We start from the raw sequence: 56,523 nt of genomic DNA on the forward strand, positions 1-56,523 counted from the left end.
CGAGCAAGCCCGCTCCCACATTTGGTTTTGCATACTGCCTGGAATTACTCGGCTTTATCCTTGGCCTGGTGCTTCACGATGATGTCCACCAAGCGCTGTGCCAGCGCCGGGTAGTTCTCGTCAAAGTGATGCCCGCCAGGCAGCTTCACCGCTTCACCAACGGCCGTCTTGTCGGTGCAGCCGCTCTCGTCGACTTCTTCGGCGCCATAAATGCACACCACTTTATCAGCTGGCAGCTTGGCCATTTCCGGGCCGGTGGCGGCTTCTTTGCCGGCGTTGCCCAGCCAGCCTTCCACTTCGATCTCAAAGCTGCCGGTACGGGCGAAGGCCAGCAGGATGATTGCGTCCACACGCTGCTGTTCGTTTTCCGGCAGGCGGTTGTAGATGGCAGGCAGTACGTCGGCGCCGAACGAATAGCCGGTCAGTACGAAGCGTTTGGTGCCCCATTTCTGCCGGTAGTGCTGCATCAGTTCGGTGAGGTCCTTGGCGCTTTGTTCCGGGCTCTTGTGCTGCCAGTAGTAGCGCAGTGTGTCGATGCCGACCACCGGGTAACCGATCTTGGCCATTTCACCGGCCACGTCGCGGTCCAGGTCACGCCAGCCACCATCACCGGAGAGGAACAGGGTGACGGTGTCTTTGGCTTGCCCGGCCGGTACTTCAACCACTGGAATGGCCAGGCCGCCGTTGTCCGAGCCGACGAGTTGCTTGCGCAGTTCGTTGTTCAGCACTTGCGGGTAGTGGATGTCGTAGTCGCTGATGCTGGTGGTTGCACGCGGGGTATCGCGTACGAAACTGGCAGCATCATCATCAGGGTTATCGTTCCATGCCACCAGCCAGTTACCGTGCGCGGCTGTTTTCGGCAGTGGGTCCTTGCAGCCTTCCTGCGTCATGGCGAAGCCGACGGAGATGGCGTTGGCCTTGTCGTCGTTCTGTGTCGCCAGCCAGCGCCAGGCCAGGCTCGCACCCGGGCCGATGCCGCTGACCAGGGTCGCCGGGCCTTTAAGCTGCGCCAGAGCGCCTTGCAGCGCTTGCTCCTGCAACTTGCAGTCATCCTTTGGCAGGATGACTTGAACGATTTGCGCCGAGCCACCCTGGCTCAGGGCAATCAGTTGGCTATCGGTCAGGGTTTCATCGGCCATCACGGCTACCGCCACACGTGCTTTTGCCGAGCCGTTAGGCGTTACACGGGTCATCACCGAGCCGTCGGCCTGGGGCAATTGCTCCAGGGTCGGCTGCGGGGCAGGGCGGTTCCAGTACCAAAAGCCACCACCCGCGATCAGCGCGAGCAGCACTACAAGGGCCAATACATACCGCCAGGAGCGTCGAATCATCAGCGTTTCACCAATCCAGTCAAGCCGCCTGCGATCAGGGCGGCAGTGTCGGCCAGTGCCACCAGCGGATCAAGTCCTGCGGGCACGGCCATATAACGGGGTTCCCAGTCAGGCTGGAACTTGTCTTTGAAGCGGCGCAAACCTTGGAAGTTATACAGCTGCTCGCCACGGCGGAACACCATCGAGCCCAAGCGTTGGGTCAGCGGCGCACCACGGCGTGGCTGCAGGCCCGACAACGGCACCATGCCGAGGCTGAAGCGGGCGTAATCATGGTTCTTATAATGTTGAATCAGGCCAACCATCATGAATTCCATGGTCAGCTTTGGCGCGTCCGGGTGGGCGCGCATCAGGTCGAGACTGGCCAGGTCGTGGTTGTAGGTCTCGAGCAGGTTGGCGAAGGCCACCGGGCGCCCTTCGAAGCGAATGATCGCGATGCGAAAGTGCTTGAGGTAGTCGTCGCTGAAACGTCCCAGGGAAAAGCCCTTTTCGCGCACGTTCTTGCCGGTCAGCCAGGCGTCGGAGATGACTTTGAGCTCATCCATCGGCGCATGGCCCGGTTCGAAGATTTCCAGGGACAGGCCGTCCCGCGTGCCACGGTTCCAGGTGTAGCGCAGATCCTTCATCTCTTTGCCCTTGGCTTCCAGGTCAAAGCGCTTGAGGTCCACGCGGGCTTCTTCGCCCAGCTTGATTGCGGTCAGGCCGATGTCCATGTAGTACGGCAGGTTCTCGGCGCGGACCTGGTAGAACACCGGGCGGGCGTGATGGATATCGCACAGGTCACGGAACTGCCAGATCATCTCGGCGCGCGGCTGGGTCGGGCCGATGGGGTCATACAGGGCCACCAGGCTGCGCCCTCGGCGGGCGTACATCAGGAAGGCTTCATCGTTGGGATGGAACAGCAGCGCCTTGTCACCGGTCAGCGCCAGGCCGCCGTCGGGTTGGGAGGAGGCCATCAGGATCTTGGTGGCGCGCTCCAGTTCATCCGGGGTCGGCAGGTGGATGATCGGGCGCGCGGTACGCAGCAGCCAGGTCAGCGAGACGATCACCAGCAACACTGCGGCGCCGAGCAATGAGCGCAGGCCACGCGGGGCGTTGGCGTCGAGGGTGAACTGCCACCACAGTTGATGGCTGTACGGCACGTCTTGATAGGCAAACAGCAGCAGCCAGATCGAGGCACCCAGCACGCACACGCTGGCCACCAGATACAGCGGCGAGAACGGCAGTTCGGTCAGACGGCTGGCGCGGTAGAACGAGCGACGGAATATCGCCAGCAGCACTGCCGTCATGATCATCAGGCTGGCTTCTTCCCAGTCGAAACCTTTGAGCAGCGAGAGCAGGGCGCCCGTCAACAGCAGCACCATCGTCAGCATCCAGGCGGCCGACAAACGCCGGCGCAAGCCCTGGGCGAGCAACAGGCACAGCACGCCGATCAGGCTGGCACCGAAGTGCGAGGCGTCAATCAGGCGGTGGGGAATCAGGAAGCCGATGTTTTCCAGGCGTGAATCGATCTCTGGCGTAGCGCCGGAGAACAGCAGGACCACGCCGGACAAAAAAACCAGTACGGCCAGCACCGGTGCCGCCAGGCCTGAAGCCACCCGCAGGCTCTGCTGGGTCTGGAACAGGCGCTGGGCTTCGTTGACCAGCAGGAAGATGCAGGCGATCAGCAGCGGCAGCACCACGTAGATCATCCGGTACAGCAGCAGGGCGGCAGCCAGTGGCGCGGCGCCGAGTTTATCGGCGAAGGCGGCGAGCAGGATCGCTTCGAACACACCCACGCCACCCGGTACATGGCTGAGTACGCCGGCCGCCAGGGCCAGCAGGTACACCAGCAGGAACGGGCCGAACGGTGGCGCTTCCGGCAGCAGCATATAAAGGACGGTGGCGGCAGCGGCCACATCCAGAGCGGTGATGATCAATTGCAGGAAGGTCAGGCGGCGACCCGGCAGGCGCAACGTACGGCGTCCGGCCTTGACCAGCAGGTTGTCCGGGTAGGGCTGGTCCGGCAGGCGACGACGATAGATGCCAATGCACAGCGCGGCGGACAACAGCAGCACGGCGCCGGCGATGCCGCCGAGCAGTCCTTGAGACAAGTGCAGGTACGTAGAGGCCGCTGGCAAATTGCTCAATGTGGCCAGTGCGGCGAGCGGCGGCAGGGCAGTGCCCAGTGCCAGGCTGGCGAACACGGTCATGTGCGCCACTTCTGCCGCGCCGATGCCATGGCGTGCATAGAGGCGGTAGCGCACCGAGCCACCCGAAAGCATCGACAAACCAATGGCGTTGCCGATGGCGAAGGCCGTGAAGCCGCCCATGGCCAGGGTCTTGGCCGGCAGCTTTACCCCGGCATAGCGCGCGCCGGAAAATTCATAGCCCAACAGAATGATGAAACCAGCGACGGCGGCGGCAAATGCGCCGAGCAGGGCGGGCTTGGGCACTTCCAGGATAGAGTCGTGGAGCGCGTAGAGGTCCAGCTCCAGCAGCAAGTGTCGGCAGGCGATCAGGGCGATTGCGAACAGCAACAGGGTAACGGCCAGCCCGATCGGCTGACGGTATTTGCTCAACAGATCCAGCCAGCGCAAACGGGTGGGAGCGATCGGTTGTTCTGCTGTGACGGTGTCTTGTGGTTCAGACGAGTTGGCGCGCATCAATCACCTCGTGGATTGTGCGCGACAGGATGGAGGTATCCAGCCAAGTTACCAATCCCTATGGACAAAATAATTACAAATATTAACGCGTATCGCCGGGGGCGGCGACAGCGGCCATTGGTCGTAGAGGGTAGCGCTTGAGCATTGAGCATAGCTTGCAATGAGATGGACTCTACAAACCGCATACGGTTTCATGAAAGATGCCATGCCATTGTTTCAGAAGAACTTTTTCACCGGATACAAAAAAGGCCACTCTTTCGAGTAGCCTTTTTTGATGTTTGGTTGCGGGAGCCGGATTTGAACCGACGACCTTCGGGTTATGAGCCCGACGAGCTACCAGACTGCTCCATCCCGCGTCTGTGGGCGGCATTCTACAGTCCAGCGGCGAGGTGTCAACCGTTAATGGGCTGATGGGTCAAATAAGTGTGAAATAGTCACTTTGCGTCGCGCATGTGCGGTAAGTGCCGACGGGCAAAGATTTTTTTGTCTTACAATTTTCATACAGGGGTAAAACAGGCAGGCACAAAAAAGGCCACTCTTTCGAGTAGCCTTTTTTGATGTTTGGTTGCGGGAGCCGGATTTGAACCGACGACCTTCGGGTTATGAGCCCGACGAGCTACCAGACTGCTCCATCCCGCGTCTGTGTGTCGGCATTCTACAGAGGAACGCCGGTGTGTCAACCTGTGAATCGAAGAAAAGCGCTTGTGGTTCAATTGGTTAGCTCTCCAGGGGCAGCTTGAAAACGGCGCCGGGCCAGTCAGGCCGAGGGTTTCAGCTCTATCGGTATGCCAATTTCGATTGAGAAAATAAATTCATCCGTGAATCTTCCTACCGTTAGTGCGGAAGATTCAAACTACTGGTGCTATATACAGGGGTGAGTGCGATACTGGCCACCCGTTGGATTACACCCCCGTTTATATGACGCAACGCAAAATCATCCACGTCGACTGTGATTGCTTCTACGCCGCCATCGAGATGCGTGATGACCCGAGCCTGGCGCAAAAGCCCTTGGCGGTGGGGGGCTCGGCGGACCGGCGTGGGGTCATCGCCACCTGCAACTACGAGGCGCGGGCCTATGGTGTGCGTTCGGCCATGTCTTCGCGCCATGCCTTGAAGCTGTGCCCGGACCTGACCATCGTCAAGCCGCGTATGGACGCTTATAAAGAAGCTTCCAAGGAAATCCAGACGATCTTTCGCGACTACACGGATCTGATCGAACCGCTTTCATTGGACGAGGCTTATCTGGATGTCTCTGACAGCGAGCATTTTGGTGGCAGTGCTACGCGTATCGCCCAGGATATTCGCCGCCGCGTCTCTAACCAGTTGCATATCACCGTGTCTGCCGGCGTGGCGCCGAACAAGTTTCTGGCCAAGATCGCCAGCGACTGGAAGAAGCCCAATGGCCTGTTTGTGATAACGCCGGATCAGGTCGAGGATTTTGTATCGCAACTGCGCGTGAGCAAGTTGCACGGTGTGGGCAAGGTCACCGCAGACAAGCTCGCGCGCCTGGGGATCGAAGACTGCCTGCAACTGCGCGAGTGGAATAAATTGGCGCTGGTGCGCGAATTCGGCAGTTTTGGTGAGCGGCTGTGGAGCCTCGCCCGTGGGATTGATGACCGCGCGGTGCAGAACGACAGCCGTCGACAATCCATCAGTGTGGAAAATACCTACGACGTTGACCTGCCGGATCTTTCAAGCTGCCTGGCGAAACTGCCCGAGCTGATGGAAACCCTGGCTGGGCGCATGGCGCGCATCGACAGCAGTTACCGTGCGGGCAAGCCATTCGTTAAGGTGAAGTTTCATGACTTTACCCAGACGACACTGGAGCAGGCCGGGGCGGGGCGGGATTTGGAGAGTTATCAGCAGTTGTTGACGCAGGCGTTTAACCGGGGTGGAAAGCCGGTGCGGTTGTTGGGGATTGGAGTGCGGTTACTTGATCTCAGCAGCGGTAATGAACAGCTCCAATTTCCCTGGTAAAAACCGGATCAAAAAACTGTGGGAGCTGGCTTGCCTGCGATGGCGGTGTAACAGTCAACATTGATGTTGAATGTCAGGTCGTCATCGCAGGCAAGCCAGCTCCCACAGTTGTATTTCGGTGTTGCTAAAACCTCAGCGTGCGCCAGGATCCGCCACCAACCGCCCCGCATCCTTGGTCAGCGCCTGCAGAAACTCCTGCTGCAACTCCGGATCATTGCGGGTCAGCTCGATCAAACTTTGCTCAAGCTCGCTGGCTTCTTCTTCCAGGCCCAGCTCCGACAAACGCTTGACCCGGTGCACCCACTGGTTCACCTCGTCATCTTCCAGATCGTCGTAGATCAAACCATGGGCTTCGAGCAACTTGCTGCGCAGGGTGTTGCTGATCGCCAGGGTCGAGTCCGAGTGCACATCGTCCTGGCCATCTTCCACGCTGATCTTCAAGGTGGTGACGCGGTTCAGGTCCTGCTCGGCAAACGGGCTGTCCAACAGGTTCAGGCGCAGCACGCCGTCGCGGTCGGTGGTCAGGTCAAAGGTCTGCTTGCCGGCGGTGACTTGTACCGGGCGTTCGCTCCAGGGCAGGCTCGAATACTCCGTGCGCTTGTCACGCTGGACTTCATCGATACCCGCCAGGTTCTGCTGCGCACGGCCGTGGGATTGCACGTTCATGAACGGGTTGATGCCGTCCACGCCGTAGCTCAGCCAGTCGCGGGTCATGCTGGTGGGCAGGTTGCCGAGCGCAAAGATGTTCGCCACGTTGGCCCCCGCACCGGCCACCAGGGCGACCGCGCCCAATGGCATCTCATAGAGTTTGCGCCAGGGTTGGTAGGGGGTGTAACGATCGTAACGGCGGGTGACTTCGAATTCGGTGACCTCAAAGGTCTTTTGCTCATGAATGCGAACCCGGCGTTGCGGCAACTCCAGCACTTTGGGTTCGCCTACATCAATCTGCAGGCTGTGGTCGAGCAACTTACGCTCGACCCGCTCCTCGTGCTCACTGCGTTGCGACATCTGGTTGGCGCAGCCGCTGACCAGCAGGGCGCCACATAACGTGGCGCCCCCCAGGGCTATGGTGTTTCGCTTGAACATGACGACTCTTGATCTGGTTTTCAGCGACGAATACGCGCCTGAAGGAAAGACAGCACGTCAGCCACCGGCAACGGTTGGGCTTCGGCTTCGGTCCGGCTCTTGTATTCCAGATTGCCATCCGCCAGGCCGCGGTCACTGACCACGATCCGGTGCGGGATGCCAATCAGTTCCATGTCGGCGAACTTGATGCCCGGGCTGGTTTTCTTGTCCCGGTCATCGAGCAACACTTCAAAACCGGCAGCCGTCAGTTCGGCATACAGTTTGTCGGTGGCTTCGCGTACTTGCTCGTTGTCGTAGCGCAGCGGTACCAGGGCAATCTGGAACGGCGCCAGCGCGTCGCTCCAGATGATGCCTTTCTCGTCGTTGTTCTGCTCGATGGCAGCGGCAACCACACGCGATACGCCAATACCGTAGCAACCCATGTCCAGGGTGATCGGCTTGCCGTTCTCGCCCAGCACTTCGCACTTCATCGCCTTGCTGTACTTGTTGCCCAGCTGGAAGATGTGCCCGACTTCAATGCCGCGCTTGATTTCCAGGGTGCCCTTGCCATCCGGGCTTGGGTCGCCGGCCACAACATTGCGCAGGTCGGCCACGGTCGGAACCGGCAGGTCACGCTCCCAGTTCACGCCGAAGTAGTGCTTGTCGTCGATGTTCGCGCCGATACCGAAGTCGCTCATCAACTCGACCGAGCGGTCGATGATGATCGGCAGCGGCAGGTTCAGCGGGCCCAGGGAGCCGGCACCGGCGCCGATGGCGTCACGCAGCTCAGCGTCGGTGGCCATAACCAGCGGGCTGGCCACACCTGGCTGCTGGGCGGCTTTGATTTCGTTGAGCTCGTGGTCACCGCGGATTACCAGGGCGATCAGCTTGCCTTCTTCCTCGGCGCGCACGATCAGGGTCTTGATGGTCTTTTCAATCGGCAGATTGAATTTTTCCACCAGGGCCGCGATGGTTTTGGTGTCCGGGGTATCGACCAGACGCAGCTCTTCAGCCGGTGCGGCGCGGGACGTTTCCCGTGGCACGGCTTCGGCTTTCTCGATGTTCGCCGCGTAGTCGGAACCGTTGCTGAACACGATATCGTCTTCGCCGGACTCGGCCAGCACGTGGAATTCGTGGGAGCCGGCACCGCCGATGGAGCCGTTGTCCGCTTCAACCGGGCGGAATTTCAGGCCCAGGCGGGTGAACACGTTGCAGTAGGCCTGGTGCATGCGGTCGTAAGTGACCTGCAAGGACGCCTGGTCGGCGTGGAACGAGTAAGCGTCCTTCATGATGAATTCACGGCCGCGCATCAAACCGAAGCGTGGGCGGATTTCGTCACGGAATTTGGTCTGGATCTGATACAGGTTCAGCGGCAGCTGTTTATAGCTGCTCAGCTCGTTGCGCATCAGGTCGGTGATGACTTCTTCGTGGGTCGGGCCGGCGCAGAAATCGCGGCCATGACGGTCCTTGAAGCGCAGCAACTCAGGGCCGTACTCTTCCCAGCGCCCGGATTCCTGCCACAGCTCAGCCGGTTGGGTGCTCGGCATCAACACTTCCAGAGAGCCGGCGGCGTTCATTTCTTCACGAACGATGGCTTCGACCTTGCGCATCACCTTCAAGCCCATGGGCAGCCAGGTGTACAGGCCGGAGGCCAGTTTGCGGATCATGCCGGCGCGCAGCATCAGCTGATGGCTGATCACAACCGCGTCGGAAGGCGTTTCTTTCTGTGTGGCGAGCAAATATTGACTGGTGCGCATGGTAGGCCGTTGTCGGTTGCTTGGACTTGAAATGACTCTGGATTGTACGGGCGTGGGCTGCTGGAGTACAGGTATCAGAATGCAGAGGGGTCTGTGGGAGCGGGCTTGCTCGCGAATGCGGTGGATCAGTGATGCATGTATCAACTGACACTCCGCTTTCGCGAGCAAGCCCGCTCCCACATTGACTGAGGTGTGTCAGTCCTGTTCGGGCGGATTCAACCGAGCCCGCCGACTCTCCTGAAACCAATGCAACGCAATCAAAAGCAGCGTCGGCACGCCCAGCACACAGGTGATCAGGAAGAAGTTGTGATAACCGAACTTCTCCACCATCACCCCCGAATAGCCGCCGATCAGGCGTGGCAGCAACAGCATGATCGAACTGAGCAGCGCATATTGGGTGGCGGAGAACTTGAGGTTGGTCAGGCTTGAGAGGTAGGCGACGAATGCCGAAGTGGCCAGGCCCGAGCTGAAGTTGTCCAGGGAAATGGTGAAGATCAGCATCTGCAGGTCGGGGCCCATGTCGGCGAGCATCACGAACAACAGGTTGGTTGCTGCCGAGGCCACGCCGCCGATAAACAGGATTGGCAGAATGCCGAAACGCACGATCAACAGGCCGCCCATGCCGGCGCCGAGCAGGGTCATGATCAGGCCGAAGATCTTGCTGACCCCGGCAATCTGGTCCTTGGTAAAGCCCTGGTCGATGTAGAACACGTTGGCCATCACGCCCATCACCGTGTCGGACATGCGATAGGTGGCAATCAGCCCAAGCAGCAACAACGCCTGCCAGCGGTAACGCAGGATAAAGTCGTTGACCGGTGTCAGCACTGGCGCCAAACCGCGGCGGCCCATGGTCGACAAGCACAGCGTGGTCAGGATGATATAGAGGATGGCGCGCAGGAATGCGCGGTCTTCCATCAGCAGTTCCCATAGGCTGACGCCGTGGAACAGCACGCTGGCGAAATCAGTGTTGTACAACTGGGTGAACATCGCCGGTACCGACACCAGCAACACGATCAGCACAAAGACCGAGACAAGCTGATGCACAAAGCTGTAGCGCCCGGCCTGCAACTGGGTGCGCAATGGCACATTGGGCTCGCGCATGAACAGGGTGGTCAGCAGCGCCGGAATCATCAGCAGGCCGAACAGCACATAAGTGCCGGTCCACGCCGAATGCTTATAGTTGAAACCGGTTGAGCCGAAGCCTTCGGCAAAGAACAGCGCACCGGCGGTCGCGAGCAGGGCCGCGATGCGATAACCGGACATATAGCTGGCGGCGAGGGCAGCCTGGCGGCTGTCGTCGGCGATTTCCAGGCGATAGGCGTCCACGGCGATGTCTTGGGTGGCAGACGCGAAGGCGACGATTACGGCAATGGCGATCAACCAGGACAGGTGCTTTTGCGGGTCGCAGAAGCCCATGCCGATCAACCCGAGGATCACCAGCGTCTGGGCAAGCACCAGCCAGGAGCGACGACGCCCCAGTTTGCCGAGCAGCGGCAGGCGCCATTGGTCGAGCAGCGGTGACCAGACCCATTTAAAGGCGTAGGCCAGGCCTATCAGGCTCGCATAGCCAATGGTCTCGCGGGCCACACCGGCCTCGCGCAACCATACGGAAAGCGTCGAGAACACCAACATGTAAGGCAAGCCGGCGGCGAAACCGAGCAACAACAAGACTAACGTCGAAGGGCTGGCATAGGCGGCGAGCGCGGCGCGCCAGGTTTTACGGGGCATGGGCTGGAGTCTGCCTCAGATTTGCGGAAACAAAGCGCGCACTCTAACCGCTGTGCTCTACCGGGCGCCAGCCATGACGCTGAATATCAACGCGATTGTTCAGGATACTGACACCTTCACTGCGTAAACGCGCACGTTGTTCGTCCCCGGAAGCACTGCCCATCGGCAGACTTATCCGACCACCGGCGGCCAGTACTCGGTGCCAGGGCAACCGGGTGTCTTGCGGCAACTGACTCAAGGTGCGCCCGACCCAACGCGCCGCGTGGCCCAGCCCGGCCAGGTGCGCCAACTCGCCGTAACTCACCACGCAACCTTCGGGCACTTGCGCGAGGGTCAGGTACAGCGCCGTTCGACGCATTTCGGCGGGTGTTTGCGGGGTTTCGGCGGCTGGGTTCACTGTGGGTACATCCGTTGAGATCGTCGGCATTTTCGTGAGAAACGTCTGTAAATATCGAAGAGGGCACTGAACTGAATACAAATACCTGAGTCAGTCCTTGCTAAGACGTTATCTAACACGATAATGCCGCCTTTTTTGTCAAACTTGAGCCTCGAATTTGCTTATGTTGTCCAGAACCCTGCTGTGCCTCGCTGTTTTCAGTGCCTCCACGCCTTTGCTGGCTGACACCGTCTGGTTGAAGAACGGCGACCGCCTGACCGGAAAGATCAAGGTCTTCGACGGCGGCAAGCTGTTGATCCAGACCGATTATGCCGGCGCCATCCCGGTGGACTGGAAGCAGGTCAAAACCCTGGAGAGCGACCAGGAACTGCTGGTCAAGCAAGACGCCTACTCCGGTGAGAAGGCCAAGTCCCTGAAAGCGGCGGACGACGGCAAAGTGGTGCTGGCCAATGGTGAGGCGCCCAAGACGGTTGAGTTGGCAAGCATCCAGCAGATCATGAAGCCCAAGCCTGTGATCGAAGATTTGGTATGGAAAGGTAATGTCGACTTGGCGCTGGATTACAAGCGTGCCGACAAAGACACCAACGACTACGACATCGACTTCAAGACCACCGCCCGTCACGGCCTGTGGCGCCACACCGCGCAGGGCGAGTACAACCGCGAGTTCCAGGACGACGTGACCACCACCGACAACTGGGCGCTGGAATATGACCTGGACCGCTTCATCACCGAGCACTGGTTCTGGCAGGGCCGCCTGACTTACAAGCGCGACAAGGTTGAAGACTTGTCCCGCCAGCGTACTGTCGGTACCGGCCCGGGTTACCAGTTCTGGGATGATGAATTGGGCGCGTTCTCCCTCGGTTCGCTGGTCAACCGCACCGATTACCAGTATTCCGACGATCGCAAGGACAACTTCTATTCCCTGGCCATGAAGTGGAACTACAACCGCTATCTGGTGGGCAAGACGGTGGAGTTCTTCACCAACGGCGAATTGGGCAAACCCCTCGACGGCCCGGCCGCCTACTCCCTGGATGCGGAAATGGGCCTGCGTTACAAGGTCACCGAATGGGCTTCGCTCAACCTCAAGGCCGAGCGCGACATTATCAGTGGCGACTCGGAAAGCAGCCTGAGCAAGACCCGCTACACAGCGGGCTTCGGTGTGGCCTGGTAACAACCTCTATAACAACGCCCGGCAAAACCTGCCGGGCGGCCTCTGGCAACCTGCGGGGATATTGATTACCTTGTGTTGAGATCCATTCCCATAGGGGATGGGCGGCCGGATACCCGAGGAGTCATACGTTGAGCGCGCACGTTGCCAAGAACGCCCGAGAGCTGTTGCTCAAGGAATACCGTGGGGCCCTCTCCACACTGTCCAAAGCCATGCCCGGCTTTCCCTTCGGCTCGGTCGTGCCGTACTGCCTCGATGAGCAGGGCCGCCCGGTCATCCTGATCAGCCGTATCGCCCAACACACCCATAACTTGCAGAAAGACCCCAAGTGCTCGCTACTGGTGGGTGAGCGCGAGGCTGATGACGTGCAAGCGGTAGGGCGTCTGACCTACCTGGCCGAAGCCGAAAAAATCGAGGATGAAGCCGCGATTGAAGCGGCGGCCGAGCGTTATTACCGTTACTTCCCCGATTCGGCCAACTACCACAAGGCCCACGATTTCGATTTCTGGGTGCTCAACCCCGTGCGTCACCGTTACATCGGCGGTTTTGGTGCAATCCACTGGGTTGACCAACTGACCCTCGCCAACCCGTTCGCGGGCAAGGCCGAGCGCAGCATGATCGAACACATGAACAGCGATCACACAAAAGCCATCGCCCACTACGTCGAACTGACCGGTTTGCCGACCACCGAGCCTGCACAATTGGCCGGTATCGACAGCGAAGGCATGCACCTGCGTATCGGCCAATCCTTATATTGGTTGCCGTTTGCACAGCCTTGCAACACGCCGACACAAGTGCGCGAAGCCCTGGTTTCATTGGCTCACGCTGAGGTCTGGCCGAAAAAAGAGGCCGCCAACGCTTGAATTCACGAAATGGCGACGTCATCTAAGGTGGACTGGCAAGGCATTCTTGCGTTGAGGAACCATTTGATGCGCCCTTTTTTGTTGCTCTTTCTGCTGTTCCCGGTGTTGGAGCTGTTCGTATTCGTACAAGTCAGCAGCGCAATCGGGTTTTTCCCGGCCCTGTTGCTGATCATTCTCGGCTCGATGCTCGGCGTTCTGGTGCTGCGTGTCGCCGGCCTGGCCACGGCACTGCGTGCCCGTGAAAGCTTGAATCGTGGTGAGTTGCCGGCCCAGACCATGCTTGAAGGCCTGATGATGGCGCTGGCCGGTGGCTTGCTGATTTTGCCGGGTTTCATCAGTGACGTGGTCGGCCTGGTCATGCTGCTGCCGTTCACTCGCAAGCTGCTGGCCGGCAAAATGCGCCAGCGCGCCGAAGAGGCTGCGATTCGCCAGCGCGCGTTCGCCGATGACCTGCAACCTCGCGGCGGCCCCGCTCCACGTCAGCCGTTGGGGCGTGAAGGCGACGTGATCGAAGGCGAGTTCGAACACCGCGACAGCAAATAACCGCTGCACAGGCACGGCACCTTTGGGTGCCGTGTTGCGTTTACCGCCCGGCGGGCACAAAAAAATTCCGCCCGGGCCCCTTGTAATAAGCTTATGCGCCCTTATGTAACGGTCACCGCAAGGTTTCTGGTGGCAACACCAGACAGACTTCAGCGTCTTGCCTGACGAGACGCGACCGGCGCCGCCGGAATACAACCTGCCGGTACTGACACCGGCCGATGAACAACACAATTAGGAGAGATCGACAATGAGCAAGCTTCGTCCTCTGCACGACCGCGTCGTTATCAAGCGCAGCGAAGAAGAAAAGAAAACCGCTGGCGGTATCGTTCTGCCAGGTTCGGCTGCTGAAAAAGCCAACCACGGTGTGATCGTCGCTGCAGGCCCGGGCAAGACCCTGGAAAACGGTGAAGTACGTGCTCTGGCCGTTAAAGTCGGTGACAAGGTTGTATTCGGCCCTTACTCCGGCAGCAACACTGTGAAAATTGACGGCGAAGACCTGCTGGTCATGGCTGAGAACGAGATTCTCGCTGTACTGGAAGGCTGATTTTCCCGCTCATTTTCCCGTTACTCCAAAGTCTTTAAGGATTATCGATCATGGCTGCTAAAGAAGTTAAATTCGGCGATTCCGCCCGCAAGAAAATGCTCACCGGTGTCAACGTCCTGGCTGACGCAGTAAAAGCGACCCTGGGCCCGAAAGGCCGTAACGTGATCATCGAGAAGAGCTTCGGCGCTCCGACCATCACCAAGGACGGCGTTTCCGTCGCCAAAGAAATCGAACTGGAAGACCGTTTCGAAAACATGGGCGCGCAGCTGGTCAAAGACGTTGCCTCCCGTGCCAACGATGACGCAGGCGACGGCACCACCACCGCTACCGTTCTGGCTCAGGCTATCGTCAACGAAGGCTACAAGGCCGTCGCTGCCGGCATGAACCCGATGGACTTGAAGCGCGGCATCGACAAGGCGACCATCGCCGTTGTGGCCGAGCTGAAAAACCTGTCCAAGCCATGCGCTGACACCAAGGCGATCGCTCAGGTAGGCACCATCTCCGCCAACTCCGACAGCTCCATCGGCGACATCATTGCCGAAGCCATGGAAAAAGTCGGCAAAGAAGGCGTGATCACCGTTGAAGAAGGCACAGGCCTGGAAAACGAACTGTCGGTTGTTGAAGGCATGCAGTTCGACCGTGGCTACCTGTCCCCGTACTTCGTCAACAAGCCGGAAACCATGGTTGCCGAGCTGGACAGCCCGCTGATCCTGCTGGTCGACAAAAAAATCTCCAACATCCGCGAAATGCTGCCAGTACTGGAAGCCGTTGCCAAAGCCGGCCGCCCACTGCTGATCGTTTCCGAAGACGTTGAAGGCGAAGCCCTGGCGACGCTGGTTGTGAACAACATGCGTGGCATCGTTAAAGTCGCAGCCGTCAAGGCTCCAGGCTTCGGCGACCGTCGCAAGGCCATGCTGCAGGACATCGCCGTTCTGACTGGCGGTACCGTTATCTCCGAAGAGATCGGCCTGAGCCTGGAAAGCGCCACCCTGGAAAACCTGGGCAGCGCCAAGCGCGTGACCATCTCCAAAGAAAACACCATCATCGTTGACGGTGCTGGCGTAGAGCAGGACATCCAGGCGCGCATCACCCAGATCCGTGCCCAGGTTGCCGAGACTTCGTCCGACTACGACCGTGAAAAACTGCAAGAGCGTCTGGCCAAGCTGTCCGGCGGCGTTGCAGTGATCAAGGTTGGCGCCGGTTCCGAAGTTGAAATGAAAGAGAAGAAAGCCCGCGTTGAAGACGCCCTGCACGCAACCCGTGCAGCCGTTGAAGAAGGCGTGGTACCTGGCGGTGGCGTTGCGCTGATCCGTGCTCTGGAAGCGCTGGTTAACCTCAAAGGCGACAACGCTGACCAGAACGTCGGCATCGCTGTACTGCGTCGCGCTGTAGAAGCACCACTGCGCCAGATCGCTGCCAACTCCGGCGACGAGCCAAGCGTTGTGGTCAACGAAGTCAAGAACGGCAAAGGTAACTACGGTTACAACGCTGCGACTGGCGTCTACGGCGACATGATCGAAATGGGCATCCTGGACCCTACCAAGGTGACTCGTTCGGCACTGCAAGCAGCAGCTTCCATCGGCGGTCTGATCCTGACCACCGAAGCTGCAATTGCTGATGCACCGAAGAAAGAAGGCTCGGCTGGCGGCGGTATGCCAGACATGGGCGGCATGGGTGGCATGGGCGGCATGATGTAAGCCAGCCTTACCCGGCACTGAAAAACCCCGCCTGCAGTGATGCAGGCGGGGTTTTTTTTGGGCATTTCAGCGGTTCAGCCGATTGAGCGGCGCCGCAGCAGCTTTTTGAAGGTCATGCCGCGCGCCAGGGTCAATCGGGCAGCCGGCACAGATGCCAGGGGTTGCGGTGCAGCAGCTTGGTCGAGTGGGCGAGGGACAGGCAAGTGCGCGAGTTTTTCAGCGCAGGCCCGCCTGGGACGCTCCCAATTGCCGAAGACCACGATCCCCAATCGTTTCAGGGTGCTGGCGTAGTAGTCCTGGGCGTTGATCTTGACGAAATGGCTGTCACCGCATTTGGTCGGCAGGTAAGGCGCCGCCTGACTAAAAGCTGATGCGTTGCCTGCCAGCAGCGCGCTGGCAGCGATGCACATTGAGGACATCAGCCGTTGCAAGGGCTTTCTTGGGGGACGCATGAGGGGCTCTCCAACCTGAATTCTGGTGCGCAGGTTAAGAGAGATGCGAATGTCTCACTGTCACAGGCTGTAACACAGGCCTTTGTAAGGTCTGATCACTGTGGTGAGCGGGCTTGCCCCGCGTTGGGCTGCGCAGCGGCCCTAAAACCATCTGTGCAGGTTTACCTGACGATACGCGGTGACCTTTATTGGGGCTGCTGCGCAGCCCAACGCGGGGCAAGCCCGCTCGCCACAAGTTTCTCGTTTAACAGGCTGATTATCGAGGCCGTAGCGGCAGGACCAGGCTCATTCGCGCGCCGCCAAGCGGGCTGCGGGTGACCGACAGTTCACCGCCATGCCACTGGGTGGCGCGCTTGGCCAAGGCCAGCCCGAGGCCGAAGCCGCCGGGCTCGTCGCCGCCCATGGTCAGCCGCACAAAGGGCTCGAAAATTTTCTCGCGGTTTTCCGCCAGCACGCCGGGGCCGTCGTCGTCCACGTGCAACACCAGGTGGTGCTCGCCATGGTAAGTGGCACTGACGGACACCTGGTCGCGGGCGTAAGTGATGGCATTGCTCAACAGGTTACGCACGATCAGGTGCAACAGCGCGCGGTCGCCGATCAGTTCCAGGTTCGCCGGCTCAGTCTCAAGGCTCAGCCGCCGAGGATGATCGTCCAGCAAGGCAAACTCGTGGTGAAGCCAGTCGCGCAGGTCTATCGGTTCATGCTGCAAGTCGGTGGGCGCGCTGGCCAGGCGGGCGAAGGCAAGGCTGGCGCGCACCAGCGCTTCGAGTTCTTCGACATCGGTTTGCAAACGCTCTTGCAGGCGGCTGCGGGTGATCGGGTCTTCGCTTTTTCCCAGCAGCGTCAGGGCAAAACGCATCCGCGCCAGGGGCGTGCGCAGTTCGTGGGACACGGCCTGGGAGACCTCGCGATGACGGTCGTTCATGGCGCTGATGGCTTGGGCGTGTTGCTGCAACGTCAGCAACAACGGCGTCCATTCCTTGCCCATGGCGGGCAGCATCGCATTTGGGGTACGCGCCAGTGTCGCGAGGCAGCCATTGAGGGTATTCAGGTCGAGTCGGCGACGGCGGTGCGTGCGTATGCCGAGCCCGATCAGCAGCAGTACCGGCAGGCCGGCGACGGCGGCGGTGAGCCAGTAAACCGGGAATTTCAGCAGGTCCTTCACCTCGGCGGTGCCCCACATCGGGCCGAACTGGATCAGGGTGTTGGCGTCGAGCGGGAAGTAGGAAACGTCCTCGTCGCTGTTCAGCGCCGGTTGCCGATGTTCCAGCATGACCAAGGCTTCCGGCGGCAATACCACCTCATCCAGCGTCACCAGGTGCACCGGGTACTGGAAATGCGCACGCAGGGTGCGCATGCGTGCTTCACGCTGGTCGGCAGGCAAGGCCTTCAGCTCTTCGGCCACCAGGTAGCCGGGCCCGGCCATCAAGCGCAAAAAGCTGTCCTGGCCGACGAACACCGAAGCATTGGCGCACAGCCACAGCAGGTACAGGGTAAGGCCCGCCCAGCCCGCGGCCGCGACGGCGACCATCCAGGGCCGCACCTTAGACAGCATTCGGCGCCTCCTGCGGGATTTCGACAAACAAGTAACCCTGGGCCGTGATGGTCTGAATGGTCACCGGGCAGTCCAGGCTCATCAGTTTTTTGCGCAGGCGCGAGACGCGCATATCCACGGAGCGGTTGAGGCCGTCGTATTCCAGGCCGCGCAAACTCTGCAGGAGTTTTTCCCGGGTCAGCAGCACGCCGCAATGGCGGGCGAAAATCGCGAGCAATTCGAATTCGGCGACCGAGAACTGCAACGGGGTTTCGTCAAGCCAGGCGAAATGGCTGTTCAGGTCCAGCCGAAACCCGCCCCATTGGTAGTAAGCGCGTGGGGCTTGTGGATGGCGACGCAGCAATGAGCGAATCCGCGCCAGTAACAGCAGCGGGTCGACGGGCTTGACCACGTAATCGTCCGCCCCGAGGTTGAACCCGGTCAATTGCTCGGCGTTTTCATCCAGCGCCGTCATCATCAGAATCAGCCCGGGGTAGCTGTCACGGATTTGGCGACACAGGGTGAAACCGTCGATGCCCGGCAGCATGACATCCAGGATCAGCAATGCCGGTTTTTCATCGAGGATGCGTTGGGCCGCGCGGTCGCCACGGTGCTCCACCGTGACGGTAAAACCTTCGGCACGCAGGAACTCGGCCGTCAACGCGGCCAGTGGGCGGTCATCTTCAATCAGCAGCAGGGTATCGGACATGCAAGGGGTGCCGTCGCCGGAGGATGGGCGCAAGTGTTACGCCCTTGCCTGGGGTCAGGCAAGGGCTCTGCGACGGCGTCAACGCACGCTGATAACCGGCGCCGCTTCCTTGGGTGGCTTCCAGCCCAGCAATTGCTGTTTGAAACCGTAGCTGGCGGCCTGGTAATAGGTGATCGCGCGCTGGATCAACGGGTCGTCACTGCCCACACGCAATTCCTGGCTTTCTGCCAGCGCCTGATCGTGGCGGCGCAGGCCCTGACGCGGGCTGAGAATCGCCAGGTCCTTGCCGTCAAACAACCCCAGGTGCTGGTAATTACCCACCACCACGCGTGGTGGCAGCGGGTTGTCTTGCAACAGGTTGCGGCCGAAGAAGGTCGACTCGTAGCTCAGGTTGATCAGGCCCAACAACGTCGGCGCCAGGTCGATCTGGCTGGCCAGTTGCGCGGTTTCACGGGCTTCGATCAGCTTCGGCGCATAGATGAACAACGGGATCTGATAGTTGGTGATGGGCAAGTCTTCCTTGCCCGCGCTGCCGGCGGTGTGGTCGGCGACGAACACGAAAATCGTGTTATCGAACCAGGGTTTCTGGCGCGCCGCGTCGAGGAACTCGCCGATGGCGTGGTCGGTGTATTTCACCGCGCCGTCGCGTCCGTTGCCGGATTTGATATCGATGCGCCCGTCCGGGTAGGTGTAGGGGCGGTGGTTGGAGGTGGTCATCAGTTGCAGCAGGAAAGGCTGCTGCTTGGCGTAGTCGGCGTCCGCCAGTTTCAGGGTTTGGCGGTAGAGGTCTTCGTCGGCCATGCCCCAGGCGTTTTTGAACGAGATTTCGCTTTCAGGCACGCTGCTCTGGTCGACGACGCGATAGCCGTTGCCGCTGAAAAACGCGTTCATGTTGTCGAAGTAACCGCGCCCGCCATACACGAACACGCTGTCGTAGCCGACGGCCTTGAGCTGCTGGCCGAGGCTGGCGAAGCCGCTTTCACGGCCGATGCGCTTGACGATCGAGCGGCCGGGCGTGGGCGGAATGGCCAGGGTGATGGCTTCCAGGCCACGGTCGGTGCGGGTGCCGGTGGCATAGAAATTATTGAAGTACAGGCTTTGTTTGCGCAGTGCGTCAAGGTTGGGCGTGAGGTCTCGCCCGTCGCCATTGCTGCCCATGTATTTGGCGCTGAAGCTTTCAATGGTCACCAGCACGATGTTGGGTTTGCGCGGCGTGCCCGGGTTGTCGATGGCGCGGCGGATGTCCAGCGGGTCCTCTGCGATAAAGCGCGCGTTGGGTTCACTGAGTTCGGCGCGCAGCTGTTTGGCAACCACCTCGGCGGGCAGGCTCTGGTAGAACTGGGTGTAGTCCAGCTCGTTGTTACGGAAGGCAGCAAAAAACTGATACGGGCCATTGCTCGCCAGTTCATTTTTGTAAGCGTTGCCGCCTTGGGCGCGCGGGCTGTCCTGGCTGATCAATTGCAAGCTCAGGCCAGCGACGATCAACAGGCTCAAGGCATTCAGCAGGCGAGCACGCAAAGGGGGCAGCGGCGCGTTCATCGCAGTGTTGAACGGCTTGCGCAGGACCACACTCAATACGATGGCAAGCATCGCCAACAGGCTGAGCAGCTTGCCGATCGGGTAGGACTCCAGCACGTTGTTCAGCACTTCATCGGAGTACACCAGGTAGTCGACGGCGATGAAGTTGAAGCGCACGCCGAATTCATCCCAGAACAGCCATTCGGCGGTCGCGGTGAACAGCATGGCGAACAGGCTGACGGTCAACACGGCCTGCAAAAACCAGCGATGGCCCCGGCGGCGCCACAAGATGGGCGGGCACAACAGCAAATACAGGCCCAGAGGCAGCGCTGCATAGGCCAAAAAGCCGAGATCGTAGAGCAAACCCACGCCAAACACCGGCAGCAGGTTGCCACCGACTTCGTTCAGGTGAGTGACGAGCAGCACGCTGCGAGTCAGCAGGAAAATAACCAGCCAGGCACCGGTCACCAACAGCAAATAGCGCATAGGCGCCGTTTTGAAAAACCCCATGTCCATATTCCTTATATCGATGGGCGGCGATTTTCACCCTGACACTGTAGTCAGGTTGTGAAGCTATAGTGAAAATCTCGTTCTACCAAACAATTGGTTGAAAACCTTTATCAGTGGGCCTTTCAGGTCTATCCCTGAGCCACACTTGGCCTTAAGCTGCGCGAGCCAACACGGCCGTTACCGCGTACGGAGACACTGCCCATGCGAATTTTATTGGTTGAAGACAACCGCGATATTCTGGCCAACCTGGCCGATTACCTGGGGCTAAAAGGCTACACCGTGGACTGTGCGCAGGACGGTTTGTCAGGCCTGCACCTGGCCGCCACCGAGCATTACGACTTGATCGTGCTCGACATCATGCTGCCCGGCATTGATGGCTACACCCTGTGCAAACGCCTGCGCGAAGACGCGCGCCGTGACACGCCGGTGATCATGCTCACCGCACGCGACCAGTTGGATGACCGGCTGCAAGGCTTCAAGTCTGGCGCCGACGATTACCTGCTCAAACCCTTCGCCCTGTCGGAGCTGGCCGCACGCATTGAAGCCGTGCTGCGCCGCGCCCAGGGGGGCGGGCGCCGCGCGCTGCAAGTCGGCGACTTGAGCTACGACCTTGATACCCTCGAAGTCACCCGCGAAGGGCGTATGCTCAAGCTCAACCCGGTCGGCCTGAAGTTGCTGGCGGTATTGATGCAGAAGAGCCCCCACGTGTTGCGCCGGGAAATCCTTGAAGAAGCCCTGTGGGGCGACGACTGCCCGGACAGCGACAGCCTGCGCAGCCACGTCCACCAATTGCGCCAGGTGATCGATAAGCCGTTCGCCAAGCCACTGCTGCAAACGGTGCACGGCGTGGGTTATCGCCTGGCCGAGGGTCGTGATGGAGTTTAAGCAAAGCCTTGCCCAGCGGATCATCATTGCCTTTGCCTTGATGAGTGCGCTGGTGGCGGGGGCCTTCGCCATGGGTATCGTCGCGACGGTGCACCTTGTAGAAGAGAAGCTGATTTCGGCGGGGCTTGGCGGTGACTTGCAACGCCTGCTGTTGATGGACAGCGTCGAGGACTGGAACCACCGCCCCGAGCCGGATCAACTGTTCTATTTCAGTGGCGGCCCCGGGGATTTCGAACTGCCCAAGGACTTGCGCCACCTGGAGCCGGGCTTTCACGAAGTATTTCGCGAAGCGCTGTCGTACCACGCCATGGTTGAAGTGGTGGATGGTCGGCGTTATGTGCTGCTGCAAGACCAGAGTGATTTCGAAGAGCGTGAGCGCGTGCTGTTTGCCGTGGTGCTGGTGGGCTTTGTGCTCAGCCTGGCGCTGGCGGTGTTCCTCGGTTGGGTGCTGGCGCGCAAGGTGATGGCGCCGGTGGTACGTCTGGCCCGTCAGGTGCGCCATCGTGACCAGTTGCTGGGCCTGGCCCCGCCGCTGGCCCCGGATTATGCGGCCGATGAGGTGGGTGAATTGGCGGTGGCCTTCGACGCCACGTTGGGCCGCTTGCGTCAGGCGTTGTCTCGCGAGCAGCTGTTCACCAGCGATGTCAGCCACGAATTGCGCACGCCCCTGATGGTTTTGGCGAGCTCGTGCGAGCTGCTGCTGGAAAACCCGGCGATCGATCAGCGCGGGCGCAACCAGGTACAGCGCATCGCCCGCGCCTGCGAGGAGATGCGCGAACTGGTGCAGACCTTCCTGATGCTCGCCCGCGCAAAACACGATGATGCGGCCATGTCGCCGCAGGTCAGCCTGACCCAAGTGGCCGAAGACCTGCTCGGGATCTGGCGCGAGCCCATTGAGCATAAGGGGCTCGAGCTGATCTATTTGCCGGGCAACCCCCTGGATACACGCTACAACACCACCTTCCTGCACGCGGTCATGGGCAACCTGTTGCGCAATGCGCTGCACTACACCGAGCAGGGCTTTATCCGCCTGACCCTGGAGCCCAGCGGTTTTGTGGTGGAGGACTCGGGCGTGGGTATTCCGGAAGACAAGCGTGAAGCGATGTTCGAGCCGTTTGTGCGCGGCAGCGAAAAGCGCGGTGATGGCCTGGGGCTGGGGTTGTCGCTGGTGCAGCGTATCTGTGAAAGCCAGGGCTGGAGCGTCAGTTTGAGCACCATGGAACCCAATGGCTGCCGCTTTCATGTGGAGTTGAGCCAGGTCAAACCCTGACCGGCTGGCCTGCCGTTATCCTGCCAGAGATCGCCGTCTTTCGGCGAAGATGGCCCCATGCTATCTCTTGTATCTGTAAAGTCTTGAAATGTATGAGATTGGACAGGACAAAGTTTTCACAACGGGTTGACCTGTTGATCACAGTTCGCTGCTTAAGGTTGTAGGCATCAGCTACTGGAGATCCGTTGATGTCTAACCCGACCAAGCTCGAATTTTCTGAAAAGTACGACGATCAGCACGCGCAGAATTATTTGCTCAAACATCAGGACAATCTGGCTCGCCGGTTGTCCCACAAACGCGACGAGCAATTGGCGCGTGGCGCGCTGGCGATGGCCGGCGAGCCGGGCCTGGTGCTGGATCTGCCTTGTGGCGCCGGCCGTTTCTGGCCGCTGCTGGCCGAGAAACCCAACCGTGTGATCATCGGGGCTGACAATTCGGCATCGATGCTGAAGGTGGCCACGGCTGCCCAGCCCGCGGAAGTGGTGAAACGGGTACGTCCCTTGCAGACATCGGCCTTTGATATCGATTTGCCAGACAATTCGGTCGACAGTATTTTCTGTATGCGCCTGATGCACCATATTGGTGATCCGGAAAATCGGCTGGCAATACTGCGGGAGTTTCAGCGTGTTACCCGCGACAGCGTGATCCTTTCGCTGTGGGTGGATGGCAACTTCAAGGCCTGGAAGCGCAGGCGCCTGGAAGAGCAACGTCGCAAGAAAGGTGAGCAGGAAGGTTACCAAAACCGGTTTGTGTTACCGGCTGCTACTGTTGAGGCAGAGTTTGAGCAGGCCGGTTTCCGTGTTCAGGAATCCCTGGACTTCATGCCGCTCTACGCCATGTGGCGAGTGTATGTATTGCGTAAGAGGTAACAGGATGGCAGTTGAGTGCGTAGTAGGCAGTCATGTAGCTCCCGAAGAACGATTTGATTTTTTCTGGCGCCTTCAAGGCGAATGGGTTGAGGAGCCCAACCGTCGACGCGGCGGTGAGAGTGGCGTGCAGCGTGTGACCAGCCCCAACGGCCGCTTGCTCTACAGCAAGCGCCAGACCGGCCATATCTATCGCAGCTGGCTTCACCCGTTCGGGCGCCCGACGGTGTTGCGCGAGCGCGATGCCCTCAAGGGTTTGCGGTCGTTGGATGTGCGTGTTCCGGAACTGGTGTTCTGCGGCGCGCGCCCCGATCCTGAACACCAGTGGAAAGCCTTGCTGGTGACGGCGTCGCTGGACGGTTTCGACGAGATCGAAAACTGGTACGCCGCAGGCGGTCGCGAACAGTACGGCGAGTTAGTGCATGAGCGTGTACTCAAGGAGTTGGCCGGCACCCTGGCGCGCATGCACAAAGGTCGTTGGCAGCATGGTTGCTTGTACATCAAGCACATTTTTGTACGGGTGACGGGCGAGGGCGACTCGGCCAATGTGGAAGTGGCGCTGCTGGATTTTGAGAAGTGCCGCCAGCGTCTGACCGCTTATCGGGCTGCTTCCCACGATATGCTGCAATTGCGCCGCCATTCGTCGTGGAACGATACCGACTGGAAAAAACTCAGCTACTTTTACGAGACGGCGTTTGGCAGCGCTATCAAGGGTTTAACCAGATGAAGCTAGAAATAGCACGAGGTTTGTTCCTGGTCGGGGCGTTGGGCATCGCAGCCCTGGCCCTGGCTGCGTGGGAGATGCCTCGCACACAAGTCCTTCATACGGTGCAAGGCGGTGGGCAATGCCCGTTGCCGCGCGTCGCCAAGGCGAGTGTGACGGTCAAACCCGATCATGAACTGTTGCTGTTCATGTTTGGGATGTCTCAAGGCATGAGGCCGCAAAGTTGAAAAGATTCAAACCCCCGGGAAGGGCCTTGCGATGCGAGGCCCTTTTTTTTGCCCGGATTTTGCGTGCACATCCGAACCGTTTAAAGGTGGGAGCTGGCTTGCCTGCGATGGCATCGCCGCAGTGCAACTGATACACCGAGGTGACTGCATCGCAGGCAAGCCAGCTCCCACACAAAAGCGGATCCGTTTTAAACCAGGTGCAAGTGGTTATCCCAAAACCCCGCCGGCAACTCCAGCGGTTTGGCCATCAACGGCTTTTGGCGGCAATCGTAGAACCGGCAGCGGCCCTGGCCCGAAGTGACGACAAACCCATCCGCCACGGCGCCCACGCCGGCGCAATCCGGCAACGGGCCATCCAGGCGCAACTCGCCGCTGTCCATGTCCCAGATAAAAAACCGGTTCCCTCGTGGTGCCGTCAGCGCCACCAGGCGTAACTCGCTGTGCACCGCAACACTGGCCGTGTAATGCCCCATCGCCTGTAATTGTTCATCCGCGACGGGAAACGCCACAAATGGCTGCCCCGGCCGTTTGATCGCGAGCAACTCGGAGCGCTCCTGGGACGGCCCCATGAACTGCTGCCCGGTGAGGATCGTGCCATCGCTGGCGATCCCCAAATGGCGCACGCTGTTCATCTGCTGGCCCAGGGTTTCCTTGCTGATCAAGCTACCGTCGCGGTGCATCAGCACCAGGCTCGGCTCCATGGCGTTGAGGTTCATCTCCACCCGGCTTTCAGCCTCGGTGCGAATGCCGCCGTTGGCTACCACCAACGTTTCGCCGTCAGGCATCCATGACACCTGATGCGGGCCGATGCCATGGGTGGAAATCTCGCCACTGTGCACCCACCGCTCGCCTTCGAGTTTATACACACCGAGCAAACCACGGCCGGGGTCGGACGTGTCGTTCTCTGTGGTGTAAAGCCAGTCGCCGCTCTTGTGAATCACCGCGTGGCCATAGAAGTGGCGGTTGGCGTGGGAGGTGATGGTTTGCAGCAGCGTGCCATCACGCAGGTCGATCAAGTAACTCTCGGTGCCCGGGCGACGGGCGACGAACAGCGCAATCGGTAACGTCGGATGGTTGATGATGTCGTGACAGCGCTGGCCGACCTGGGTGGCAAATACCTGTTTGCCATCCAGGCGAAAGCCCACGGCGTAGTGTTTGCCATCAGCATCATCGCGCGCCGACAGCAGCAGCGGGCCCTTGCCCTCTCTTTTGAACAGCGTCCAGCCGCCCAGCGTGAGAGCACTGAGCAGCATGCTGCCAACGGCCAAAGCCTGTCGCCTGAGCATCATCAGTCACCGTCGTTGGCGTTGAAGCCCAGTTGGATGCCCAGCGCCTTGGCCAGCTCGCCTTCGTGCAGGCGGTGGACCACGTTGAGGCTGTCGTAGATATCGTTGAGCTGCTGGCGCCCGGCGTCGTCGGCCAGCAATTCATTCAGCGTGCGCTGGTTGCTGGCGAACAGTTTCAGGGAGGCGGCGTAGGCGGCGTCGATCTTGTCGGCCAGCGGCTTCTGCTCGGCCGGCAACAGGCCGCGCAGGCCTTTGTTGTCGACGCCGGCCCACACGGTCTGGGCTGCCGCGAGGCTGGCTTCCAGGCTTTGCAGGGACGACTGGCTGCGCCACGCATCGGCCTGGAACGGCTGCGGGATGCCCTTGGTCTGGCGGCCCATCGGCGTGCCGAGCTTTTTCTTCAGGGTATCCAGCGCAGTGACCTGCACCCGCAGCAAATCAGCGATGGCTTCGTGGGAATCGGCGTAGCGCTGGTTCGGAAATTTGGTCATCTGCGCGAGCATGCCGTCGGTGCTGTTCCAGCTCGCCAGGATTTCTTCGGCCAGGGCTTTCTGGCGTTCGCCAATCGCCACCAGCAGCGGGCAATAGCGGGCTTTCTGGGCTTCGTCGGCGACGTCGGTCTTGGCGTCGTAGAGGATGTATTCGTAGGCCGAGAGGCCTTGCACCACTACGCTGGACTTGGCCAGTGCGGCGCCGTCGATCTGCGGCTGGGCGCTGACCAGCTGTTCGACCTGGCGGCCGACCAGGTTCTTCTTGTCCGGCCAGAACTGCACCTGCCACGAACGGTTGCCCTCGGCCAGCGGGCCAATCAGCAACGGTTGCAACTCGGCCCAGGCTTTTTGCGCGTGGAGGAAGTCGGCACGGGCGGTGTCCAGGCTTTCCTTGCCCTGGCAGTAGGCCAGCGCACTGACGGCCAGTTGGCGGTCGGCTTCAACCCAGCGGCTGTAGGTCGGCAGGATCACTTGCTTGGCGATGGCCGCCGAGGTCACCGCTTGCGGGTCCTGGGGCGAGCACGCGCCAAGGGCGAGGGCGGCCAGGCTGGTGAACAACAACTTGGGACGGAACATGTCGAGCTCCCTTCTGTAATTGTGGCAAAGCTTATAAAGAATTCAGGAACGCCAGCAACGCAGCGCGCTGCTCGGCATTGAAGGACAACACATGTTGCTGCGCCGCTTGCGCTTCACCGCCGTGCCACAGCACGGCTTCAAGCAGGTTGCGGGCGCGGCCGTCATGCAAAAACTGGGTGTGACCACTCACGGCTTGCGTCAGGCCAATGCCCCACAACGGCGGCGTGCGCCAGTCGCGGCCACCGGCCTTGAATTCGCTGCGGTGGTCGGCCAGGCCGTCGCCCATGTCATGCAACAGCAGGTCGCTATAGGGGCGAATCACTTGGTTGGCCAGCTCAGGTTCGGCAGCAGTGGCCGCCGTGGTGAACGCGGGTTTGTGGCAACCCTGGCAACCGGCTTGATAGAACAGGTTTTTCCCGGCCAGCACCTGCGGCGTGTTGATGCCACGGCGCGCGGGCACGGCGAGGTTGCGGGTATAGAACAGCACCAGGCGCAGGATGTTGTCGCTGACTTCCGGCTCGCCATCGGGGCCGTTGCCGTTGGGCGCCTGTTTGCACGCCACTTGGGCATCGGTGCAGTCATCAAAGGGTCTCAGGGACGTGGTGAGGCCCATATCACCAGAAAACGCGTGAACGTTTTGTTGATTGAGAGTGGGTTGCCCGGCTTTCCAGCCAAAACGCCCGAGGACCGTCTTCTGCTGGGCGTCATCCCAGACCCAATTGGCACGGCCGACAAGGGCTTCCTTGTCGGCGGTTTTCGGGTCGGTATTGCGCAGGATATCGGCATCGCTGATGGCTTCGAGCAAGCCCAGGCCGATCATCGGCGGGGCGATGCGCGCGGAAAAAAGTGTATCCGGATGCATCGGGCCGTAGCCGAGCTGGGTGATTTGCAGGTTTGGCTTGCGCAACTCGACGACCGTGCCGTCCTTGAAGGTCACGTTGACGGGTGTGTAGTCGACCCGCACTTTGCCTTCCGGGGCCACGCCGGGGACGGCCATGTCTTGCAATTGCCCGCCGTAGACCGGCTCGGGCACCACGCCGACTTGCTCGATCAACCGGGCATCCACGGGCGTCGCCGGAATCGACAGGCGCACCAGCATCGACACGGCGTTCGGCGCCTCGGGCAGCGGCGGGTGGCCACGGCCGTCCTTGATATGGCAGTTCTGGCAGGCATTGGTGTTGAACAGCGGGCCCAGGCCGTCGCGCGCGGTGGTGGTGGACGGGGCAATGACCCAGGGGCTGCGAAAGAAACTGTTGCCGACGCTGAAATCCAGGCGGCGGGTGGGCGCCAGGTTGGCTGACGGCAGGGAGAATGCGTTCTGGTCGCGCTTGTTCACCGTCGTCGCGCCGCCCGCGCGTGATTCACCCGGCTCTGCCTTGGTGAAACGCGGCGCGTCATCGCAGGCGGCCAGGCTCAAGGCCAGCACTGCTGCGCACAGGCGAAATAGCGAACGGAACATCGAGTTTCCTGAACGGGGGCTGAAAATAAGGTCGCAAAGTCTAACAGGGCGGGGCGGATTGAATAAGAGCAATTATCGTTTGGTGGTATCCGATTCATTCCCGCTAGAATGGCCGCACATTTTTCTCTGGAGGTGGCCAATGCAGGCTCTCGACGCTTTGCTCAACCGTGTTTCCGTGCCGCGTTTGCTGGAGCCGGCGCCGACCCAGGAGCAGCGCGACGTGCTGTTCGCCGCCGCCATGCGCGCGCCGGATCATGGCCAGCTGCGCCCGTGGCGTTTCCTTACTGTAGAAGGTGCGGCCCGTGAGCAGATGGGCACGCTGCTGGCCGAAGCTGCGCGTTTGCAGGACGCCGACGCGCCGCAAGCCGCCATCGACAAGGCGCAGAACGGCCCGTTGCGTGCACCGCTGGTGGTGGTGGTGATTGCCCGTCTGCAAGAGCATTTCAAGGTGCCGAAATCCGAGCAGCTGCTGGCGGCCGCCTGCGCGGCGCACGGCATTCTGCTGGCGGCGTACGCCCAGGGGATTGGTGCGGTGTGGCGCACCGGTGAGTTGTCCTACTCGGCGCACGTCGCCAAAGGTTTGGGGCTGACGGCGGATGAGGAAGTGATTGGCTTCCTCTATCTGGGCACGCCGCAGAACCCGCCGCGGGTGGCGGCGAAAGAAGATGTGGCGGCGTTTGTGCAGGCCTGGCCTAGCGTCTAAGCCAGCGCAAATCTGCTTTATGTGGGAGCGGGCTTGCTCGCGAAAGCGGTATGACAGTCACTGGATGTATTGACTGACCCACCGCTTTCGCGAGCAAGCCCGCTCCCACAGGGATCTCTCGTGTTTTGGCGAGAGGGTTTACACCTTGAACTGATCCATCAGCGTCATCTGCTGGGTCGCCAGGGCATTCAACTGGCTGCTGATCGCCGCTGACTCGGTGGCCTGGCCGGTGAGGGTTTCAGTCACGGTGCGGATCGCCGACACGTTGCGGTTCACCTCTTCGGCCACGGCGCTCTGCTGTTCGGCGGCGCTGGCGATTTGCAGGTTCATGTCGCTGATCACCGTCACGGCGTCGCTGATCTTGCCCAGCGCCTGCACGGCCTGGTGGATCTGCCCGGCATTGCTTTGCGCCTGATGCTGGCTCGAATGCATGGTCGCCACCACGCCCCTGGTGCCGCTCTGGATGCGTTCGATCACCAAGCGAATTTCTTCCACTGAGTCCTGAGTGCGCTTGGCCAGGTTGCGCACTTCGTCGGCCACCACCGCAAACCCGCGCCCGCTTTCCCCGGCGCGCGCCGCTTCGATCGCTGCGTTGAGGGCCAGCAGGTTGGTCTGCTCGGCAATGCTGCGGATCACTTCCAGTACCGAGCCAATCTGCTCACTGTTCACGGCCAGGGCTTCCACTTCCGTCACGGCCTTGCTGACTTCGTCAGCGAGGGTGGTGATGTCGCGGGTGCTCTGCTCGATGATCGACAGGCCTTCACGCGCCGACTGATCCGCCCCGCGCGCCGCGCTGGCGGCGTTGGACGCACTGTTGGCGACGTCATGGGCGGTGGCGCTCATTTCGTTGGACGCTGTGGCCACCTGGTCGATTTCGCGGAACTGCACCTGCATGCCTTCGCTGGTCTGGCGCGCGATGGCTGAGGACTGATCCGCCGTGCCACGCGCTTCGGTGATGCTTTGCTTGATCTGCGCGATGGTCGGTTGCAGCTTGTCGAGGAAGCGGTTGAACCAGTTCACCAGTTCGCCCAGTTCGTCTTTCCGGGTGTAGGCCAGGCGCTGAGTGAGGTCGCCTTCGCCGCTGGCGATATTCTTCAGCATCGCGGCCACGCTGTTGATGGGGCGAGTTACACCGGTAGCGGTCAGCCAGATCAGCAGCAAGCCGAGCAGGGCCGCAGCGGCGCCGACCAGCAAGGCCTTGAGTGTGCCAGTGGCCTGGGCTTTATCGAGTACGCCTTGCAGCTTCACCGTGTCCGCCAGCATCACGGCCTTGGGCAGTTTGATCACGATGCCCCAGGATTTGGCATCGGCAATCGGCTTGACCGGGTACACGGCGCGAATGGTGTCGTCCTGTTCGCGGATCATGGCGGTGCCGTTTGCCAGCAGTTGCACGATTTCCTTGCCTTCGGCACCGATGGTGTCGATCAGGTTTTTGCCAACCTTGTCCGGCTGGCCGCTGTAGGCCGCAATCAAACCGGTGCTGGAGAGAATTTCCAGGTGCGCCGCGCCGTCGAACAGTTCTTTTTGCGCCGCGTCCGTTACCGCTTGCAGGGCGTTGAGGGCGAGGTCGATACCGACCACGCCGATAACCTTGCCGTCCACGATCAATGGCAAAGCGATGGTGGTCATCAGCACCGACTTGCCCGCTACGTCATCGGCGTACGGGTCGAGCAGGCAAACGTTGCGGGTGTCCCGTGGGCAGGTGTACCAGATGTTGTAGGTCGTGCCGCTGAGGTTGGGGGTGGTTTTGGTCAGGTCGTCTTCGACCATGATGGTGTTCAGGCCTTCGCCACCGGCCCGGCTCCAGTAGCTGGAGAAACGCCCTTTTTCATTGGAAACGCGGGCTTTGTCGTCGATGAACTCGCTGTCCTTGCCGTCCAGCCCGTTGGGCTCGAACGACAGCCACAGGCCGAGCACTTTGCTGTTGCGCTCGAAGGTGGTCTTGAGGCTCTGATTGAGTTCTTCACGCAGCGCCCCGGCGTCCAGTCCGCGTTTGGCCGCCATGGCGCGCAGCCCTTTGATCTGATCGGCCAGTGCGGTGACGACGGTGAGGTCTTCGCCAAAGGTTTTCTGCAACTGCACCGCCTGTTCGGCAGCCTTCGCTTGCAACAGGTTCTGCACGCTATGGGTGAGCATTCGCGAGCTTGAATCGCTGACCAGGTGGTTGTTCTGGTCGGCCTCGTACAGGTTGATGCCGACGACCAGCGCAATCACCCCCAGAAGGCAAAGGCCGGACAGCAGCACGATTTTCAAGCGGATGGAGAGGGTGTCGAACATAGGTTCACTCGCGATTGGACTTGTTGGAATGCAAGCAGGGCGAGCCAAATCCATTCGGCGCTATGTCCGGAACATCGGCGTAACGGGGTGTTTCATGAGAGGAAGGCGATGAGCGGTAGGGAAACAGCTACAGGCTCCGTTATACGGGGGCTGCGAGGCGTTCAGGGCGTGACCAGATCCACAGGTTGCCCAGGCTCATTCCGGCGATGGCCAGGTAAATCGGCCAGCCATGGTCGAGCATCACCAGCATCAAACCGGCGCACACCAGCATGCTCACGGTGGCGCTGACCTTGGCACGGCGCGCGATGATCTTGCCGTTGCGCCAATTGAACAGAATTGGCCCGAACAGGCGGTGGTTTTCCAGCCATGCGCTGAGGCGTGGCGAGCTTTTGGTGGCCGCCCAGGCGGCGAGGAGGATGAATTCGGTGGTGGGCAAACCCGGGATGACAATCGCCACCAACCCGATACCCAGGCTGACATAGGCCAGCAGGCCGAAGAGGAGCTGCGCGATTTTCGAAGTGGATTGGGTTTTGCCGGTCATATCTAGGAATATCACAGAAGATCAATTTGCAATGAGATCTGAATGTGGGAGCGGGCTTGCTCGCGAATGCGTTGGATCAGTCAGAGATGTATTGACTGACACACTGCATTCGCGAGCAAGCCCGCTCCCACATTTGATTGCATTTCAATCAGGGGGATCAGGCCAGTTCAGGGGCGCTAGCGTACGCCTGTTCCAGCAACACGGTGAAGCGTACGAACGCGTCGATTGCACCTTTTTCCGCGGCGGTTTCTTCTTCAGCGGTGAATTCCAGGCCGTCGAGGGTGCGGGTGAAACTCTTCCAGCCTTCCGCGCGGCCACCGGCCGGCTCGCCCAGGTGGCGGGCACCGAAGGTTTCACTCAGGCCCAGGCCCACGGCACGTTTGATCAGGAAGGCAGCGCCCAGCTTGGAGCCTTCGGACACGAACAGCCAGCCCAGGGCTTCAGCCTTGCTTGGGTTTTTCACGGCGCCGGCCACCGGGGCAGGCACTTCGGTGTCCAGGTCGCCCAGGTCCAGTTTGGCGGCTTCGGCGCGGCAGCGTTCGGCCAGGTCCGGGACGATCGCTATCAGCTCGGGGTCGTTGTACAGGGCCATCAGTTCCGACTGGAACAGGTATTGCGCCACCACGAAACGGGCAAAGTTGGCCTGGGTTTCAAACGGTGCGTGGGCTTTGACCAGTGCATCGAGTTTGGTGTGCGGCGCGTGGGTGATCTGGTTCAGGCGCTGGGAGCGCAGGCTCGGGCGTTCTGCGGTAGGGGAAGCGGTCATCGGAAAAGTCCTTGAGAAGGGTAGCGCCTTGTGGCTCTAAAGAGAGCCGTTATCAACTAGACGAACAAGAAGACGCGGCACAGTAAAAAATCCTCACCCCGCCGCTGAAATTCCGGCGGGGTGAACGGGGCGTCAGATATCCCAGATCAGGTTGATCGCAAAGTTGCGGCCCGGTTGGGTCAGGCGGTCGAGGTTGGCCGGGCCGGTCACACCTGCTTCGCCGACGCTGTCGTAGCTGCGCACGTCATCCCAGTTCCAGTATTTCTTGTCGGTGAGGTTGTAGAGGCCGCCGTTGATGGTCACGTCGTTGGTGACCTTGTAGAAAGCGGTCAGGTCGAGCACGCCAAAGCCCGGGGTCTTGAACGGTGCGCTGGTGCTGCCGTCGGGCGCGTGGAAGGTGGTGCTGTCCACACGGTTCTGCTTTTTCACCAGGGTCCAGCTCAGCAGGCCGCCGTAGTTGTCCTGGTCGTAGCCCAGGCCGAACACGCCTTTGAGCGGGTTGACGCTGTTGAGCGGCTCGCCGTTGTCGTCGTTGCGGCCATAGGTGTAGCCCACCGAACCCTGGGTGTAGAGGCCTTGCGGTGCGCCGAATGCATCGAGGTTCAGGCGGCCTTTGGCTTCGATGCCTTTGATGGTGGCGTGCTTGATGTTGTTGGCTTCGAAGGTTTGGATATCGCCGCCGGCGACCGAGGCATCTTCGTCGATAAAGTCGCGGTACTTGTTGTAGAACACCGCGATGTCGAAGGAACCCTCGTCGAAATTGCCGCGAATCCCGGTTTCGATACCTTTGCTGGTTTCCGGCTTGAGATTCGGGTTCGGCTCGACGGTGTAGCCTATGTTCAGGTTCTCAAAGCGACCATAGAGCGCTTTGGCCGAGGGGGTGCGGAAGCCTTCAGCGTATTGACCGAACCAGGTGTATTGATCGGTCAACGCATAGGTCAGGCCGAATTTGGGGGTCACACGGTGCCAGGTTTTATCCTTGTCGCTGACCGGGTATGCACCGGTGGGGTTCACGGTGTTGAGGAATTCCTGGGTCAGCTTGGGCTTGAGCTGGGTGTAGTCGTAGCGCACAGCCGGGAGGAACGTCCATTTGTCCCAGGTGATCTGGTCCTGGGCGAACAGCGAGTAGGTGTTGATGGTCGGGTCCGGGAAGTCGCTGGACTTCTTCACGCTGTCGGCGGCTGACGGGCTTGGTGCGCCAATGGCGGTGCAACCACTGCCGACGGCCAGGCAAGTGGCAGAACCCTCGCGCGAGCCGGTGACTTTCTGCTGTTTCAGGGTGGTGCCGTAGGTCACTTGGTGGTCGGTTTCGCCGAGGCTGAAAGCCTTGTCCAGTTGCGCGTCGAATACCCATTGTTTTTCTTCATACAGCGTGTCGCGGGTGCGCAATACGCGGCGTGACGGCTGGTAGATCTCGGCGGTGGTCTGGTCGGTCTTGGCGATCTGGTAGTTGAGGCTGGTCTTGATGTGATCGGCAATCGGCGAGTCGAGGGCGAAGCGGTTTTCGATGGCGAAACGCTCACGGGTGATGGTGTCGTTGCCTGAACGCCCGCGATAGAAGTTGAAACCGCGGCCGCCGACGAACGGGCCGCCCACGGCGTTTTTCAGGTCAACATCGCGGTCGTCCTTGAACTTCTCGTAGGTCAGGCCCAGGCGGTTGTCGTCGCCGTAGTTCCAGCCCAGTTTGGCCAGCACGTTGGTGGTACGCGCATCTTCCGGGTTCGCGCCGGTGCGGGCCAGGCCGGTGGCATTGTTGCCGTCGTAGGACTCCATTTCATGGCCGTTGCGCTGGCTCAGGTGCAGCAAGCCGTCGAAGTCCTGCACGCGGCCGGCGACGGTGCCGGAGGTCAGCCAGCTGTCGTCTGCCGAGCTGTAGCCGGTTTTCAGGCGGGCGCCGTAGTCCTGGCCGGGTTTGATGATGTCATCCGGGTCGAGGGTGAAGTAGCTCACGGCGCCGCCAATGGCGCTGCTGCCGTACAGGGCCGAAGCCGGGCCGCGGAGGATTTCCACGCGCTTGACGATTTCCGGGTCGACGTAGTTGCGGCGGGTTTTTGCGTAGGGGCCGTTGAAGAAGTTGTCCGGTACTTCCACGCCGTCGACCTGGGTGAGAATGCGGTCGCCGTCGATGCCGCGAATGTTGTAGCCCGAATTGCTCGAACGGCCGCCGGCGCCGCCGACGGAGACGTTGGGCTCGTAGCGCACCAGCTCGCGAATGGTGTTGACGTTGTCGCGGTCCAGTTCCTGGCGATCATGCACGGTGACGGTGCTGGGCACGCTGTTCACATCCTGCTCGGTGCGGGTGGCGCTGATGGTCACCTGTTGCAGGTTGACGGTGCTGCCCGCCGCGCGTTTTTCCAGCACGATGTTGTTGTTGCCCAGTTTGCGGTAGCTCAGGTTGGTCCCCACCAACAGCCGGTCCAGGGCTTTTTCCGGCGTCAGTGCGCCGCGTACGCCAGGGGACGATACACCCTGGCCCAGCTCAGCCGGCAAGCCGACTTGCCAGCCGGTCACGCTGGTGAAGGCATTCAGCGCGGAAACCAACGGCTGTTGCTCGATGCTGAAGCTGTAATTGCCGTGGCTGCGCGCGACCGGCTCGGCGGCGGTGGCGGCCATGGCTGGCGCGCTGGCCAGCAGGATGGCGGCGGTCAGCAGGGACAGAACGGGCGAAGAAGACCGGCGGTTGAAACGAGAGGACATCGAGAGCGCTCCGGAGGTACGAATCTTATAGTTGCGAACCGAATCAAATAGGAATCAGTTGCATTGGCTAAGACGAGACGTACAGCCGACAGCTATCGAGTAAAAATAATTCTCATTTAGTTCAAAATCACCAGCGCCGGGTATTCCGAGAGCTTGGCCGAGGTGATGTGGGCCAGGGAGCGCACCACATCCAAAGGCTGGTCGAGGCGATAATTGCCGGTGACGGCGGTGCTGGCGAGCTTGTCGTTGGTGTTGACGATCCAGCCCGGGTAATAGCGGCGCAGTTCGGCAAGCACTTCGCTCATCGGGCAGTTTTCGAAGACCAGGCGGCCCTGGACCCAGGCCAGGTCTTTGCTTGCGTCCAGCCGGGCGGGTTGGCCGAAACCTTTGGGGCCGATGCGGATGCTTTCGCCCGCGCTTAAACGTACGCGAGCATCGTCGAAGGTGTTGCTCAGGTCCACGTCGCCGCGTTGCACTTGCACCTGGGCTTCGCCATTGAGGTAGCGCACGGCGAAGTCGGTGTCGCGCACGCTGGCGCGTACGGGGCCGGCGTCGATTTCCAGCGGCAGGCCACGGCTGGGCGCCACTTCGAAAAACGCCTCGCCCTGATACAGGCGGGCCACGCGTTGGTGATCCTTGATGCTGCTGGAGAACGCCGAGTTGGTGTTCAGCAGCACCTTTGAGCCGTCGTCCAGTTGCAGGCGCTGGCGTTCGCCGACCACAGTGAGGTGGTCCGCTTGCAGGCGCACGGGCAGGTTGCTGAAGCTGAACAGGCCGATCAACAGCACGGCGGCGGTGGCCAAGGGTTTCCAATGCGGTTTGATGCGGCGCAAAAACGTTGGTTTACGCGGCACCGCGAGGGCCACGGCGGCACTGTGCACCGGGGCGCCGCCCCAGGCAGCCTGCGCCTTGCTGAAGGCGTGAACGTGCGCCGGGTCGCTGGCCAGCCAGGCGTCGAACTCGGCCTGCTGCCCGGGCTGCGGGCATTGCAAGGCGATCAGCCAGTCCAGGGCCTGGTCCATCGCCGTGTCTTGCAGCACCTCATGAGCCAGCTCATGGGGGCGCAGTTTATTCGGGTCCGTCACGGTGTTCCTCGGGTCTTCGCCACGTTTTATTCATTTTTCCTGCAACCTGGATCGACGCTTCTGTCGGGGAAGCTTAAGGCTGATCCAGCCGTTCGGCCACACCTACACAGATGGCCATGATCAATTTCAGTTCCTTTTGCACGGTGCTCAAGGACACTTGCAACTGATCGGCGATCTCCTGATAGCTGCACCCGTGCAGGCGGCTGAGGATGAAAATCTGCTGCTGGCGGGCGCTCAACTGGCCTAGGCTGACGCTCAGGTGCTCCAGCAATTGCTCGGCCTGGGTGGCGTCTTCGGGCGTGCTGATGGGGGCGGCGACGCTTTGCAGGACGTCCAGCGGAACATCTTCCTGCAACATACGGGCTTGAATTCGGCGCGAACGCAGATGGTCCAGCGCCAGGTTACGCGCGGTTTGATAAACGAAGGGTTCGAGGTGATCGATCGGCCGCTCGCTGAGGGCCCGGGTCACGCGCAGGTAGGTTTCCTGCAACAGGTCCTCGGCGGTGCTGTGGTTATTCACCATCCGCTGCAAGGTGCGAAGCAGAATCACCCGTTGGGTGAGAAAGACGTGGTTGAAGCGAGATTGGCTCACAGTGATACCAGACCGGGATGCAGTTAATGATAATGCTTATCATCAACTGAAATGGCAAGTGGCTATTTCTGTGAACCTGTACCGATCAAATGTGAGCGAGTGCTTTTGTGGGAGCCGGACTTGCCCGCGATGCAGGCACCTCGGTATTACGGTCAGACCGAGGTGATGCTATCGCAGGCAAGCCAGCTCCCACACAAGCCAGCGGCGGCAGGAAATTACTCGGCGTTGCAGAGCGCCAGGCAGTTATCCAGCATCCGGTTGGAGAAGCCCCACTCGTTGTCGTACCAGGCCAGCACTTTCAGCAATTTGCCACTGACTTTGGTGTGATTGGCATCGAAGATCGACGACAGCGGGTTGTGGTTGAAGTCACTCGAAACCAGCGGCAGGGTGTTGTAACCGAGGATCTTCGAATGCTGGCTGGCTTCTTTAAGCAGCGCGTTGACTTGCTCCGCCGTGGCTTCTTTCTTCAGCGTCACGGTGAGGTCCACCAGCGACACGTTGATCACCGGCACACGCACCGCCATGCCGGTCAGTTTGCCTGCCAGCTCCGGCAGCACCAGGCCCACCGCTTCAGCGGCGCCGGTTTTGCTCGGGATCATGTTCTGGGTGGCCGAACGCGCGCGGTACGGGTCGGTGTGGTAGACGTCGGTCAGGTTCTGGTCATTGGTGTAAGCGTGAATCGTGGTCATCAGGCCGCTTTCAATACCCAGCTCGCGGTGCAGCACTTGAGCCACGGGCGCCAGGCAGTTGGTGGTGCAGGAGGCGTTGGAGATGATCTGGTGGGATTGACGCAAAATGTCATGGTTCACCCCATAAACCACAGTGGCGTCTGCGCCTTTGGCCGGGGCGGAGATGATCACCTTGCGGGCGCCGGCGGTAATATGGGCGGCAGCCTTGTCACGGTCGGTGAACAGGCCGGTGCATTCGAACACCACGTCGATCTTGTGCGCAGCCCACGGCAGGTCAGCGGGGTTGCGAATGGCACTGACAGCGATCCGGTCACCATTGACGGTCAGGCTTTCCTGATCGTGGGCGACCTCTGCTTCGAAAGTGCCGTGTACGGTGTCGTATTTGAGCAGGTGGGCATTGATCGAACTGTCGCCCAAATCGTTGATGGCGACGATCTGCAAATCCTGGCGGTAGCCTTGGGTATACAGTGCGCGCAGGACATTACGGCCGATACGGCCAAAACCATTGATTGCGATACGAAGAGTCATTGGAAAGTGCCTGTCGTCGATTTGTTGTAAGAATTACAAGATTATTCGCATAAAAATAGAAAACAAGCCTTTTTAGTGGCAATATTTTGTTCAATCTACAACGAGTGACCTGAATCAACTGGTCCGATGATCCAAACGACACCCTGCCATCCCATGCGCTGCGGGCGTTTGATCAGCATAGACACTCAGGTCGCCACATCCGTTAGCCTGGAGTTCTACACATGCATCCCCGCGTTATTGAGGTCACCGAACGGCTTATCGCCCGCAGCCGTGCAACCCGCGAGGCTTACCTTGCGCTCATTCGCGGCGCCGCCAGCGACGGTCCGATGCGCGGTAAGCTGCAATGCGCCAACTTTGCCCACGGCGTGGCCGGCTGCGGCACTGAAGATAAAAATAGCCTGCGCATGATGAATGCCGCCAACGTGGCAATTGTTTCGTCATATAACGACATGCTCTCGGCGCACCAGCCTTACGAACACTTCCCTGAACAAATCAAGAAAGCCCTGCGTGAAGTCGGTTCGGTCGGCCAGTTCGCCGGCGGCACCCCGGCGATGTGCGACGGCGTGACCCAAGGCGAGCCCGGCATGGAGCTGAGCCTGCTCAGCCGTGAAGTCATTGCCATGTCCACGGCGGTAGCGCTGTCCCACAACATGTTCGATGCCGCGCTGATGCTCGGCATCTGCGACAAGATCGTGCCGGGCCTGATGATGGGCGCACTGCGCTACGGCCACCTGCCGATGATCTTCGTCCCGGGCGGCCCGATGCCGTCGGGCATTTCCAACAAACAGAAAGCCGACGTGCGCCAGCGCTACGCTGAAGGCAAAGCCACCCGCGAAGAGCTGCTGGAATCGGAGATGAAGTCCTACCACAGCCCCGGCACCTGCACCTTCTACGGCACCGCCAACACCAACCAGTTGCTGATGGAAGTGATGGGGCTGCACTTGCCGGGCGCCTCGTTCGTCAACCCGTACACGCCGCTGCGCGATGCGCTGACCCGCGAAGCCGCGCACCAGGTCACGCGCCTGACCAAAGCCAGCGGCAGCTTCACGCCGATTGGCGAGATCGTCGACGAGAAGTCCATCGTCAACTCCATCGTTGCCCTGAACGCCACCGGCGGTTCGACCAACCACACCCTGCACATGCCGGCCATCGCCATGTCGGCGGGCATCATTCTGACCTGGCAGGACATGGCCGACCTCTCCGAGGTGGTGCCGACCCTGTCTCACGTGTATCCAAACGGCAAAGCCGACATCAACCACTTCCAGGCGGCGGGCGGCATGTCGTTCCTGATCCGCGAGCTGCTGGAAGCCGGTTTGCTCCACGAAGACGTCAACACCGTCGCGGGTAAAGGCCTGAGCCGCTACACCCAGGAACCGTTCCTGGTCGACGGTGAGCTGATCTGGCGCGACGGCCCGATCGAAAGCCTCGACGAAACCATCCTGCGCCCCGTGGCGCGTGCGTTCTCGCCGGAAGGCGGCTTGCGCGTGATGGAAGGCAACCTTGGCCGTGGTGTGATGAAAGTCTCGGCCGTGGCCCTTGAGCACCAGATCGTCGAAGCGCCTGCGGTGGTGTTTCAGGATCAACAGGATTTGGCGGACGCGTTCAAGGCCGGCCAGTTGGAAAAAGACTTTGTCGCGGTGATGCGCTTCCAGGGTCCGCGCTCCAACGGCATGCCGGAATTGCACAAGATGACCCCGTTCCTCGGTGTGTTGCAGGACCGAGGCTTCAAAGTTGCGCTGGTAACAGACGGGCGTATGTCCGGCGCGTCGGGTAAGATCCCCGCCGCGATTCACGTCAACCCCGAAGCCCAGAGCGGCGGGCCGCTGGCGCGGGTCAAGGATGGCGATATCATTCGCGTCGATGGCGTGAAGGGCACCCTGGAGCTTAAGGTGAACGCCGAAGAATTTGCAGCGCGCACGCCTGCCACGGGCCTGTTGGGCAATAACGTGGGGGCGGGTCGCGAGCTGTTTGCATTTATGCGCTTGGCCGCAAGCTCCGCAGAGCAGGGCGCCAGCGCCTTTACCTCTGCCTTGGAGACGCTTAAGTGAAGCTTGCGCTGGTCGGTGATATCGGGGGCACCAATGCCCGTTTTGCGTTGTGGCGCGATCAGGAACTGCATTCGATTCGCGTGCACGCCACGGCGGATCACAGCAGCCCTGAGGAAGCCATCAAGGTTTACCTCAAGGAAGAAGGCCTGGAAATCGGCGACATCGGCGCGGTGTGCCTTTCCGTCGCCGGGCCGGTGAGCGGGGATGAATTTAAATTCACCAACAACCATTGGCGCCTGAGCAAAACTGCGTTCTGCAAAACCCTGCAGGTCGATGAATTGCTGCTGGTCAATGACTTCACGGCCATGGCCCTGGGCATGACCCGCCTCAAGCCCGACGAGTTCCGGGTGGTCTGCGAAGGCACGCCGGAAGCCTGGCGCCCCGCCGTAGTCATCGGGCCGGGCACCGGCCTTGGCGTCGGCACCCTGCTGCATCTGGGTGAAGGCCGTTATGCGGCGTTGCCGGGCGAGGGCGGCCACGTTGACCTGCCGCTGAGCAGCCCGCGCGAAACCCAACTGTGGCAACACATCTACACTGAAATCGGCCACGTCAGCGCCGAGACCGCCTTGAGTGGCGGCGGCTTGCCGCGTGTGTACCGCGCGATCTGCGCGGTCGATGGCCACGAGCCGGTATTGGACACGCCCGAAGCCATCACGGCAGCAGGCCTGGCCGGCGACCCGGTGGCGATGGAAGTGTTGAACCAGTTCAGCATCTGGCTGGGCCGGGTGGCCGGTAACAACGTGCTGACCACCGGTGGACGCGGTGGCGTGTATATCGTGGGCGGGGTGATTCCGAGGTTTGCCGACTTCTTTATCAACAGCGGCTTTGCCAAGAGTTTCAGCGACAAGGGCTGTATGAGCGACTACTTCAAGGGCATTCCGGTGTGGTTGGTGACCGCGCCGTATTCCGGGTTGACCGGGGCTGGAGTCGCACTGGAGCAGGCATTTGCGTAGGTCGTGATGTCGCCATCGCAGGCAAGCCAGCTCCCACATTTGGAATGCATTCCCCTGTGGGAGCTGGCTTGCCTGCGATGAGGCCCTCAAGAACACCCCATAACAACAAGGAGGACCCCGTGAGCGTAATCAGTAAATCCATTCTCCTCGTCGACGACGACCAGGAAATCCGCGAATTGCTGCAAACCTACCTCAGCCGCGCCGGTTTCCAGGTGCGGGGCGTGTCGGACGGCGCGGGGTTCCGCCAAGCCATGAACGAGGCGCCGTGTGATCTGGTCATCCTTGATGTGATGTTGCCGGACGAAGACGGTTTCAGCCTCTGCCGCTGGATCCGCCAGCACCCGCGCCAGGCGCAGGTGCCGATCATCATGCTTACCGCCAGCTCCGACGAAACCGACCGTGTGATCGGCCTGGAGCTGGGCGCCGACGACTACATCGGCAAGCCTTTCAGCCCGCGCGAGTTGCAGGCGCGGATCAAGGCCCTGTTGCGCCGTGCCCAGTTTGGCCAGGAGCGCAGCAGCGGCGGTGATGTGTGGGTGTTTGACGAGTGGCGCCTGGACATGATCAGCCACCGCTTGTTTCACATCGACGGCGAAGAGGTGATTCTCTCCGGCGCCGACTTCGCCCTGCTCAAACTGTTTCTCGACCACCCACAGCAAATTCTTGACCGCGACACCATCGGCAATGCCACCCGTGGCCGCGATCTGATGCCGCTGGACCGTATCGTCGACATGGCCGTCAGCCGCCTGCGCCAACGCCTGCGCGACACGGAAAAACCCCCGAGGCTGATCCGCACCGTGCGCGGCAGCGGCTATCAACTGGCAGCCAGCGTGGTTGCCGGCAATGCCCACTGAGCATTTGACCGAGCGCCGCCGCTTCCCGGTGCCGCGTTCGTTGCTAGGGCGGATGCTGCTGTTGACCTTGCTGGCGGTGTTGTTCGCCCAGGCGCTGTCCAGCGTGATCTGGGTTTCGCAACTGCGTGCCACTCAGCTTGAAGGTCTGGTCACCAGTGCCCGTAGCCTCGCCCACTCGATGACAGCCAGCGTGAGTTATTTCCGTTCGTTGCCCGTGGCCTATCGCCCGTTGGTCCTTGATCAACTGCGCAGCATGGGCGGCACCCGCTTTGTGGTGACCCTCAACGACCGTCCGCTGGACATGCAGATTCTGCCGCAGACCCCGCGCAAACAAGCGGTGCTGCAAGCGGTGGATGAAGTGCTGCGCCAAACCCTGGGCAGCGACGTGCACATTTCGGTGGAGTTCGTCAGCGCCGAAGACCTGCGTATCTTCAATGCCGGGCTGAAGCTCGACGAACTGCCGCGCTCCTGGGCGCATTACGCGCTGACCCTGGAGCCGGTGAACCCGCCGGTACTGGTCACCCAGATCCAGCTTGCACCGGGCGAATGGCTGTACATCGCCTCGCTGTTGCCCGAGCCCTACACCAGCCTTGAAGAACAAGGCCTGCCGTCGCAGCAAGTGTGGTTTATCGTGCTGACCAGCGGCTTTTTGCTGTTGTTCATCGGCCTGCTGGTGCACTGGCAGAGCCGGCCGCTCAAACGCCTGGCGCGCGCGGCGCGGGACATGTCCCTGGGCGCCGACGTGGAACCTGTGGCCGAAGGCGGTGGCAGCGAAGTGGTGGAAGTGGGCCGCGCGTTCAACGCCATGCGCGAGCGCATCAGCCGCTACCTGACCGAGCGCAGCCAATTATTCAGCGCGATTTCCCACGATTTGCGCACGCCGATTACCCGGCTGCGCCTGCGTGTGGAGTTGCTGGAAGACGAGAACCTGCAAACCAAATTCGGCCGCGATCTGGATGAACTGGAGCTGTTGGTGAAGGGCGCGCTGCAATGCGTGAAGGACACCGACATTCACGAAAACATCGAGCCGGTGGACCTCAACCATGTACTCGATTGCCTCGTTGAACCCTACCTGGCCCCCAATGGCAATGGCCGCATCACCCAGGATGGCCGCGCGCTGACCACCTACCCGGGCAAGCCGCTGGCGCTCAAGCGCTGCATTGGCAACCTGATCGACAATGCGTTGAAGTACGGGCAGAACGCGCATTTGCACATCGAGGACGATGGTGCGGAATTTATCCTGCATGTGGATGATGAAGGTCCGGGCGTGCCGGAGCAGCGGTTGGAGCAGGTCTTTGAACCGCATTTCCGCCTGGCCGGGCAGCAGCAGGGCTACGGGCTGGGGTTGGGGATTGCGCGCAATATTGCCCACAGCCATGGGGGTGAGGTGAGTTTGCAGAATCTGCGCGAGGGCGGGCTGCGGGTCACCTTGCAGCTACCCCGCACCCTGGACTGACTTCACGCAGAACCAATGTGGGAGCTGGCTTGCCTGCGATAGCGGTGTATCAGCAGCAGATGAGCCAGCTGACCCACAGCCATCGCAGGCAAGCCCGCTCCCACATTTTGATCTGTGTTGGGTCAGACGCTCTGGCGCATCCGGGCCAGGTCGCGCAAAGGCGGTGCGCCAAACAACCGGCTGTATTCCCGGCTGAACTGCGACGGGCTTTCATACCCCACCCGATACCCCGCCGCCGAGGCTTCCAGCCCTTCGGCGATCATCAAACGCCGCGCTTCCTGCAAGCGCAACTGCTTCTGATACTGCAACGGGCTCATGGCGGTAATCGCCTTGAAGCGGTGATGCAAGGTCGAGACGCTCAGGTTCACTTCCTTGGCCAGGTCATCAATGCGCAGCGGTTGCTCGTAGTTGCCATTCAACCACTTGATCGCTTGGCTGACGCGATGGCTCTGGCTGTTGGCCACGGCAATTTCGTACAGCCGATAGCCCTGCGGCCCACGCAGTAGACGGTAAAGAATCTCGCGGTTGATCAGCGGCGCGAGCATGGCAATGTCTTTGGGTGCGTCCAGCAAGCGTGCCAGGCGCAGGACCGCGTCGAGCAGTTGAGCATCGATACGGTCCACATACATGCCACGCGAGGTCGGGCGTGAAGGCACACCCATCGGGCCGGCCTCGGCGATCAACGCGGTGAGCTGTGCCGGGTCGATATTGATGCGCACCGACAGGTTGGGGTCTTCAGGCGTCGCCTCGAGGATCCGCCCGGCCACCGGCATCGCCACCGAAAACACCAGGTAATTGAGCGGGTCGTAGGCGAAAATTTCGTCGGCCAGGCGCACTTCCTTGCTGCCGCTGGCGAGGATGCACAACGCGGGCTCCACCAGCACCGGCATGAAATCGCGCGGCGTGTTGTGGCGGTTCAGGTACAACGAGGTGATCGCGGTGCCGTAGGAGCCATCTTCCCAAGTGTGGCGGTGCACGATGCTGGCCAGTTCGGCGCGCTGCTTTTCCATCTCGGCATCCAGCGGCAGGGATTTATGTTCAGGCGACGACATGGGGCGACCTCTGCAGGCTTCTTTGATGGGTTCAGCTTAGCGGCGGCTTTTCAAAAAGTGTTACGTCGATTCTGCACAATCCTTGCCTGATCCTGCGGCAAGTCGTGAATCAGGCAAGGCCAGTGCCTGTCATCTGCCTGAAACACTGAACATGGGCATGGAATAAAACCGGCGGGCCAAACGTCGTATCTACGCATCTCGCAGGATTGTGCAATAAGCCTGCAGGATTTGACTAACCGTGGCCACACCCGCGCCGTTATCTTTGATCCTGTGGCAACACGCCCTCACAGTGCTTGCCGAGCATCACTTCTCAACGGGAGAGTCGAACATGTCCACCCCCATTCCCGCGAGCCATATGGCCTTTATCCGCGCACGCAGCGGTTGCAGCACCGAACTCGGTGCACGCTTGAGCAGTTTGATTGAACCGGGCCGTCAGGCTCAGGGTTGCCTGCAATTCTCGTTGCAGCATTCCCAGGTAGACCCCGATGTATGGCTGGTCTCGGGTTTCTGGAGCAGCGAGCAGGCGATGAGCGCCTACTTCAATTCTCCGGCCTTGATGATCTTTACTGAGCTGTTGAATGACATGGTGGTTCGCAGCATGGACTTCCAGACCTTTACTGATGCATCCGCTGCACACGCCTACGGCGAGTACCTGCAACTCGCCGGTTGAGGGTTACAATGGCCAACTTTCCATTGGCCAGGACCTGCAACATGGCACGTAAACAATTTGCCCACCACGAAGCCGTTTCCGCCGTAGTGCCGGGAGAAGGTGGCTACAGCGCCGCCGTCGCCGTCAAGGCACTGGATGGCATGGGCGCACCGCAGTTTCACAAGATCCTTGATGGGCAGAAGTTCAAGACGGCTTCCGATGCTGATGATGCGGCGGTGCTGCAGCTTGAGTGCCTCGTCGATGTGGATCAAGACGGTCAACTGAGTTGGGCAACTGCCACCAATTAAAGTACACCACCGACCCAAATGTGGGAGCGGGCTTGCTCGCGAATGCGGAGTGTCTATCACCGAATCCGGTGGCTGATACACCGCATTCACGAGCAAGCCCGCTCCCACATTTTTTATTGCATTCCAATCAGCGTTTGTTGGCACCGGGCCGATACATCTTGAACAGCGCCTCCGGCCCCAGCTGGAAGTAATCCGCCGGCCCACCGCCGCGCAAGATCGGCTCGGCCGCAGCGGTGTCGTAGATGCCGTCCTTGAGCAACCACTTGGCAATGTGCACCGCAACCACTTCACCCAGCACCAGCCAGCTTGGCACCAGTGCCTTGTCGGCACGCTGCAACTGAATGATCTGCGTGACCTTGCACTCGAACGCCACCGGGCTCTCGCCCACACGCGGCACACTGACGATTTTCGAAGCCACCGGCGTCAGCCCGGACAACTCGAATTCGTTCACCTCGGGCGATACCGCCGCACAACTCTGATTCATCTGCTCGGCCAGCGGGCGGGTGGCCAGGTTCCACACAAACTCGCCGGTCTGTTCGATGTTGTTCAGGCTGTCTTTGCGCCCGACGCTGGAAAAACCAATGATCGGAGGAATGTAGTTGAACGCGTTGAAGAAGCTGTAGGGCGCCAGGTTCAGGCGGCCTTCTGTGTCGTGGGAGGAAATCCAGCCGATGGGCCGTGGACCGACGATGGCGTTGAACGGGTCATGGGGCAGGCCGTGGCCGTTGGCAGGTTCGTAGAAATGGATATCGTCGGACATGGCCGGGGTTTCCTGCTGTGGGTGTCTGTGAATTGGCCATACTGCAAGCCATGGCCGCGAATTTCCATCGAACCGATGGAATTTTCATTCATCGCCCACCTATTTTTCACAGCTCCACCTTCAGTCTGCGCTGCAAGTCGACACCCCCACCCAGTCGGCCCATTGAGAGACTGAGCTTCGGAGCCTTCCAACCCATGAATAAACTTCCTCAAATCACCCTGGCGTTCTGGGTCATGAAAATCTGCGCAACCACCCTGGGCGAAACCGCCGGGGACTTGCTGTCGATGACCCTGAATGTGGGCTATGCGATCAGTTCGATGATCCTGATCAGCGTGTTTTTCTTCACCCTGGTGACGCAACTCTGGTCGAAAACCTATAACCCGGTGCTCTACTGGATCGTGATCCTGTCCACCAGCACCGCCGGCACCACGATGTCGGACTTCATGGACCGTACGCTGGGCCTGGGCTATGCCGCCGGGTCGATGATTCTGGTGGTGATCCTGATGATCATCTTTGCGCTGTGGCGCCTCAGTGGCGACTCGCTGAACGTGAACAAGGTGCAGACCTTCCGCGGCGAGCTGTTCTACTGGATGGCCATCCTGTTTTCCAACACGTTGGGTACGGCCTTGGGCGATTTCCTGGCGGATGACTCCGGGTTGGGTTTCGCCGGGGGGGCCTTGTTGATCGGTTCGGCCATCGCGCTTGTGGTGGCGCTCAAATACTTCACCCGGATTTCGTCAGTGCTGCTGTTCTGGGTGGCCTTTGTGCTGACCCGACCGTTTGGCGCGACCTTGGGCGATTTCCTTACCAAGCCCCATGAAAAGGGCGGGCTGGATTTCGGCACCATTGGTTCGTCTGCCGTGTTGGCGGCGGTGCTGGTGGTGATGATTGCGGGGGCGTCGTATGCGCAGCGCCGGTATGGGCGCCAGCAGCCGGTAGAGCTGACCTGACACTGTTCAGCAAACGCTATAGAACGAAATGTGGGAGCGGGCTTGCCCGCGAATGCGGTCTTTCAGTCACTGATGTGTTGACTGACACTCCGCTTTCGCGGGCAAGTCGAATCGTCGCACCGCCGCTCCCACATTTTTTACTGCGTTAAATCTTTAGTCCGTGGTGATGCGCGAGTGTTTACGGGTGTCCTTCATGGTCGCGTAAACCGCCAGCGAAATGGCAATACACGCCGTCACGTACCAGTAATACCCGGTCTCCATGCCAATGCTCTTGAACCACAGCGCGATGTATTCAGCGGTACCGCCGAAAATCGACACGGTCAGGGCGTATGGCAGGCCTACGCCCAGGGCGCGGATTTCAGTCGGGAACAATTCGGCCTTCACCACCGCGTTGATCGAGGTGTAGCCGCTGACGATGATCAGCGCTGCCATGATCAGGAAAAACGCGCCCCACCAGCTCTGGATGGTGTGCAGGGTGGTGAGGATCGGCACGGTAAACAGGGTGCCGAGGATGCCGAAAGCGATCAGGATCGGCCGGCGCCCCACCTTGTCCGAGAGCCCGCCGACCAGGGGTTGCAGGCACATGAACAGGAACAGCGTCGCGGCTGAAATGGTGGTGGAGTCGGAAATGCTCATGCCGACGGTGTTCACCAGGTATTTCTGCATGTAGGTGGTGTAGGTGTAGAACGCCAGGGTGCCACCCATTGTAAGTCCGACGACGGTCAGCACTTCCTTGGGGTGACGCATCAAGGTGCGCATGGCGCTTTCCTTGGCTTTTTCCTTCTTGGTGAAGGACTCGGTTTCTTCCATGCCGCGACGCAAGTACAACGCGACTACTGCGCAGAGGGCGCCGATGGCGAACGGGATACGCCAGCCCCAGGCATACAACTGCTCAGTGGTCAGTATTTGTTGCAGCACAATCAGCACCGCCAGGGCGATGAGCTGGCCGGAGATCAGGGTTACGTACTGGAAACTTGAGAAGAAGCCGCGACGTTCCTTGGTCGCCATTTCACTCAGGTAAGTCGCCGAGGTGCCGTACTCGCCGCCCACCGACAAGCCCTGCAGCAAGCGGGCGAATACCAGCAGGATCGGCGCACCGATGCCGATGGTGTCGTAGCCCGGCGTCAGCGCAATCAGCAGCGAGCCGAAGCACATCAGCAATACCGAGGCCATCAGCGCGGCTTTTCGGCCTTTGTAGTCGGCGTAGAGGCCCATCAGCCAGCCGCCGATCGGGCGCATGATGAAGCCCACGGCAAAGATGGCGGCGGTGTTCATCAACTGCGCGGTGGAGGAGCCAGCGGGGAAGAAGGCTTTGGCGAAGTACAGCGAGAAGGCGGCGTAGACGTACCAGTCATACCACTCGACCATGTTGCCGACCGAGCCGCTGAAGATCGATTTGATCCGGCTGGACGTGGTGCGTTCTTTCGCCGGCGCGGCCGCCGACCCCAGAGGCAAGGCGTTGGAGTTATCCATTGAAGGATCCTTCATCTAATTGTTTTTGTGGAGCGTGCGCGAGCGCCGCCTGGTTTGGGCTATAGCAGGAGCTGTGCCAGGTGGATGAAGGCCCGGATTAGAGGGGTTTCAGGGTGTTTTTGAGCGGAAAGTTGCTGATGATTTTCAGGCTATGAGCGGAAATCCGCTTATGGCGGCCGGCCTCTTCGCGAGCAAGCCCGCTCCCACATTCGACCGCATCCATCCAGTTGGAATGAGATCAACTGTGGGAGCGGGCTTGCTCGCGAAGGCGTCCTGCCAGGCAATACAAGCTTGGGCCTAGAGGAATGTGTCTCTTACCAACCCATGCCGCTGCATCTTCTCATTGAACGTACGCCGCGGCAGCTGCAACTCCGCCAGCACCGCCTTGATATCGCCCTTGTGCCGCATCAGTGCAGCCTTCAGGCAATGGGCCTCGAAAGCCTCCTGCTGCGCCGCCAGGGATTGCCCGGCCTCCACAAATTCCGGCTCCGGCTCGCCCAGGCCCAGCACCTGACGCTCGGCGACGTTGGCCAATTCACGCACATTGCCCGGCCAGTCATGGCTGAGCAGGCGCCCCAGTTGCGGGCCGCTCAAGGGTTCGGCAGTGCGGCCCAAACGCTCGGCGGCGCTATGGGCAAAGTGTTCGTAGAGCAGCGGAATATCTTCGCGGCGCTCGCGTAACGGTGGCAGGCGCAACTGCGCAACGTTCAGGCGATACGCCAGGTCTTCGCGAAAGCGCCCGGCACGAGCTTCTTCCAACAGGTCTGGCTTGGTGGCGGCGATGATGCGTAAATCCACATGAATGCTTTGGTTGGAACCCAGCCGCTCCAGCTTCTGTTCCTGTAATACGCGCAGTAATTTCACCTGTTGAGCCAGCGGCATGCTTTCGATTTCGTCGAGAAACAGCGTGCCGCCGTGGGCGTATTCCAGCTTGCCGATGCGTTTGCCTTGGGCGCCGGTGAACGCGCCGCTTTCGTGGCCGAACAGCTCGGCTTCAAACAGCTGCTCGGGGATGGCGGCGCAGTTGAGTGCCACAAAGGGTTTCTTCGCCCGTGGCCCAAAGTCATGCAGGCATCGCGCGACCAGCTCTTTGCCGCTGCCGGTTTCGCCCCGGATCAGCACATTGACCGGCAAAGTCGCGAGGTCCAGCACCTGGCGCCGCAGGTTCTGCAAACCCCGGGACACACCCAGCAAGCTGGACTCCAGCTGTGCGCGGTGGTCAGCCTGTTGATGCAGGCGGCGGTTTTCCAGAATCAGCCCGCGCTTGTCCAGGGCGCGGCGCAGGCTGTTGAGCAAAGCGTCGGGGCTGAAGGGCTTTTCCAGAAAGTCGTAGGCCCCATCGCGCATGGCCTCCACGGCCATTGGCACGTCGCCGTGGCCGGTCAGCAGGATGACCGGCAAGTCGGCATCACGGCGTTGTACTTCGGCCAGCAGCTCCAGGCCGCTCAGGCCTGGCATGCGGACATCGCTCAGAATTACACCGGGAAAGTCCTTGGGCAGGCGCGCCAGGCATTCTTCGGCGCGGCTGAACAACTGCACCTCAAACCCCGACAGGCTCAGCCATTGCTCGACGGCCGTGCGAATGCTGGCTTCGTCATCGACCACAATCACCGCGTTCAACATAGGTCGGGCGTCTCCAGCGCGATAGGCAAGGTCAGGGTAAACACCGCGCCGTCACCGCGGTTGCCCGCGATCAGGCGGCCGCCCAATTCGTGCACGATAGCGTAGGACACCGCCAGCCCCAAGCCGAGCCCGTCGCCCACCGGCTTGGTGGTGAAGAAGGGGTCGAACACGCTGTTGAGGTGCTCTTCGGCAATCCCGCCGCCGCTGTCGCTGACGCTCAAAAGCCACAGCTGCTGGTCGGCGTGCAGGCGGATTTCCAGACGTTTGCGCGGTTTGTCGGCCATGGCGTCGAGGGCGTTGCGCAGCAGGTTGATCAGCACTTGCTCCAGACGAATGGCGTCGCCGCGCACGGTGGCCGGGCGGGTCACGTCCAGCACCACGCCGATGGCTTCATCGCGCAAACGCGCGTCGAGCAGATGCAGGGACTGGTCGATCACCGTGGCCAGGTCCAGGCGCTCGCGCAGGCCGCTCGGGCTTTTGCGTGCGAACGTCTTGAGGTGGCCGGTGAGCGCGGCCATGCGCGTGAGCATCTCGTCCAGCGGGGTGAGCGCCTTATACGCATCGTCCACCCGGCCGTGATCGAGCAGCAGACGCAAGGTCGCCAGTTGCATGCGTTGGGCAGTCAGTGGCTGGTTGATTTCATGGGCGAGTGCGGCAGACATCTGACCCAGCGCCGCCAGCTTGGCCGACTGCACCAAGCCGTCCTGTGCGGTGCGCAGGGCTTGGGTGCGTTCTTCTACCAACTGCTCCAGCTCTTCGCGGCTGCGCTGACGCAAACGAGCCAGGCGCCAGCGTTGGTTCAGGAACAGCGCCAGGAACACCAGCGCCAGCCAGGAACCGGCGGCGGCAAGGCCGGCATTGCGTTGGTCTTCGAAGGCGAACTGCGGTTTGCGCAGCAGGTGCAGCGTCCAGCCTTCGGCCTTCAATGGCAAAGATTCCCAGATGTAATTGGCGTTGCCGTCCGGGCCGTTGACGCGCATCAGGTGGCTGTTGTCGTCGAAACGCTGCAGGGCATCTGCTTGCAGGGGCTGCAACTGCTTTTTGTCGTACTGCCGGGTGCTTTTGAGTTCCGCGTGGTCGCTGTCAGACAAGGGGCGCAGGGCGCGGTATCGCCAGCCGGGCTGGTTGGCGATAAACACGATGCCGCGCGCATCACTGACCAGCAGCAGGTCATTGCCCTGAGCCCATTCGCGTTCAAGTTCGGGGAACTCCAGCTTCACGACCATGGCGCCGAGGAATTGCTGATTCTCATCGACCACGGCGCTGGAGAGGAAATAACCGGGTATGCCGGTGGTGACCCCCACCGCATAAAAGCGTCCGGTGCCCTGGCTCAATGTTTGGCGAAAATACGGCCGAAATGCGTAATTGTGGCCCACATAACTGCTTGGCAGGTTCCAGTTACTCGCGGCCACGGCCAGGCCGGTGCGGTCCATCAATTCCAGGGTGGAAGACTGCGCCGCACCGTTGATCCGCTCCAGTTTGCGGTTGAGCACGTCTTGGGTCCTGGCATCCACCGGGTTTTTCAAGGCGCTGATCATTTCCGAGTCCAGGGCCAGCACGGCGGGCAGGGCGCGGTAGCGTTCGATCAGGGTGTGCAGTGAGTTGGCGTACAGCGCCAGCTGTTGATTGGCGCGGGCGGCGTCGTCCACCAAGGCCTGGCGTTCGGCATGGCGGGTGGCCAGGGCCGCGGCCAGTAGCGCACCGGCGATGATCAGCAGGGAATAGAAGGTCAGGCGCAGGGGGCGAGGGATCACGATCATACGGTGAGGGGCAGGCACGGTAAGGGGAGTGCACCATAGCATGCACCATCGTGAGTTGTGACGAGCGGGCTTTATGTGGGAGCGGGCTTGCTCGCGAATGCGGTGTATCAGTGACAGATTAATTGACTGACCCACCGCTTTCGCGAGCAAGCCCACTCCCACATGTGACCGCATTCGGCATGACAAAAGTGTCAGCCATAAAAAAGGCGACCGGGCCATGGGCCGGGTCGCCTTTCTCCTTGCGGGTGAGGTGCTTACTGCACTTCTACCGCCAGGCTTTCACTGATCTTTTTCTGCCAGATGGCAGGACCGGTGATGTGCACGGATTCACCTTTGCTATCCACCGCAACGGTGACAGGCATGTCTTTCACGTCGAACTCGTAGATCGCTTCCATGCCCAACTCGGCGAAAGCGACAACGCGCGACTTCTTGATGGCTTGCGCCACCAGGTAAGCGGCGCCGCCCACGGCCATAAGGTACACGGCTTTGTGGTCCTTGATCGCTTCGATGGCGGTAGGGCCGCGCTCGGATTTGCCGATCATGCCCAGCAGGCCGGTTTGCTCGAGGATCTGACGGGTGAACTTGTCCATCCGCGTGGCGGTGGTCGGGCCCGCTGGGCCAACCACTTCTTCGCGTACCGGATCAACCGGGCCGACGTAGTAGATGAAGCGGCCCTTGAGGTCCACCGGCAGGGTTTCGCCCTTGTTCAACATCTCGACCATGCGCTTGTGCGCAGCGTCGCGACCGGTGAGCATCTTGCCGTTGAGCAGCACGGTTTCGCCCGGTTTCCAGCTCTGTACTTCTTCCGGGGTCAGGGTGTCGAGGTTGACGCGACGGGCCGACGGGCCGGCTTCCCAGACGATTTCCGGGTAGGCGTCCAGCGGTGGAGCTTCCAGCGACGCCGGGCCCGAACCGTCGAGCACGAAGTGGGCGTGACGGGTGGCGGCGCAGTTGGGGATCATGCACACCGGCAGGGACGCTGCGTGAGTCGGGTAATCCATGATCTTCACGTCGAGCACGGTGGTCAGGCCACCGAGGCCCTGGGCGCCGATGCCCAACTGGTTGACCTTCTCGAACAGCTCCAGGCGCATCTCTTCGATACGGTTGGATGGGCCGCGCTTTTTCAGCTCGTGGATGTCGATGGATTCCATCAACACTTCCTTGGCCATCACCGCAGCCTTCTCGGCGGTGCCGCCGATGCCGATGCCGAGCATGCCCGGTGGGCACCAGCCGGCGCCCATGGTTGGAACGGTTTTCAGAACCCAGTCGACGATCGAGTCGGACGGGTTGAGCATGGCCATTTTCGACTTGTTCTCGGAGCCGCCACCCTTGGCCGCCACGTCCACTTCCACGGTGTTACCCGGGACGATGGAGTAGTGAATGACCGCCGGGGTGTTGTCCTTGGTGTTTTTGCGCGCGCCTGCCGGGTCGGCGAGGATCGATGCGCGCAGCACGTTTTCCGGCAGGTTGTAGGCCTGGCGCACGCCCTGGTTGATCATGTCGTCCAGGCTCATGGTGGCGCCGTCCCAGCGTACATCCATGCCCACGCGCACGAACACGGTAACGATACCGGTGTCCTGGCAGATCGGGCGATGGCCGGTGGCGCACATGCGCGAGTTGATCAGGATCTGGGCGATGGAATCACGGGCCGCTGGCGATTCTTCGCGCAGGTAGGCTTCGTGCATGGCCTGGATGAAGTCAACGGGGTGGTAGTAGGAAATGAATTGCAGGGCGTCGGCAACGCTCTGAATCAGGTCGTCTTGCTTGATCACGGTCATGAGTCGCGCTCCTCTATAAGGGAACATTCAATAAAGGTGGGCTCAGTGTTGCATCGGTCGGCTGAGCCCACCTTTCCAAGGCACGCCAAGTGGTGCAGGCGCGACGCTAAAAAGGCGCGGCAGTATAACCCGGCACGGTGGCCGATACACCCGACTATGGTCAAACTGTCGCAGGCATGATTCCCTGTGCGCGCCCCTTCTGTTTGAGACCTTATATGCCTGAACTGCACGTCGGCGAACGCCACTGGTCGGTCCCCACCGGCAGCAACCTGTTGGATGCCTTGAATCTGGCGGGCGTGGCCGTGCCTTTCAGTTGCCGTGCGGGGAGTTGCCATGCTTGCCTGGTGCGCTGTCAGGGTGAAGTTGAGGACAAGCAACCTGACGCCTTGAGCCCGGCGCAGCGTCAGGACGGCTGGCGTTTGGCCTGTCAGTGCCAGGTTATAGGGGACTTGAAGGTTGAAGCGTTTGACCCGCAGCGTGACGGCTTGCCCGCGCAGGTGGTGGGTGTCGACTGGCTGAACTCGAATGTGCTGCGCTTGCGCCTGCAACCTGAACGTGGCTTGCGTTACCGCGCCGGGCAGCACTTGGTGGTGTGGGCGGGGCAGGTGGCGCGACCGTATTCACTGGCGAGTTTGCCCCAGGAAGATGGGTTTCTGGAGTTTCATATTGATTGCCGCCAGCCCGGTGAGTTCTGTGATGCCGCGCGGCAGTTGGCGATCGGTGACTGCTTGCGGCTGGGTGAATTACGGGGGGGAGCGCTGCAATACGACCCGGACTGGCAGACCCGACCGTTGTGGTTGATGGCGTCGGGCACCGGTCTTGGGCCGTTGTGGGGCGTGTTGCGCGAGGCGCTGCGTCAGGATCATCAAGGCGCCATCCGCGTGATTCACCTGGCCCATGATGCTGAGGGCCATTATTTGGCAAAACCCCTGGCGCAGTTGGCCGCGCAGTATCCGAACCTGACGGTGGAGCTGTGGACGACGGCTGAGTCGACCCAGGCATTGGCGCAACTGCGGCTTGTTTCGCGGCAAACTCTGGCCTTACTCTGCGGGCACCCTGCCAGTGTCGAGGCGTTTTCCAAACGCTTGTTCCTGGCGGGGCTGCCGCGCAATCAACTGCTGGCTGACGTGTTCCTGCCCCGTGGTTGAGCGCTGACTTTTACAGCCGCGAGATTCACCATGACCGACGCCATCCTGCAGCTACGTGAACGCGGGCTGCTGATTTTGCAGCTCAATCGCCCTGACAAAAAGAATGCCCTGACCCGCGCCATGTACACGCAACTGGCCGACGCGTTGGAGCAGGCCGATGCGGATGCGGATATCCGCGCCGTGCTGATCCAGGGCAGCAGTGAATGTTTCACCGCCGGCAATGATATCGGTGACTTCCTCGAACAGCCGCCCAGTGACCTGGACAGCCCACCGTTTCACTTTATGAAAAGCCTGCTCAATTGCCGCAAACCGGTGATCGCCGGTGTGGCGGGTTCGGCAGTGGGCATTGGCACCACCTTGCTGCTGCATTGCGACCTGGTGTACATCAGCCGTGATGCGCGCTTGCGCATGCCGTTCGTCAACCTGGGGCTGTGCCCGGAGTTTGGTTCCAGCCTGATCCTGCCGCGTTTGTTGGGGCATGCGAAGGCGGCTGAATTGTTGTTGCTGGGCGAAGGGTTTACCGGTGAACAGGCGGCGCAGTGGGGGATTGCCACTGAGGCCTTGGGCAATGGTGAGGCGGCTTTGGCCAAGGCGCGGGAAATGGCCGAGCGTTTTGAAAGCCTGGCGCCGGGAGCGGTGCAGGTGACCAAGCAACTGATGAAAAGCGTGGACCGTGAGCAGTTGCGGCAGGTGATTGAGGAGGAGGGGGCCTTGTTTGTCCAGCGTCTGAAATCCCCCGAGGCGATTGCGGCGTTGTCGGCTTTCATCACCCGGCGTTAAGTGGGTGTTGCCTGGTCGGACGCCTTCGCGAGCAAGCCCGCTCCCACATTTGACCGCGTACACTCTGAAGGAACACGGTCAAATGTGGGAGCGGGCTTGCTCGCAAAGAGGCCACTGAAACCAACACAACAGCCAGCCTGCAAAGCAAAAAAGCCCCGCCATTCACAGGGCGGGGCTTTTGTTTTTCAGCGTGTCACATCAAACCATTGGGTCGCCAACGTGCAGGATTTTCATGCCGTTGGTGCCGCCGATGGTGTGGTAGCTGTCGCCCTTGGTCAGGATGACCCAGTCGCCTTTCTCCACAACACCGCGCTTGATCAACTCGTCGATGGCCGCCTGGCTGACTTCATGCGGCGGCAGCGAGGCCGGGTCAAACGGTACGGTGTACACGCCACGGAACATGGCCGCGCGGGCCTGGGTTTCGCGGTGCGGGGAGAACGCGTAGATCGGCACCGAAGAACGGATGCGCGACATGATCAACGGCGTGTAGCCACTTTCGGTCAAGGCGATGATCGCTTTAACGCCCGGGAAGTGGTTGGCGGTGTACATGGCCGCCAGGGCGATGCTCTGGTCGCAGCTTTCGAACTCTTTGCCGATACGGTGGCTGGAGGTCTTGCTGGTCGGGTGCTTTTCGGCGCCGATGCAGATACGCGCCATGGCTTGCACCGCTTCCAGCGGGTACGGGCCGGCAGCACTTTCAGCCGAGAGCATCACGGCGTCGGTGTAGTCGAGCACGGCGTTGGCCACGTCGGACACTTCGGCGCGGGTCGGCATCGGGTTCTGGATCATCGACTCCATCATCTGGGTCGCCACGATCACCGCTTTGTTGTGGCG

The 56,523-nt window shown here is 60.8% G+C and carries 48 protein-coding genes, 2 tRNA genes and 1 pseudogene (1 of these 51 running past the window's edge); 21 read left to right on the forward strand and 30 right to left on the reverse strand.

Translation table 11 applies throughout. From position 1 onward, the window contains the following. Positions 1-44: 44 nt before the first annotated feature. From AB4P94_RS12095 to AB4P94_RS12110, 4 genes are all read right to left on the reverse strand, one after another. Positions 45-1,331: a virulence factor family protein gene (locus tag AB4P94_RS12095; RefSeq protein ID WP_395610705.1), complete on the reverse strand. Its 1,287-nt coding sequence runs from the start codon at positions 1,329-1,331 to the stop codon at positions 45-47. After that, a complete protein-coding gene (gene mprF / locus AB4P94_RS12100; RefSeq protein ID WP_395610706.1) occupies positions 1,331-3,973 on the reverse strand; it encodes a bifunctional lysylphosphatidylglycerol flippase/synthetase MprF in 2,643 nt (880 codons plus the stop codon). The genes AB4P94_RS12095 and mprF overlap by 1 nt, the downstream gene beginning before the upstream one ends. Before the next feature lie 279 nt (positions 3,974-4,252). Then, positions 4,253-4,329 (reverse strand) — tRNA-Met (locus AB4P94_RS12105). A 206-nt stretch (positions 4,330-4,535) separates the two neighbouring features. Continuing rightward, positions 4,536-4,612 (reverse strand) — tRNA-Met (locus tag AB4P94_RS12110). Positions 4,613-4,891: 279 nt separating this feature from the next. Between AB4P94_RS12110 and dinB the strand changes: the two genes are divergently transcribed. Then, complete coding sequence (gene dinB / locus AB4P94_RS12115) at positions 4,892-5,950, forward strand: DNA polymerase IV (protein ID WP_395610707.1); 1,059 nt, start codon at positions 4,892-4,894, stop codon at positions 5,948-5,950. Between the two features lie 132 nt (positions 5,951-6,082). Here dinB and AB4P94_RS12120 read toward each other — a convergent pair whose 3' ends face one another. The 4 genes from AB4P94_RS12120 to AB4P94_RS12135 form a co-directional block, all read right to left on the reverse strand. Next, the gene (locus AB4P94_RS12120; protein WP_395610708.1) at positions 6,083-7,036 is read right to left on the reverse strand and encodes a hypothetical protein; all 954 of its coding nucleotides are present in this window, start codon (positions 7,034-7,036) and stop codon (positions 6,083-6,085) included. Between the two features lie 20 nt (positions 7,037-7,056). After that, on the reverse strand, positions 7,057-8,772 hold the full coding sequence (locus tag AB4P94_RS12125) for a proline--tRNA ligase (protein WP_395610709.1): 1,716 nt from the start codon (positions 8,770-8,772) through the stop codon (positions 7,057-7,059). A 195-nt stretch (positions 8,773-8,967) separates the two neighbouring features. Further along, a complete protein-coding gene (locus tag AB4P94_RS12130) occupies positions 8,968-10,500 on the reverse strand; it encodes an AmpG family muropeptide MFS transporter (RefSeq protein ID WP_395610710.1) in 1,533 nt (510 codons plus the stop codon). A gap of 43 nt (positions 10,501-10,543) precedes the next feature. Further along, the gene (locus AB4P94_RS12135; RefSeq protein ID WP_395611323.1) at positions 10,544-10,858 is read right to left on the reverse strand and encodes an MGMT family protein; all 315 of its coding nucleotides are present in this window, start codon (positions 10,856-10,858) and stop codon (positions 10,544-10,546) included. Between the two features lie 202 nt (positions 10,859-11,060). On the opposite strand from AB4P94_RS12135, the gene AB4P94_RS12140 reads away from it, so the two are divergent. From AB4P94_RS12140 to groL, 5 genes are all read left to right on the forward strand, one after another. Further along, positions 11,061-12,068 carry a DUF481 domain-containing protein gene (locus AB4P94_RS12140; RefSeq protein WP_395610711.1) on the forward strand — a complete coding sequence of 336 codons (1,008 nt, stop codon included), beginning with the start codon at positions 11,061-11,063 and terminating at the stop codon, positions 12,066-12,068. A gap of 128 nt (positions 12,069-12,196) precedes the next feature. After that, entirely contained in the window at positions 12,197-12,928 is a 732-nt protein-coding gene (locus AB4P94_RS12145) for a HugZ family protein (RefSeq protein WP_395610712.1), read from the forward strand. A gap of 66 nt (positions 12,929-12,994) precedes the next feature. Then, positions 12,995-13,471, forward strand: a complete 477-nt coding sequence (locus tag AB4P94_RS12150; protein WP_016975517.1) for an FxsA family protein — start codon at positions 12,995-12,997, stop codon at positions 13,469-13,471. Positions 13,472-13,718: 247 nt separating this feature from the next. Next, positions 13,719-14,015, forward strand: coding sequence for a co-chaperone GroES (gene groES, locus AB4P94_RS12155; RefSeq protein ID WP_395610713.1), 297 nt, complete (start codon positions 13,719-13,721; stop codon positions 14,013-14,015). 50 nt (positions 14,016-14,065) lie between these two features. After that, entirely contained in the window at positions 14,066-15,712 is a 1,647-nt protein-coding gene (gene groL / locus AB4P94_RS12160) for a chaperonin GroEL (RefSeq protein ID WP_395610714.1), read from the forward strand. A 74-nt stretch (positions 15,713-15,786) separates the two neighbouring features. Here groL and AB4P94_RS12165 read toward each other — a convergent pair whose 3' ends face one another. The 4 genes from AB4P94_RS12165 to AB4P94_RS12180 form a co-directional block, all read right to left on the reverse strand. Continuing rightward, complete coding sequence (locus tag AB4P94_RS12165; protein WP_395610715.1) at positions 15,787-16,164, reverse strand: hypothetical protein; 378 nt, start codon at positions 16,162-16,164, stop codon at positions 15,787-15,789. Positions 16,165-16,420: 256 nt separating this feature from the next. Further along, positions 16,421-17,719, reverse strand: a complete 1,299-nt coding sequence (locus AB4P94_RS12170) for a sensor histidine kinase (RefSeq protein ID WP_395610716.1) — start codon at positions 17,717-17,719, stop codon at positions 16,421-16,423. After that, the gene (locus AB4P94_RS12175) at positions 17,709-18,407 is read right to left on the reverse strand and encodes a response regulator (protein ID WP_395610717.1); all 699 of its coding nucleotides are present in this window, start codon (positions 18,405-18,407) and stop codon (positions 17,709-17,711) included. The genes AB4P94_RS12170 and AB4P94_RS12175 overlap by 11 nt, the downstream gene beginning before the upstream one ends. 78 nt (positions 18,408-18,485) lie before the next feature. Continuing rightward, positions 18,486-20,435, reverse strand: a complete 1,950-nt coding sequence (locus tag AB4P94_RS12180) for an LTA synthase family protein (RefSeq protein ID WP_395610718.1) — start codon at positions 20,433-20,435, stop codon at positions 18,486-18,488. 201 nt (positions 20,436-20,636) lie between these two features. On the opposite strand from AB4P94_RS12180, the gene colR reads away from it, so the two are divergent. From colR to AB4P94_RS12205, 5 genes are all read left to right on the forward strand, one after another. Beyond that, positions 20,637-21,320: a two-component system response regulator ColR gene (gene colR, locus AB4P94_RS12185; protein ID WP_395610719.1), complete on the forward strand. Its 684-nt coding sequence runs from the start codon at positions 20,637-20,639 to the stop codon at positions 21,318-21,320. Then, on the forward strand, positions 21,310-22,590 hold the full coding sequence (locus AB4P94_RS12190) for a sensor histidine kinase (RefSeq protein WP_395610720.1): 1,281 nt from the start codon (positions 21,310-21,312) through the stop codon (positions 22,588-22,590). The genes colR and AB4P94_RS12190 overlap by 11 nt, the downstream gene beginning before the upstream one ends. A gap of 188 nt (positions 22,591-22,778) precedes the next feature. Then, positions 22,779-23,459: a methyltransferase domain-containing protein gene (locus AB4P94_RS12195; RefSeq protein WP_395610721.1), complete on the forward strand. Its 681-nt coding sequence runs from the start codon at positions 22,779-22,781 to the stop codon at positions 23,457-23,459. Positions 23,460-23,463: 4 nt separating this feature from the next. Continuing rightward, positions 23,464-24,183: a lipopolysaccharide kinase InaA family protein gene (locus AB4P94_RS12200; protein ID WP_177006549.1), complete on the forward strand. Its 720-nt coding sequence runs from the start codon at positions 23,464-23,466 to the stop codon at positions 24,181-24,183. Next, positions 24,180-24,407, forward strand: a complete 228-nt coding sequence (locus AB4P94_RS12205) for a hypothetical protein (protein ID WP_395610722.1) — start codon at positions 24,180-24,182, stop codon at positions 24,405-24,407. The genes AB4P94_RS12200 and AB4P94_RS12205 overlap by 4 nt, the downstream gene beginning before the upstream one ends. 188 nt (positions 24,408-24,595) lie before the next feature. Here AB4P94_RS12205 and AB4P94_RS12210 read toward each other — a convergent pair whose 3' ends face one another. The 3 genes from AB4P94_RS12210 to AB4P94_RS12220 are packed head-to-tail and all read right to left on the reverse strand — an operon-like array spanning position 24,596 to position 28,219. Next, on the reverse strand, positions 24,596-25,693 hold the full coding sequence (locus AB4P94_RS12210; RefSeq protein WP_395611324.1) for a DUF1513 domain-containing protein: 1,098 nt from the start codon (positions 25,691-25,693) through the stop codon (positions 24,596-24,598). Between the two features lie 2 nt (positions 25,694-25,695). Continuing rightward, on the reverse strand, positions 25,696-26,760 hold the full coding sequence (locus AB4P94_RS12215) for an imelysin family protein (RefSeq protein ID WP_395610723.1): 1,065 nt from the start codon (positions 26,758-26,760) through the stop codon (positions 25,696-25,698). A gap of 31 nt (positions 26,761-26,791) precedes the next feature. Beyond that, the gene (locus tag AB4P94_RS12220; RefSeq protein WP_395610724.1) at positions 26,792-28,219 is read right to left on the reverse strand and encodes a di-heme oxidoredictase family protein; all 1,428 of its coding nucleotides are present in this window, start codon (positions 28,217-28,219) and stop codon (positions 26,792-26,794) included. Between the two features lie 139 nt (positions 28,220-28,358). Here AB4P94_RS12220 and AB4P94_RS12225 point away from each other — a divergent pair, with 139 nt between their 5' ends. Then, positions 28,359-28,922, forward strand: a complete 564-nt coding sequence (locus AB4P94_RS12225; RefSeq protein WP_395610725.1) for an NAD(P)H nitroreductase — start codon at positions 28,359-28,361, stop codon at positions 28,920-28,922. Between the two features lie 138 nt (positions 28,923-29,060). Here AB4P94_RS12225 and AB4P94_RS12230 read toward each other — a convergent pair whose 3' ends face one another. From AB4P94_RS12230 to gap, 8 genes and pseudogenes are all read right to left on the reverse strand, one after another. After that, positions 29,061-29,816 (reverse strand): methyl-accepting chemotaxis protein, encoded by a 756-nt coding sequence (locus AB4P94_RS12230; protein WP_395611325.1) that lies wholly within the window; start codon positions 29,814-29,816, stop codon positions 29,061-29,063. Between the two features lie 150 nt (positions 29,817-29,966). Next, positions 29,967-31,253: pseudogene (locus AB4P94_RS12235) on the reverse strand (chemotaxis protein); the annotation flags it as partial. Positions 31,254-31,338: 85 nt separating this feature from the next. Continuing rightward, positions 31,339-31,740, reverse strand: coding sequence for a YbaN family protein (locus AB4P94_RS12240; protein ID WP_395610726.1), 402 nt, complete (start codon positions 31,738-31,740; stop codon positions 31,339-31,341). 157 nt (positions 31,741-31,897) lie between these two features. Next, a complete protein-coding gene (locus tag AB4P94_RS12245) occupies positions 31,898-32,506 on the reverse strand; it encodes a biliverdin-producing heme oxygenase (RefSeq protein WP_395610727.1) in 609 nt (202 codons plus the stop codon). Between the two features lie 132 nt (positions 32,507-32,638). Next, positions 32,639-35,203: a TonB-dependent receptor gene (locus tag AB4P94_RS12250; protein ID WP_395610728.1), complete on the reverse strand. Its 2,565-nt coding sequence runs from the start codon at positions 35,201-35,203 to the stop codon at positions 32,639-32,641. A 116-nt stretch (positions 35,204-35,319) separates the two neighbouring features. After that, entirely contained in the window at positions 35,320-36,288 is a 969-nt protein-coding gene (locus tag AB4P94_RS12255; protein ID WP_395610729.1) for a FecR family protein, read from the reverse strand. Positions 36,289-36,361: 73 nt separating this feature from the next. Continuing rightward, on the reverse strand, positions 36,362-36,880 hold the full coding sequence (locus tag AB4P94_RS12260) for an RNA polymerase sigma factor (protein ID WP_395610730.1): 519 nt from the start codon (positions 36,878-36,880) through the stop codon (positions 36,362-36,364). Positions 36,881-37,095: 215 nt separating this feature from the next. Then, complete coding sequence (gene gap / locus AB4P94_RS12265) at positions 37,096-38,097, reverse strand: type I glyceraldehyde-3-phosphate dehydrogenase (protein WP_065930415.1); 1,002 nt, start codon at positions 38,095-38,097, stop codon at positions 37,096-37,098. A 221-nt stretch (positions 38,098-38,318) separates the two neighbouring features. Here gap and edd point away from each other — a divergent pair, with 221 nt between their 5' ends. The 4 genes from edd (at position 38,319) to AB4P94_RS12285 (ending at position 43,408) form a co-directional block, all read left to right on the forward strand. Further along, the gene (gene edd, locus AB4P94_RS12270) at positions 38,319-40,145 is read left to right on the forward strand and encodes a phosphogluconate dehydratase (RefSeq protein ID WP_395610731.1); all 1,827 of its coding nucleotides are present in this window, start codon (positions 38,319-38,321) and stop codon (positions 40,143-40,145) included. Continuing rightward, a complete protein-coding gene (locus tag AB4P94_RS12275) occupies positions 40,142-41,098 on the forward strand; it encodes a glucokinase (protein ID WP_395610732.1) in 957 nt (318 codons plus the stop codon). The genes edd and AB4P94_RS12275 overlap by 4 nt, the downstream gene beginning before the upstream one ends. 77 nt (positions 41,099-41,175) lie before the next feature. Continuing rightward, positions 41,176-41,952 carry a response regulator gene (locus tag AB4P94_RS12280; RefSeq protein WP_395610733.1) on the forward strand — a complete coding sequence of 259 codons (777 nt, stop codon included), beginning with the start codon at positions 41,176-41,178 and terminating at the stop codon, positions 41,950-41,952. A 28-nt stretch (positions 41,953-41,980) separates the two neighbouring features. Beyond that, positions 41,981-43,408, forward strand: a complete 1,428-nt coding sequence (locus tag AB4P94_RS12285) for an ATP-binding protein (RefSeq protein ID WP_395611326.1) — start codon at positions 41,981-41,983, stop codon at positions 43,406-43,408. Between the two features lie 122 nt (positions 43,409-43,530). Here AB4P94_RS12285 and AB4P94_RS12290 read toward each other — a convergent pair whose 3' ends face one another. Next, positions 43,531-44,460, reverse strand: coding sequence for an AraC family transcriptional regulator N-terminal domain-containing protein (locus AB4P94_RS12290; protein WP_395610734.1), 930 nt, complete (start codon positions 44,458-44,460; stop codon positions 43,531-43,533). 328 nt (positions 44,461-44,788) lie between these two features. Between AB4P94_RS12290 and AB4P94_RS12295 the strand changes: the two genes are divergently transcribed. Together AB4P94_RS12295 and AB4P94_RS12300 are read left to right on the forward strand one after the other, a co-directional pair. Continuing rightward, positions 44,789-45,130: an antibiotic biosynthesis monooxygenase family protein gene (locus AB4P94_RS12295; protein ID WP_034100252.1), complete on the forward strand. Its 342-nt coding sequence runs from the start codon at positions 44,789-44,791 to the stop codon at positions 45,128-45,130. 41 nt (positions 45,131-45,171) lie between these two features. Further along, complete coding sequence (locus tag AB4P94_RS12300) at positions 45,172-45,417, forward strand: hypothetical protein (protein ID WP_395610735.1); 246 nt, start codon at positions 45,172-45,174, stop codon at positions 45,415-45,417. 127 nt (positions 45,418-45,544) lie between these two features. Here the strand turns inward: AB4P94_RS12300 and AB4P94_RS12305 are convergent, their stop codons facing one another. Then, positions 45,545-46,177, reverse strand: a complete 633-nt coding sequence (locus AB4P94_RS12305) for a flavin reductase family protein (protein WP_395610736.1) — start codon at positions 46,175-46,177, stop codon at positions 45,545-45,547. A gap of 194 nt (positions 46,178-46,371) precedes the next feature. Between AB4P94_RS12305 and AB4P94_RS12310 the strand changes: the two genes are divergently transcribed. Continuing rightward, on the forward strand, positions 46,372-47,127 hold the full coding sequence (locus tag AB4P94_RS12310) for a hypothetical protein (RefSeq protein ID WP_395610737.1): 756 nt from the start codon (positions 46,372-46,374) through the stop codon (positions 47,125-47,127). A 153-nt stretch (positions 47,128-47,280) separates the two neighbouring features. On the opposite strand, the gene AB4P94_RS12315 is transcribed toward AB4P94_RS12310, so the two are convergent. The 4 genes from AB4P94_RS12315 to AB4P94_RS12330 form a co-directional block, all read right to left on the reverse strand. Beyond that, complete coding sequence (locus AB4P94_RS12315; protein ID WP_395610738.1) at positions 47,281-48,600, reverse strand: MFS transporter; 1,320 nt, start codon at positions 48,598-48,600, stop codon at positions 47,281-47,283. Between the two features lie 297 nt (positions 48,601-48,897). Then, complete coding sequence (locus AB4P94_RS12320) at positions 48,898-50,223, reverse strand: sigma-54-dependent transcriptional regulator (protein WP_395610739.1); 1,326 nt, start codon at positions 50,221-50,223, stop codon at positions 48,898-48,900. Next, the gene (locus AB4P94_RS12325) at positions 50,217-51,983 is read right to left on the reverse strand and encodes an ATP-binding protein (RefSeq protein WP_395610740.1); all 1,767 of its coding nucleotides are present in this window, start codon (positions 51,981-51,983) and stop codon (positions 50,217-50,219) included. Before AB4P94_RS12325 ends, AB4P94_RS12320 begins: the two co-directional genes overlap by 7 nt. 254 nt (positions 51,984-52,237) lie before the next feature. Next, positions 52,238-53,761, reverse strand: a complete 1,524-nt coding sequence (locus AB4P94_RS12330) for a fumarate hydratase (protein ID WP_078738892.1) — start codon at positions 53,759-53,761, stop codon at positions 52,238-52,240. A gap of 215 nt (positions 53,762-53,976) precedes the next feature. Here AB4P94_RS12330 and AB4P94_RS12335 point away from each other — a divergent pair, with 215 nt between their 5' ends. Beyond that, positions 53,977-54,909 carry an iron-sulfur-binding ferredoxin reductase gene (locus tag AB4P94_RS12335; protein ID WP_395610741.1) on the forward strand — a complete coding sequence of 311 codons (933 nt, stop codon included), beginning with the start codon at positions 53,977-53,979 and terminating at the stop codon, positions 54,907-54,909. Between the two features lie 30 nt (positions 54,910-54,939). Further along, the gene (locus AB4P94_RS12340) at positions 54,940-55,689 is read left to right on the forward strand and encodes an enoyl-CoA hydratase (RefSeq protein ID WP_395610742.1); all 750 of its coding nucleotides are present in this window, start codon (positions 54,940-54,942) and stop codon (positions 55,687-55,689) included. Between the two features lie 198 nt (positions 55,690-55,887). Here AB4P94_RS12340 and pyk read toward each other — a convergent pair whose 3' ends face one another. After that, positions 55,888-56,523, reverse strand: the 3' portion of a protein-coding gene (gene pyk, locus AB4P94_RS12345) for a pyruvate kinase (RefSeq protein ID WP_395610743.1). Its footprint extends 816 nt past the window's final position; the window shows 636 of its 1,452 coding nt (coding positions 817-1,452); its start codon lies beyond the right edge, outside the window; its stop codon occupies positions 55,888-55,890.

It is taken from the genome of Pseudomonas sp. B22129 (assembly GCF_044218875.1).
Classification (GTDB): Bacteria; Pseudomonadota; Gammaproteobacteria; order Pseudomonadales; family Pseudomonadaceae; genus Aquipseudomonas.

What these genes read in the sequence shown, in the direction of transcription:
- AB4P94_RS12095 (WP_395610705.1), bottom strand. Translation starts at nt 1,331, where the DNA reads ATGATTCGACGCTCCTGGCGGTATGTATTGGCCCTTGTAGTGCTGCTC.
- mprF (WP_395610706.1), bottom strand. Translation starts at nt 3,973, where the DNA reads ATGCGCGCCAACTCGTCTGAACCACAAGACACCGTCACAGCAGAACAA.
- dinB (WP_395610707.1), top strand. Translation starts at nt 4,892, where the DNA reads ATGACGCAACGCAAAATCATCCACGTCGACTGTGATTGCTTCTACGCC.
- AB4P94_RS12120 (WP_395610708.1), bottom strand. Translation starts at nt 7,036, where the DNA reads ATGTTCAAGCGAAACACCATAGCCCTGGGGGGCGCCACGTTATGTGGC.
- AB4P94_RS12125 (WP_395610709.1), bottom strand. Translation starts at nt 8,772, where the DNA reads ATGCGCACCAGTCAATATTTGCTCGCCACACAGAAAGAAACGCCTTCC.
- AB4P94_RS12130 (WP_395610710.1), bottom strand. Translation starts at nt 10,500, where the DNA reads ATGCCCCGTAAAACCTGGCGCGCCGCGCTCGCCGCCTATGCCAGCCCT.
- AB4P94_RS12135 (WP_395611323.1), bottom strand. Translation starts at nt 10,858, where the DNA reads ATGCGTCGAACGGCGCTGTACCTGACCCTCGCGCAAGTGCCCGAAGGT.
- AB4P94_RS12140 (WP_395610711.1), top strand. Translation starts at nt 11,061, where the DNA reads ATGTTGTCCAGAACCCTGCTGTGCCTCGCTGTTTTCAGTGCCTCCACG.
- AB4P94_RS12150 (WP_016975517.1), top strand. Translation starts at nt 12,995, where the DNA reads ATGCGCCCTTTTTTGTTGCTCTTTCTGCTGTTCCCGGTGTTGGAGCTG.
- groES (WP_395610713.1), top strand. Translation starts at nt 13,719, where the DNA reads ATGAGCAAGCTTCGTCCTCTGCACGACCGCGTCGTTATCAAGCGCAGC.
- groL (WP_395610714.1), top strand. Translation starts at nt 14,066, where the DNA reads ATGGCTGCTAAAGAAGTTAAATTCGGCGATTCCGCCCGCAAGAAAATG.
- AB4P94_RS12165 (WP_395610715.1), bottom strand. Translation starts at nt 16,164, where the DNA reads ATGCGTCCCCCAAGAAAGCCCTTGCAACGGCTGATGTCCTCAATGTGC.
- AB4P94_RS12170 (WP_395610716.1), bottom strand. Translation starts at nt 17,719, where the DNA reads ATGCTGTCTAAGGTGCGGCCCTGGATGGTCGCCGTCGCGGCCGCGGGC.
- AB4P94_RS12175 (WP_395610717.1), bottom strand. Translation starts at nt 18,407, where the DNA reads ATGTCCGATACCCTGCTGCTGATTGAAGATGACCGCCCACTGGCCGCG.
- AB4P94_RS12180 (WP_395610718.1), bottom strand. Translation starts at nt 20,435, where the DNA reads ATGGGGTTTTTCAAAACGGCGCCTATGCGCTATTTGCTGTTGGTGACC.
- colR (WP_395610719.1), top strand. Translation starts at nt 20,637, where the DNA reads ATGCGAATTTTATTGGTTGAAGACAACCGCGATATTCTGGCCAACCTG.
- AB4P94_RS12190 (WP_395610720.1), top strand. Translation starts at nt 21,310, where the DNA reads ATGGAGTTTAAGCAAAGCCTTGCCCAGCGGATCATCATTGCCTTTGCC.
- AB4P94_RS12195 (WP_395610721.1), top strand. Translation starts at nt 22,779, where the DNA reads ATGTCTAACCCGACCAAGCTCGAATTTTCTGAAAAGTACGACGATCAG.
- AB4P94_RS12200 (WP_177006549.1), top strand. Translation starts at nt 23,464, where the DNA reads ATGGCAGTTGAGTGCGTAGTAGGCAGTCATGTAGCTCCCGAAGAACGA.
- AB4P94_RS12205 (WP_395610722.1), top strand. Translation starts at nt 24,180, where the DNA reads ATGAAGCTAGAAATAGCACGAGGTTTGTTCCTGGTCGGGGCGTTGGGC.
- AB4P94_RS12210 (WP_395611324.1), bottom strand. Translation starts at nt 25,693, where the DNA reads ATGCTCAGGCGACAGGCTTTGGCCGTTGGCAGCATGCTGCTCAGTGCT.
- AB4P94_RS12215 (WP_395610723.1), bottom strand. Translation starts at nt 26,760, where the DNA reads ATGTTCCGTCCCAAGTTGTTGTTCACCAGCCTGGCCGCCCTCGCCCTT.
- AB4P94_RS12220 (WP_395610724.1), bottom strand. Translation starts at nt 28,219, where the DNA reads ATGTTCCGTTCGCTATTTCGCCTGTGCGCAGCAGTGCTGGCCTTGAGC.
- AB4P94_RS12225 (WP_395610725.1), top strand. Translation starts at nt 28,359, where the DNA reads ATGCAGGCTCTCGACGCTTTGCTCAACCGTGTTTCCGTGCCGCGTTTG.
- AB4P94_RS12230 (WP_395611325.1), bottom strand. Translation starts at nt 29,816, where the DNA reads ATGCAGGTGCAGTTCCGCGAAATCGACCAGGTGGCCACAGCGTCCAAC.
- AB4P94_RS12240 (WP_395610726.1), bottom strand. Translation starts at nt 31,740, where the DNA reads ATGACCGGCAAAACCCAATCCACTTCGAAAATCGCGCAGCTCCTCTTC.
- AB4P94_RS12245 (WP_395610727.1), bottom strand. Translation starts at nt 32,506, where the DNA reads ATGACCGCTTCCCCTACCGCAGAACGCCCGAGCCTGCGCTCCCAGCGC.
- AB4P94_RS12250 (WP_395610728.1), bottom strand. Translation starts at nt 35,203, where the DNA reads ATGTCCTCTCGTTTCAACCGCCGGTCTTCTTCGCCCGTTCTGTCCCTG.
- gap (WP_065930415.1), bottom strand. Translation starts at nt 38,097, where the DNA reads ATGACTCTTCGTATCGCAATCAATGGTTTTGGCCGTATCGGCCGTAAT.
- edd (WP_395610731.1), top strand. Translation starts at nt 38,319, where the DNA reads ATGCATCCCCGCGTTATTGAGGTCACCGAACGGCTTATCGCCCGCAGC.
- AB4P94_RS12280 (WP_395610733.1), top strand. Translation starts at nt 41,176, where the DNA reads ATGAGGCCCTCAAGAACACCCCATAACAACAAGGAGGACCCCGTGAGC.
- AB4P94_RS12290 (WP_395610734.1), bottom strand. Translation starts at nt 44,460, where the DNA reads ATGTCGTCGCCTGAACATAAATCCCTGCCGCTGGATGCCGAGATGGAA.
- AB4P94_RS12295 (WP_034100252.1), top strand. Translation starts at nt 44,789, where the DNA reads ATGTCCACCCCCATTCCCGCGAGCCATATGGCCTTTATCCGCGCACGC.
- AB4P94_RS12300 (WP_395610735.1), top strand. Translation starts at nt 45,172, where the DNA reads ATGGCACGTAAACAATTTGCCCACCACGAAGCCGTTTCCGCCGTAGTG.
- AB4P94_RS12305 (WP_395610736.1), bottom strand. Translation starts at nt 46,177, where the DNA reads ATGTCCGACGATATCCATTTCTACGAACCTGCCAACGGCCACGGCCTG.
- AB4P94_RS12310 (WP_395610737.1), top strand. Translation starts at nt 46,372, where the DNA reads ATGAATAAACTTCCTCAAATCACCCTGGCGTTCTGGGTCATGAAAATC.
- AB4P94_RS12315 (WP_395610738.1), bottom strand. Translation starts at nt 48,600, where the DNA reads ATGGATAACTCCAACGCCTTGCCTCTGGGGTCGGCGGCCGCGCCGGCG.
- AB4P94_RS12320 (WP_395610739.1), bottom strand. Translation starts at nt 50,223, where the DNA reads ATGTTGAACGCGGTGATTGTGGTCGATGACGAAGCCAGCATTCGCACG.
- AB4P94_RS12325 (WP_395610740.1), bottom strand. Translation starts at nt 51,983, where the DNA reads ATGATCGTGATCCCTCGCCCCCTGCGCCTGACCTTCTATTCCCTGCTG.
- AB4P94_RS12330 (WP_078738892.1), bottom strand. Translation starts at nt 53,761, where the DNA reads ATGACCGTGATCAAGCAAGACGACCTGATTCAGAGCGTTGCCGACGCC.
- AB4P94_RS12335 (WP_395610741.1), top strand. Translation starts at nt 53,977, where the DNA reads ATGCCTGAACTGCACGTCGGCGAACGCCACTGGTCGGTCCCCACCGGC.
- AB4P94_RS12340 (WP_395610742.1), top strand. Translation starts at nt 54,940, where the DNA reads ATGACCGACGCCATCCTGCAGCTACGTGAACGCGGGCTGCTGATTTTG.